Here is a 50,304-nt window from a genome sequence, read left to right as displayed (position 1 = left end):
TGTTGTGAACATGATATCCATAACGCATAGCTCTCAACGACCGTGCACATCGGAACGAAATTCAACAGCCTGTTAAGAGGAGGCGAGAGGATGCGGCGTGAAAGCTTAGAGGGTCGATTTTACCTAGGTGGGAAGATTCAGAAAGAGGAGGACACGACCGGCTTTCTGAGCCGCATGCTCGATTACCGGTCGATTGACTCGCGGAAGCGGCTTATCGAGCTACTTGGTAGCACCTCCGGTCGCTTCGCGTGGTCGCTCCCGTCGCGATTGGAAACAGCGAGAGCGCTTTTCCCGAGTGGCTTGCCCGACGTAAACAGTCTGATTGATAGCCATACACGCTACCCGCTCTTTGCACCCTTTCTTGAAAAGACCGCCAGGAAGCAGCTGTACATGCATCATCGGAGGAAGGGCTACGCCGACGCAGCCAGTGGGTTTGGAATGAGCGATAGGGCACGTTTCGGAATATGTTTGAAATGTGTGCAAGAGGACCTCAGCAGAATCAAGGCTCCCTTCACGTATTGGCGGCGTGGCCATCTAATTCCTGGGGTAGCCTACTGTGTTGTTCATCGAGAGCCACTTTATACATACTGCAACACATGCGAATACGGTCATCGCCGAAACGACCAATCGCTTAGTCCTGCAGTGCGGTGCTTGTGCGGAAAGGCGCTGCGACGCATAGCGGCTCCAAAGCGACAAAGAACTGAAGGCGTTCTCTTGAGCATTGACTCAATGGCGACTGAGTTGATGCAAGGTAAATGTCCGATAGTGCTAGAACCAGGAACAATTCCGGAGCTTGTGCGAGGACATTTGCTTCGTCATGAACCATCGGTGAAGTTCAGAATCAGGAAAGAGCTCACGAAGCGCTTAGAAGACGCATTAGACCGGCAAAGCATGAGATGGCTAAACATAGATGAGGGAACCATTCTGCGTTTGCTAGGTAGAGCCGAAGACGGTACACGGCTCATAAACCCTCGTCAAAATGTCGCTATTGTCTACGCTATCTTCGGCGGTTGGGATGGATTGCGACATGAAGCTGAACTTCGCAAAAGTGACGTTGCGTCCTATGAAGAGGCGTGTCGTTACGTTCCAAAGCGAATAAGAAGCGTGGAGCCTCACCATAAGAGCGAAGTTATCTCACGGATTGAGCGCATGGATGATGGGGCACGGGAAAAGCAGCGTCGTGAAACCCGCAAGTTCATTCGTAACGCGCTAGCGCAGAATCCGAATTTAAGTAGGAGGCAACTATACGATATGCCGGGTGGACGACGTCATTGGCGTTTTGCTCTCTTCGAAGATTCGGATTGGCTCGAGGAGGTCATACCGAGCGACCCCATCACCCGGCGCGCGCTGGCTGCTCAGCGGTCATCCTGTGCACCAAAGGAGGAGAATCCTTCTAATGAGGAGGAAATTCGAGTTAGCGAAAGCATCTACGACATATGCCTCCGTTTGATTGAGATATATCCGCTCAGACGAATTACACGTGCCCGCCTCTTGAACAACACCAAGAACGAGTCACTAAAGGGCTGGGCGGAACGGTCTATCGTTGTGCAAGAAGCCCTTGATGCATGTGTAGATTCAGATGATGAGTACCTCAATCGGCGGCTTGCTCACATCTGTGAGAGGGTAAGCGAGATTTGCATCACCCATCCGTACGGTTTCAGGTCGACATACTGCGGCTTGACTGAACAACAACTGAAGGGACGCATCAACCGAGCTATGACATGGCTAAAAAAGAACTGCGCATAATCGGCGACTGTAGCCACCTCCCGGGCTCGCGCGCAGAAGGCGAGCGGCTCCGCGGACTGGCGGTGGCCGAGGGCAGTCGACCGGCCTCTACATCTCGATGGTCGTTGCCAATCGAGAAAGTCGAGCTCCCCGAGGTCATGAGCCCGCTGGAATACGACCCGAATGACCCAGCGTCTCTTCGCATCCGCCTACTTGGCGGACGACCAATACTCAGTTGGCCGATTGTCCTTCCTGAGACGGACCCGCGAGGCGTGCTTAGCGCAGACTCGTTTGAGTGTTGGAAGAAGGCCAGCGACAGCCGCAAAGGCATTGCCGGCTACCACCACAGTTTCAAGGGCATGGGGAAGGTGGCCTGTCACTCGTGGCTGGAGGCGCGTCTTCTTCGCTGGTTTGAGATGTGTCCGTTCGTTGTCGAAGTCCGCACTCAGTACCCGCAATGGAACAGGGCGGAATTCCTCGAATATTGTCGGGCCGGCTGCCGCTACCCCGAGAACAAACTACGCACTATCGACTTCATGCTCAGGCTTTGCTTACCCGGCCTTCCGTATCACATCTATCACGGAGTGTCGGTAAAGCCTGACGCGAAGCTGCTCGACCCGAAAGTCGTTCGCCGGCATGAGAAGGAAGCCGCAGGGCTGTGGGAGTGGGGCGCAACGCATGAGGTGATGACCGAGCTAACTGTGCCAGAGCAGGAGACGACTAACTACGAGCGCCTTCTTTCTTATATGGGCAAGGCGAGCACCGAAGAGATTCGCCGGCTTGCGGCGGCAGCCGCCGACTTCGGAAAGGCACTCAATAAGTCTGAAGCCAAGGGCTCAATGGACCGGGTGGTCGGAATGGTCGGCGCGCGGCGGCAAGGCTGGACTTTGAATGAGTCGTACCGGGCACTGGGGGTGGCGTTCTTTCTGGGCCACCTCCGTTGGGACCACCGGTACCCGGTCCACCCGCTGGAGCAAATGTTTCTCGTGAAGTAAATCGGAATTCAACCACAACGGGAGTATGCAATGCGAATTAAGGACTACGATGGATACAGGGCTATCAAATTTACCAAACATCAACCGTTCATCCAAATTTCCCCAAGTGGTAAGCAGACGCTGTATCGATATCTTGGAGAAAGCGAGCACTTCATCTACGCGGTAAAGCTTGGCGAGCAGTCGGTAGGTGCCGCACTGGTCCTCAATGAGGACGACGCCTCAACCACAAACCGAGAGGTTTTCAAGCGGCGGAGGGCAGAGAGTCTGTTCAAGGCCGGCCTGCTCAAGCCTGTGATGGAGCGTGCAGTTCCGCTCGAGATGGAGGATGACAAAGCTATTGAGTCCCGCATCCGCTTCAAACAAGAGTTTGGCAAAGAAGATGTGCGAGATATGACGGCTCGTCGCCGAATGATGATGTACATCGAAGGCACGTTCGGTGATGACCCGTTCCGCGACGAGGCAACGTACTCGGAGATGGTCAAGTGCGTGAGTGACTTGTTTCAAGCCGACGCAAAAACAGTACGAAAGTACTACGAGCGCCATCTGTTCTATGGTGGTCACAGAAATGCAACAGCGGAGCAGCACTGGAAGAAGGGAGGCAAAAGCAAGAAGCGTCGTGGGCTGAAGAAAGACGGCGAATATGTGCTGCAGGGTCGGAAGCCTTCGGCCGAACGGCTAGACGCTGATTCCCATCTCGGTCGTAAGCAACTTCGGCCGCGGATGCTGACCCGGTGGGTGAGTTTCATACGTGAGCATGCCCACAACCTGTCATTGACAATCACGGAATTGCTCGAACGGTTCAAACTCAAGCTCGTTGGGTACAACCGTAACAAACAAGGAGAAGTTGAGTACCACCCCATTGACCCTCGTTACTACCCGCCCGACTCCTCGATGCTCGATGAAGGGCAAAAGGCATTGGTGGAGGCACGGATTGAACTGGACCGTCGCAAGAACGAGGGAAAGAGAGCGGGCAGCACGGCTCAACTAGCCGACGGGGACTTGAACGTATTCGATATTGATGGGACTGTTGCGACGCAGTTCCTCGAGTTCGGAAACGACCTTGTCCAAATCGACGGGGTCTTGAAGCCTACGTTCCTTGTGGCGATGGATAGAGGCAGCCGATGCTGCGTCGGCTATTACGTGACCCTTGGGAATGAGAACGCCGATGCGTACCTTGCTTGCATGTTTAGCGCCTACACCGACAAGGAACGGGAGTTATTACGCTGGGGGGTGCCGCGTCTGGACGGGCTGGTCCACGGCTATGCGCGAAAAATCTTCGTGGACCGCTACGCCGGTATCTCGGAGAAGATGCAGCACGCGATTGTGACTCGCATGAAGGAACAGCTCCTGATGGCAGCGCCGGGTGACCCTGAAGCAAAAGGCGATGTCGAGAACTTGATTGGCTACTTGCAGAAGGAACTGGGCAATCTTCCCGGTTCGAGCTACCAAGAACCCGTAAAAGGCACGGGTGATGAGAAGGACGAAGCACGAGCGCGGAATCGTCTGAAGCTGAAAGACGCGCCCCGAGGTGCCGTCATCACCTTCAGGCAGTTCATGCAGGCTTTCTTGACGGCCATCAGCAAATACAATCTGACGGCGGATGTGCGACATCTCCGGACCAACGAGATGGCCGCAGCGAAAGTGGCCCCGGTTCCGAAAGAGGTTTTCTTGTACAACCAAAGCCTTCAACGGGGAGATGCAGCGTGGGATTGGCCCGAAGAAAAAATCTTCCGGACGCTCTCTGTGCCGTTCGAGAGGTCGGCGAGTGGCGGCATCGTTAGATTGGGGAACAGGGAATACACCTCACCGCGTTTGCAACAACGAGCGCGCGAGTATAGTCAGCGAAATGGAGGGAAAGCGTTCCCGGTAAAGGGCTTCGAACTTTTCACGTCTCCATTGCACCTCTTATGGGATGACGATGGGTACCTGGAGTGTCTCGATGCCACTGAAGGCACGTTGAAGGTCTACGGTGATGGCTACAAGTTCCTCCACGACTATATCAGCACGCTATCAAATGCCGATTTGGCGAAAAAGCGTGATAGGGAACGCTTCCATTCGACGGTCGCCAATGTCGTCGCGAAGCCGGTATCGAAGGTCAAACAAGCCGCGATGGCGAAAGTCGAGGGGTTCAAGACGAAGGTGACAAAAACAGAGGCAAAGGAAGTTGCAGCGGATTTGGGGCGCCAAGCCGACACGGACGATTTGATTGACGGGCTGAGCGGAAAGCGTGGCTCCAAGGGTGAGGTCGCCCCGAAGCAACCGACGCCAGGGTTTATCGAGCCCAGTCGTCCGCGAGGTCGTATCTTGGCTGACTGGTAGAGGGTCGCTTCCGGGAAGGCTTCGACGATTGCTGCCGCACGAACTGCTGAGCTGGCGGGAATCGAGCGAATCGGGGGGTGATTTTTCCCGCCGACCCATACGTGGCGGGGGCGAGGACACTATCAATTGTTTTTTGCCCCACTTTGGGGAATATCCCGATATTCTAGGGTTGTGAGGGTTTCTAAAAGCGTCCCGCAAACCTGGCTGAGGCAGACCGGACATGGCTTTCAGCGATTTGCGAACCTCGGCAAGGGACGCTTTCATTCTTTGCGAGCACTATATTCTCGAAAGCGCCTCTTCGGAGGCGCTTTTGCTTTTAAGGACGACGAGCGCGTAATCGGTATAAAAACGCCGATTAACCGTCTCGACGTCCGTTCGAATAACCGTTAATATCATGCCGTTTATAGCCGAAAACATGCCATAACCGGCACCAATATGAACTTTGACCTCGCCAGCTCCAGCGAAATCTCCGACGAACTGGGGCAGCGCCTTCGAGCACATCGGCTGGCGCAGAATCTCCAGCAGGCCGAACTCGCGGCTCGCGCGGGGATCTCGGAGCGCGCGCTACGCAACATCGAGCGAAATGGTCCCGCGACGCTCGATAACTTCATTCGCATCGCAGCGGCGCTCGGACTTGCAGGCAACTTCGACACATTGTTCGAGCTGAAGCCACGATCCATCAAGGCGATGGAAAAGGCCAGTATCAAACGGCAACGCGCATCGCGGTCGCAGCCATGAAAAAACTGAGCGTCATCTACGCGGGCTACGGCGAGCGTTTCGAACTGGGGCAACTGGCCGACGATGGCCGCGACCTGCTGTTCGAATATTCGGCGGCGGCGCTCGAACGAGGGCTTCAGCTCTCTCCGTTCAAGCTTCCACTGGGCTCCGGCAGCTTCGGCGATTTTCCCGCGCATCAGCTTCGCTTACCCGGCCTCGTAAGCGATGCGCTGCCCGATGGCTGGGGCATGCTGCTGATGGATCGGCTGTTCCGCAAGCAAGGTCTGGAGCCTCGACGGTTATCTCCCCTCGACCGGCTTGCTTTCATCGGCGAAAAAGCGATGGGCGCGCTGACGTTCGAACCAGGCACGGGCGACGAACTGGCGCCGCACGATGTTCAACTGCTGACGCTCGCGCGCGAAGTCCGGCAAGTCATGGAAGACGGCAGCGACGCACTGCTTCGCGAACTCGCGCTGATGGGCGGCTCACCGCATGGCGCGCGCCCGAAAGTGCTGGTCAATTACGAGGCAACGAGCGATCGGATGTCGAACACGGAGAGCGGCGCCGGCGTGCCGTGGCTCGTCAAGTTTCCCGCGCAACACGAGCATAAGGAAGTCTGCGCCGTCGAGGCGATGTACGGCGCGATCGCCGCCGCGTGCGGACTGCGGATGCCGGCCACACGATACTTCGATCTTGCGCCGTCGCTGTCCGCGTTCGGCATCGAGCGATTCGATCGTTCCGGCGGCATGCGCATCCCGATGCACACCGCGGCGGGCGTCGCGCATGCGGATTTCCGTGTTCCCCAAATGGACTACGTGACGTTGTTGCGACTCACGCAGTTCATGACCCGCGATGCGCGCGAAGTGTTGCAGGCATTCGAACGCTGCGTGTTCAACGTCGTCTTCAACAACCGTGACGATCACTCGAAGAATTTCTCATTCGTGATGGCGTCGGACGGCCGATGGATGTTCTCGCCCGCGTATGACCTCACGTTCAATCAGGGACCGGGCGGCGAGCATCAGATTGACGTCTGCGGCGAAGCACGCGCGCCTGCGCGAGATCAGTTGATGAAGCTGGCCAGCATGACCGGCATCGCGGCGAGCACGGCTTCTCAGTCGATCGAGCGAATCGCGACGGTCGCTTCCGGCTTCCGAAGCTTCGCCGATGACTTTCCTGTCGAGCCAACGACGCTCGATGAAATGGAGACGATCGTATTCGCGAATCAATCGCGAATGGCCTGACGCCTGTGGACAACCTTGTTGGCACGTCCCCGCGTTTACTGTTGGCGCTTTCTGAACAACTCGACGACTTGCGCCGCGCAGCGAAAGTTGTCCCAGCTTCGATCCGAAACCGGACGCGCCATACCGGACTTGTTCGATCGGTAAACCTCTGACGTATAACGCCGAACACCTGTTATCCACCGATTTGCGCCGTGCTTGTTAACTACTACCACGTATACATACGAATCCTTTTGTTTACTTAAGCAACGTGGACGCCCTGCTCAAGCCTCAGGCAGCGCCATGCACCTGCCTCAACCGCTCGCGGCTGTTGCTCAGATGCATGCGCATCGCGGCTCGCGCGTCATCGGGATCCTGGCGCACGATCGCCTGATAGATCGCCTTGTGTTCGCTGAACACGTTGCGCAGCCGTTCTATCTGATCCAGTTCCGCGATCTCCGCCTTGCCCAGACGTGTTCGTGGACTGACACCGCGTCCCATCTGGCTCAGCACATCGTAGAAATAGCGATTGCCGCTCGCCCGCGCGATCTGCAAATGGAACTCGATGTCATGCTGCAGGACATCCGTGCTGCCGTTCGACAGTTGTTCCTCGAAGCGCTCGAGCGCAGCAGCGATCTGCTTGAGATGCGCGTCCGTGCGACGTCCCGCGGCGAGCGCGGCCGCCGCACCTTCCAGATCGATGCGAAACTCGATGATCGCCATGATGTCGAGCAGGCTCGACAGATCGGCATCCTGAAGGCGCACCGCTTCGCGATCCTCCGGCGCCCGGATGAACGTGCCGACGCCATGCCGCGTCTCGACGACGTTGGCCGCCTGCAAGCGCGAGACTGCCTCTCGCACGACTGAGCGGCTCACCGACAGTTGCTTCATCAGCGCGACTTCGGTCGGAATTTTGTCGCCGGGACGGAGGACGCCGCCTTCGATATCCCCGAACAAGGACGCAACGACTTTATCGGTGAGGCTGGCCATATCGGTTCTCTTCTGCTTGTGGTTCTGTCATCGGACGTCTTTGTCACGCCTTCAATCGCAGTCTTCATGACAAGCGATTGCAGATGTCCGACAACACATCATCCAGCTGCCCGGAATTTTCGTCAATTCGGCCATTCCAGCGGTACAATTGAACAAAGAAATAAGACATCGTATAAGTTAAAGATGATGAAACTGCCGCGAAGTATCTGAAATTCAAGGAAAGCAGGGTTTACTCTCCTGTCGTATAAGCCCGAATTCAAAGTACTCTGTGTTAAGACGTCTGATGACATAGCCGCTCTCGGACGTACCGCTTTCCATTCAGATCGCCGTCGTCACAGGGAGGCTTCATGCCGTCATCTTCACCGTATCAACCGTTGCCCAATACTTTCCGAACGTCGCTGCGCGAGCGCAAAAGGCTGATCGGCTGCTGGATGTCGCTGGCAAGTCCGATCGTCACCGAACTCGTCGGCGTCGTCGGCTTCGACTGGATGCTGCTCGACGCCGAGCACGCGCCCAACGACGCGCTCACGCTCATCCCACAACTGATGGCGTTGAAAGACAGCCCGAGCGCGCCTGTCGTGCGCCCGCAGGCGAACGATCCCATCGCGATCAAGAAGCTGCTCGACGGCGGTTTCGTCAATTTTCTGATTCCGTTCGTCGACAGCGCCGCCGACGCCAAGCGCGCAGTCGCCGCGACGCGTTATCCTCCTCAGGGCATTCGCGGCGTATCGGTCGGCCATCGCGGGAACCGCTACGGCACCGTGGCGGACTACTTCAAGGTGGCGAACGACAATATCAGCGTCGCGGTGCAGATCGAAAGCCGCGCGGCGGTCGAAGCGATTGACGAGATCATCGCGGTGGAAGGCGTCGATGCGCTGTTCGTCGGCCCGTCCGATCTCGCCGCCGGGTACGGTCATCTCGGCAACGCGAATCATCCGGACGTGCAGGCGGCCATCGCTCATGTGTTCGAGCGCGCGCACGCGGCGGGCAAGCCGAGCGGCATTCTCGCGCCCGTGCAGGACGACGCGGAGCGCTATCTCGCGCTCGGCTGCACGATGGTCGCCGTGTGCGCCGATCTCGGCATGCTCAGAAACGCCGCACAGGCCGTGAAGAAACATTTCATCCCGGCGTGAGCGCCACGCTTACCGGGCTGACATCGAAAACCGACATCAAGGAGCGATACATGCAAAAGGCAGGTTTCATCGGACTGGGCATCATGGGCAATCCCATGGCGGCCAATCTTCTCAAGAACGGCGTCCAGCTCGCGGCGTTCACGCGCAGCGGCGTCAACGCCGAGCTGACGGGCGCGGGCGCTACGGCCTGCGATTCGCCCGCCGCGGTCGCCGAAAAAGCCGACGTGATCTTCATCATGGTGCCGGACACACCGGACGTGGAGCGCGTGCTGTTCGGCGAGAACGGCGTCGCGAGCAAGCTGAAGAGCGGGCAGATCGTCGTCGACATGAGCTCGATTTCGCCGATCGCCACGCGTGAATTCGCGGCGAAGGTGCGCGAGAAGGGCGCCGATTATCTCGATGCCCCGGTTTCCGGCGGCGAAGTCGGCGCGAAGGCCGCATCGCTCACGATCATGGTCGGCGGCGCGCAGGCCACGTTCGACAAGGTCAAGCCGCTCTTCGACATGATGGGCAAGAACATCTCGCTGATCGGCGAAGTCGGCGCGGGACAGGTGTGCAAGGTCGCGAATCAGGTGATCGTCGCGGCGACGATCGAAGCGGTCGGCGAGGCGCTGCTGCTCGCATCGAAGGCCGGCGTCGATGCCGAAAAGGTCCGCACCGCGCTGATGGGCGGCTTCGCGTCGTCGCGCATTCTCGAAGTGCACGGCGAGCGCATGACCAAGCGCACGTTCAATCCGGGCTTTCGCATCGAGCTGCATCAGAAGGATTTGAATCTGGCGCTCGCAACGGCGCAAGCGCTCGGCGTCGCGCTGCCGAACACCGCGACCTGCATGCAGTTGTTCAATTCGTGCGCCGCGAATGGCGGCAAGGCGTGGGATCATTCGGGCATGGTGCGCGCGCTCGAAATCATGGCCAATCACGAGATCGGGCAGGACAAGAAGTAAGCACAGCCGGCGCAATGCCGGCTGCGCCGCATCAACTCGTCTCCGGCGCGCGCTTCGCTATCCGCGCGAAATGCTCGATCGCGAAGCGCCGCACGTTTTTCACCGCCGGATTCGTCTGCTCCTCGCTCCACGCGAGATCGATATCCGCATGCGCGTCATGCGTCCATAGCGGCCGGTACACGACTTCCCCGAAACACAATTCCCGCGCCGACGCCGGCACGATCGCCACGCCGATGCCCGCGCGCACCAGCGCCACGATCGTGTGCGTCTGGTCGATGAACTGCGCGTAATCCGCCTGCACGCCGCTCGCCGCGAACAGCCCGGCGATGCGGTCGTGAAAGTACTTGCCGCCGTCGTGGGAATACATGACGAAGGGTTCGCCATCGAGATCCTTTGCGGCGATGGCACGGCGCTTCGCGAGTGGATGCGCCGATGGAATCGCGAGTTGCAGCGGCTCGCGCGCGATGCGCTGAAACTCGATGCCGTGCATGAAAAACTGCGCGCGCATGATGCCGAGATCGATCTCGCGCGACTCCAGCGCCTTCATCTGTTGCAGCGAAACCATTTCCTTCAGCACGATCCTGATGCCCGGCAAGGCGTCGCGCGCGGCCGCGATGAAGCCCGGAACGAGGTGATAGCCCGACACGGCGGTAAAGCCCATGGCGACCTGCCCGGCGTCGCCACGTGCGACGCGCCGCGCTGAATCCGCGGCCTGCGCCGAAAGCCGCAGGATGCGCACGGCGTCCTCGTAATAGGCGCGGCCTGCGGCAGTCAGCTTCACGCTGCGGCTGTTGCGCTCGAACAGCACGGCGTCGAGCGCCTGTTCGAGCAACTGAATCTGCCGCGACAGCGGCGGCTGCGTCATGAAGAGCCGCGCGGCCGCGCGCCCGAAGTGCAATTCCTCCGCCACGGCCACGAAGCAGCGCAGATGATTCAGCTCGATGATCATGTCAATTTAGGTATTGATCGATGCGGAATATAGCTTAGACCTCAATCGATCGCGTGAATATACTGATTTCCGAGATAAGCCGACACCTTCAGGGAATCCGAATGTTCGATGTGCTACTGATCAATCCCGTACTCCCGTCGCTCGACCGCGAACTGAGCGTCCGCTACACCGTGCATCGCTGGTACGAGCACGCCGACAAGGCCGGATTCCTGCGCGAAGTCGCGGGCAATATCGGCGGCGTGGTGACGGGCGGCGCGACCGGAATCGGCAATGAATTGATGGACGCGCTGCCCGCGCTGAAGATCGTCGCGATCAACGGTATCGGAACCGATGCGGTTGATCTGGAGCACGCCCGTGCGCGCGGCATCCACGTATCGACGACGCCCGGTGTGCTCACCGACGACGTCGCCGATCTCGCCATCGGACTGCTGATTTCCGCGTGCCGCGGCCTGTGCGTCGGCGATGCCTACGTGCGCGACGGCCAGTGGGGCAAAAGCGGCCTGCCGCTCGCGCGCAAGTTCAGCGGCATGAAGGTGGGCATCGTCGGATTGGGGCGCGTGGGGCGCGCCATCGCGTCGCGCGCGGCGGCGTTCGGCTGTCCCGTCGCCTACACCGATCTGCGCGAAATGCCGGAGGTGCGCTATCGCTTCATCGCGGACCTGCGCGAGCTCGCGCGCGATTCCGATGCGCTGATTCTCGCGGCGTCGGCGGACAGCGCGGAAGGCATCGTCGATGCCGCCGTGCTCGATGCGATCGGTCCCGATGGTTACCTCATCAACGTCGCACGCGGCAAGCTCGTGAACGAAGCGGATCTCGTGCGCGCGCTCGAAGAGAAGCGCATCGCGGGCGCGGGCCTCGACGTGTTCGTCGACGAGCCGAACGTGCCCACCGAGTTGTTCGCGCTGAAGAACGTCGTGCTGCAGCCGCATCGCGCGAGCGCGACCGTTCAGACGCGCATCGCGATGGGCGACATCGTGCTCGCGAGCCTCGCATCAAGCTTCGCGGGCGAGCGGCCCGAAACCAGCGTGACGCCCTGATGCCCTGACGTCCTGACGCGCGGCATCGCCCGCCATCACAACCATCCCGACGAGATCCGGGAGGAGACACTTCTTGAAGAACCTCGATATCGCCACGTCCGCAGCGAGCGCCAGCCTCGTTAAAGTCGGACATTTTCGCTACGCGATCCTCGCGCTGATTTTCTTCGTGACGGTGCTGAACTACGCGGACCGCGCGACGCTGTCCATCGCGGGCACGTTCGTTTCGAAGGACCTCGGCTTGTCGGCGTCCGCGCTCGGCATCGTGTTTTCCGCGTTCGGCTGGGCTTACGCGATCGGCCAGATTCCCGGCGGCTGGCTGCTCGACCGCTACGGCGCGAAACGCGTGTATGGCGCGAGCATCGCGTTGTGGTCGATTTTCACGCTCAGCCAGGGCACGGTGTCGCTTTTCTCGACGGCCGCTTCCGCGACGGCCGCGCTCTTCGTGATGCGTTTCATGCTCGGACTGGTCGAATCGCCGGCGTTTCCGGCGAATGCGCGTGTCGTCGCGACCTGGTTTCCGACCAACGAGCGCGGCACCGCGAGCGCGCTCTTCAACTCGGCGCAGTATCTGGCGGTCGTGCTCTTCACGCCGCTGATGGCGTGGCTCACGCATGCGCTCGGCTGGCATCACGTGTTCTTTTTCATGGGCGGCTTGGGGTTGATCGTCGCGGTCGTGTGGTTCGCCGTGATGGACGATCCGAAGTCGCACAAGCGCATGAGCCGCGCGGAGTACGACTACATCGCGGGTAACGGCGCGCTCGTCAGTCTCGACACGAGCGTCGCGACGACTCGCCGCCGCTTCACGCGCCGCGAGCTTTCGACGCTCTTCACGAGCCGCATGCTGTGGGCGATCTACATCGGCCAGTACTGCATCACGGCGCTCACGTACTTTTTCATCACCTGGTTCCCGATCTATCTGATCAAGGAACGCGGCATGAACGTGATGACGGTGGGCCTCGTCGCCGCGCTGCCCGCGATCTGCGGATTCTCGGGCGGGATTCTCGGCGGCTTGCTGTCGGACTTTCTGATCCGGCGCGGCGTGTCGGTGTCGCTGGCGCGCAAGACGCCGTTCATGATCGGCATGCTGCTCGCGACCGCGATCATGGCCGCGCCGCTCGCGTCGACCAATACGGCGATCGTCGTGATCATGTCGCTCGCGTTCTTCGGCAAGGGGCTCGCGGCGATCGGCTGGGCCGTGCTTTCGGACGTCGCGCCGCGTGAGATGACAGGCTTGTCGGGCGGTGTGTTCAACGGCATCGGCAATACGGCGGGCATCGTGACGCCGTTGGTCATCGGGTTCGTGGTCGCAAGTACCGGTTCGTTCGATCGCGCGCTGTGGTTCGTCGGCGCGCACGGCATCGCGGCGATGCTCGCGTACGGGCTGCTCGCGGGACCGTTCCGGCGCGTTCAGTTGAAAACCTGATTTCCGAGGCGGGCGGGACGAACGAAGCCGGCGCGAGCCGGCTTTGACGTTTTGGGCGCGCGGCGAGCAGGTTAGTTCTAGTCATCTGACGTCTTAGCTTGAAACCAGTGCGGCCCGTGTATAAGCCGCTTTAATTCGGGCACAAGCGCCACCGGATAAGCCTTTAAGCGACGAAGGGTAAACACGTGATTGGCCTGCACCGCACATCGCAATACAATGTCATCAGACAACGTACCACATCGTACGCTCAGGAGACATCCCTTGAACACAGCTTCCGCCAGGCCAGCCGTCGATCTGCTCGAATCGGCCAGCTCCAAGGTCAAGCGCCACGTGCTGCCCTTGTTTCTCATCATGTTCATCGCGAACTACATCGACCGCGTGAACGTCGGTTTCGTGAGTTCGCATTTGCAGACCGATCTCGGCATCGGCGCCGCGGCGTACGGTCTGGGCAGCGGCCTGTTCTTCATCGGCTATGCGCTGTTCGAAGTGCCGTCCAACGTGTTGATGCAGAAGTACGGCGCGCGCGCTTGGCTCACGCGCATCATGGGGACGTGGGGCATCGTCGCGGCGATGATGGCCTTCGTGCAGAACGAAACCTCGTTCTACGTGCTGCGCTTTCTGCTCGGCATCGCGGAAGCGGGCTTCTTTCCGGGCGTCGTCTATTACTTCACGCAATGGCTGCCGCAGAAAGAGCGCGGCAAGGCGATCGCGATTTTTCTCGGCGGCTCGGCGTTCGCATCGATTCTTTCCGGTCCGATCACGGGCGCTTTGCTGTCGATCCGCGGTCTCGGCCTGCACGGCTGGCAGTGGATGTTCCTGATCGAAGGCGCATTCTCCGTGTTCCTGTGCGGCGTGAGCTGGATGCTGCTGAAATCGCGCATCAGCGACGCGCACTGGCTGTCCGCCGATGAGCAATTCGCGCTGCAAAGCGCGATCGCGTCGGAACAGGCGGAACGCGAAGCCGCGTCGGGCGGCCGTCATCTGCCGGCGATCAAGCTGCTGAAAGATCCGCAGATCGTGCTGTTCTGCTTCATGTACTTCTCGATTCAGCTGACGATCTACGCGGCCACTTTCTGGCTGCCGACGATCATCCGCAAGATGGGCGGCCTCACCGATTTCCAGGTCGGCCTCTACAACACGATTCCGTGGATGATCGCGATCGTCGCGATGTACTGCTTCGCGCTCTTGTCCGCGCGCTGGCGCTTCCAGCAGGCGTGGGTCGCCGTCGCGCTGGTGATCGCGGCATGCGGTCTCTTCGCTTCGACGACCGGCGACGCGGTGCTCTCGTTCGTCGCGATCTGTTTCTCCGCGATCGGCTTCAAAGCGGCGTCGTCGCTGTTCTGGCCGATTCCGCAAGGCTATCTCGATGCGCGCGTCGCGGCCGGCGTGATCGCGCTCATCAATTCGGTCGGCAATCTCGGCGGCTTCTTCGCGCCCGCCACTTTCGGCTATCTTCAACAACATACGGGCTCGGTATCGGGCGGCTTGTACGGGCTCGGCGTCGCATCGCTGATCGCGGCCGTCGCGGTCTTCTTCACGCGCACTCGCCGCTCGGATCGCACGCCGACTGGCGACGCCGCTCACGCTCATCAAAGCGCGCATTAATACGCACAACATCTCTGTCAAGGATCACGCTCATGTCCACGAACGCAGTCAAACCGAACGCCACTCCGAAAGTCACCGAATTGCGCGTCGTGCCGGTCGCCGGCCGCGACAGCATGCTCATGAACCTGTCGGGCGCGCACGGTCCGTTCTTCACGCGCAACATCGTGATCCTGAAGGACAGCGCCGGTAACACGGGCGTCGGCGAAGTGCCGGGCGGCGAGAATATCCGCAAGACCATCGACGATGCGCGCGCGTATGTCGTCGGACAATCGATCGGCAACATGCAGGCGATCCTGAACCGCGTGCGCACCGCATTCGCCGATCGCGACGCGGGCGGCCGCGGTCTGCAAACTTTCGACCTGCGCACGACGATCCACGCCGTCACCGCGCTCGAAGCCGCGCTGCTCGATCTGCTCGGTCAGCATCTCGGCGTGCCGGTCGCGGCGCTGCTCGGCGAAGGCCAGCAACGCGACGAAGTCGAAATGCTCGGCTATCTGTTCTATGTCGGCGATCGCAACAAGACGGATCTGCCGTATGCGTCCGGGGCGGAAGGCAAGGACGACTGGGAGCGCGTGCGTACCGAAGTCGCGCTGACGCCGGAAGCGGTCGTGCGTCTCGCGGAAGCGGCGCAGGCGCGTTACGGCTTCAACGACTTCAAGCTGAAAGGCGGCGTGCTCTCAGGCGATGCCGAAATGGAAGCGGCCACTGCGCTCGCCGAGCGTTTCCCGGAAGCGCGCGTGACGCTCGATCCGAACGGCGCGTGGTCGCTCGCGGAAGCGATTCGACTGTGCCGCGACAAGCACGACGTGCTTGCCTACGCGGAAGATCCGTGCGGCGCGGAAAACGGCTATTCGGGCCGCGAAGTGATGGCCGAGTTCCGCCGCGCGACGGGCCTGCCGACCGCGACGAACATGATCGCGACCGACTGGCGTCAGATGGGCCACGCGATCCAACTGCAATCGGTCGATATCCCGCTCGCCGATCCGCATTTCTGGACGATGCAGGGCTCGGTGCGCGTCGCGCAGATGTGCAATGACTGGGGCCTGACGTGGGGCTCGCATTCGAACAATCACTTCGATGTATCGCTCGCGATGTTCACGCACGTCGCCGCTGCCGCGCCGGGCAAGATCACCGCGATCGACACGCACTGGATCTGGCAGGACGGCCAGCGTTTGACGCGCGATCCGTTGCAGATCGTCGGCGGCAAGGTGAAGGTGCCGGAAGTGCCGGGGCTCGGCGTCGAGCTGGATATGGACGAAGTCGCGAAGGCGCACGAGTTGTATCAGAAGCACGGCCTCGGCGCGCGCGATGACGGCGTCGCGATGCAATACCTGATCCCGAACTGGAAGTTCGACAACAAGAAGCCGTGTCTGGTGCGTTGAGTTTTACGCTTTCAACCGCTCGATGAGCGCCATCCCCGCCGCGGGATTGCGCTCCTTGAATCCGCTGATGACATAGAGAAAGACATCGCGCGATGCGGCCTTTGCAGCCGCCTTGCCGAACGTCTGCAAGTCGTCGGGCGAGCCGCCCGCGGCCCATGTCTTTGCGCGCTCGGTCCAGCGATCGAGCGCCGCCTTCGCGTAGCCCTTTGCCTCTTTGTCCGTCGTCCCCATGATGCGCGCGTAGACGAACGGCGCGGTCACATCCGCGATCTGCGGATACTTCGAATCGCCCGCGATCACCACCGCAACGCGATATTTCCGCGCCAGCGCGACGAACGCCGGATCGCAGAAACTCTCGTGCCGCACTTCGATCGCATGACGAATCGCGCGCCCTTCGACTTTCGCGGGCAGCAGTTCGAGAAAGCGCTCGAAGTCCTCGGGATCGAACTTCTTGGTCGCCGCGAATTGCCAGTTGATCGGGCCGAGCTTGTCCTTCAGTTCGAGCACGCCGCTGCCGAAAAATCGCTCGATCGTATCGCCCGCGTCCGCAAGCACACGGCGGTTCGTCGCGTAGCGAGGCGCCTTGAGCGAGAACACGAAATCGTCGGGCGCCTCGTCGCGCCATTTCATGAACGTCTCCGGCTTTTGCGAGCCGTAGAACGTCCCGTTCACTTCGATGCTGGTGAGCGCGCGGCTCGCGTATTCGAGCTCACGCTTCTGCGCGAGGCCTTCCGGATAGAACGTGCCGCGCCACGGCTCGAACGTCCATCCGCCGATGCCGACGCGAATCCGCGCGGTCTTGTTTTTCGAGGTCGCCATCGTGTCGTTACTTCCGGCCGACCAGATAGCTGACGCCTTGCGGCCCGTACTGCTCCGAATGCTCGATGTTCGTCGCGAGATGAAAGAGCTCGCCCGAGCGATACGTGCTGGCGTCCGCGCCGATGCGGATCGTCACGTCGCCTTCAAGGATCAGCGCTTTGGCTTCGAACGGATGCGCGTGGACATCGAGCGAACCGTGCGGCTCGCGGGTGACCGTGACGACTTCGTGAAAACCTTCGCGGGAAAGAAGTGCGAGAAATTCGTCGCGGTGCATGTCGGCGGTTCCGTGAAAAAGGGAAGGCGCGCAGCTCGTTTCGAGCAGACGCGCCGTGTCGTGCACCTGATGCTAACGCAGCTACAAAAGTTCGGTTTCCCGCGCTCAGTTGCCGAAGAAGATATTGCATTGCGGCCCACGGACGCACGGCTTGGACGACGCGCCGTCCATGCTGCCCATCGTCGTCATGCCAGCTTGGCCATGCGTCATCGGTGCGCCGCCATAGGACATGTCGCCCGGCTGTCCCTGCATGGCGCTCTGCTGAGGCGCGCTCGGATCGGTCCAGGTGTCGGCGGTGGCCTGTCCGGGCACCTGCGCGGTGCGATAGTAAGTCTGCTGAGCCGAGGCGACGCCAGCGGCGACGAGTAACGAGGCGGCGAGCGCCGCCATTGCGATACGTGATTTCATGTTGACTCCTTGATCGGAAGGCGCGCTCGCGTGCACACCGCGTAACGCTGTTCGCTGATTCGGATCGTGATTCCGCACGGAACGTGCCACGTGCCCTTCGTTCGCCATGCGTGGCTTGCCGGTCGGACGGACATCGGCGCCGGTTCCCGGCTTGGGCGATGTGTGACGCTGCCGGTATCCCGAACTTGTTCGTATGCGATTCACGCACGGCATCTCGCCGATGCGATGCAGACGGAGCGCCGGTGCGCTTGCCGGCGGAAGAACCGTTTCGGACCCGCGAGTCCGCAGAAGACGCATGCCGCGCTGCACACTTCGTTATAGGCCGCAGACGCGCGAATGGACAGGACAATTGAACGTGCGCATCGCTTCGGGACGCACGCGTGGCGCGAGGCTGGCGAACACGTCAGTGCCGCATCGGTTCTAGAATGCGAGGCGTACATTTTCTGTTCAAGAACGCAAGGACATCGCGACCATGACCGTCACCATCTACCACAACCCGAAGTGCGGAACCTCGCGCAACACGCTCGCGCTGATTCGCAACGCGGGCATCGAGCCGACCGTGATCGAGTATCTGACGCATCCGCCGAGCCGCGAATCGCTCATCGCGCTGATCGCGCGCGCGGGCCTTTCGGTGCGCGACGCGCTGCGCGAAAAAGGTACGCCGTATGCCGAGCTCGGCCTCGACGATCCGGGTCTCAGCGATGATCAGCTCATCGACGCGATGCTCGCGCATCCGATCCTTATCAACCGCCCGTTCGTCGATGCGCCGAAGGGCGCGCGGCTGTGCCGCCCGTCGGAGCTCGTGCTCGACATCCTGCCCGAAGCGCAGAAAGGCCCGTTCACGAAGGAAGACGGCGAAGTCGTCATCGACGAAAAGGGCAAGCGTGTGCGCTGACGCACATGCGCTGAACCTGACCGTTACCTGACGTTACCTTTCTGGCAGACCCGTTGCACCTGTATCCGGCATCGCTTTCTAGACTGCATCTGACTCACGAAGCACTCGTGTGCAGGGAGGAAGCGGCATGAAAAAGAAACTGCTGGGTTTGGCTGTCGGGATTGCGGGAATCGCGGCGCTCGCGATATCGGCATCGGCGAATGCGCACGTCGATGTAGCCGTGGGCGTCGGCGTGCCGGTGTATGCGCAGCCCGCGCCGGTCGGCTATTACGGTTATGGCGGCTACGGCGGTTACGGCAGGTATAGCGGCTATGAAGATCGCCATGAGCGCTGGCGCGAGCGCGAATGGCGCCGCCACGAGTGGCGCGAGCGTCAGTGGCGCCATGAAATGCGGCGTGAGGACCGCTGGCGCGACCGTCGCGGCTGGTAACGATTCGTCTGGACTGCGCATTGCTGTCGAACGCGGCGAGCCGGGAGGCTGCGTCGCGTTTCTTTTTGCGATTTCGTGCGCCGCGATGCGACCGCGTGACGCACATGGCGCCGTTCAAGGTGCGGCCGTTCGTGCCGTAAACACGCTGGCGATGCCGGATAGTCGTGCTTCCTTCGCCACGCGAGCGGCACCCCTTCACTTTCAGCGATGTTCAGTCCAGTCAGCATTCTCGTCGTCACTGCGCTATCGAGCATTCTCTCGATACTGGTGCTGATTTCGCTGCTCTCGCACGCGATCGCGGGCGTGCCGCGCTGGCTGTGGGCGAACGTGCTCGCCATCGTTTCGCTCGTGCTCTTTTCCGTGCAGAGCATCACGCCCGCGTGGCTCGGCGTCGTCGTAGCGAATCAACTGCTTGCCGCGACGATCCTGCTGATCTACGAAGGCTGCAACGAATTCTTCGACGTGCCCATGCGTCCCGCGCAGTGTTGGACGGGCTGGATCATGTGGCTCGGCGTGATGGCGGGCATCGCGTATTTCACGTACGTCGCGCCCGACGCGCACGTGCGCGTGGTGATCGTCTCGGCGTTTCATGCCGCGTGCTGTCTCGCGATCGCCGGGCGCGTGCTGATCGAGCGCCCGAAGGAGCGGCCGCGCTACAACTATCTGTTCGTTGCGGGCGCCGCTGCGCTCGGCGCGCTCGGGCATACGATCCGCGGCGCGATCTACGTCGTCAAGCCGCCGGCGCAGGCCGCGCTCTTGCAGCCCGGGCCGATGCAGATCACGTTTCTCGCGCTCGGCATTCTCGTGCTGCCGTCGCTGTGCATCGGGCTCGTGATGATGGCGCACGACCGGCTCGCGCAGCGGCTCGAACGGCTCGCGCGTTTCGACGATCTCACCGGCGCGCTGTCACGGAAGGCGCTGCTCGCGGCCGCCGCCGGGCGTCTCGCACGCGCGACGCAGACAGGCACGCGCGAGTACGTCGCGGTCGTCGACGTCGATCATTTCAAGACCGTGAACGACCGCTACGGCCACGCGGCGGGCGATGAAGTGCTGCGCCATTTCGCGTCGATCGTGCAGGCGCGCATCCGCGATCACGACGCGTTCGGGCGCATCGGCGGCGAGGAGTTTTGTCTGTTCTGCACGGCGGCGCGCATCGACGATGTCACCGCGCTCGTCGAGCGTCTGCGCGAGACCGTCGAAGCGACGCCGTGCGGCGTGCCCGGTGGCGTGCTGCATTACACGTTCAGCGCGGGCATCGCGGCGTGGGACGGACGCGAGCCGCTCGCCTCGCTGATGGCGCGCGCGGACGGCCTGCTCTATGCCGCGAAGATCGCGGGCCGCAATCGCGTGAAGGCGCCCGCCGCCGATGCGCTCGCCTGAGGTTCGTCTTCCGGCTTGTTCATCGACGCAGGCAATTTTGGTGCGCTAACGTGCCGATGCCGCTCTCGACAAACACAAAGAGGAGACGAAGTGAGCCAACTGCCCAAATTCACGATGGTCGATGCCGCGCCGACGCCCGTCGGTCCTTTCTCGCACGCGGCCGAAGCCGACGGCTGGGTGTTCCTGACCGGCCAGATGCCCACCGATCCGGACGACGACAACGCGCCGCTGCCCGAAGGCGTCGCGGCGCAGACGCGTCGCGTGATGGACAACCTGAATCTCGTGCTGGGCGGCGTCGGCCTCACGCTCGACAACGTGGTGAGCGTGCGGATTTTCCTGACCGAATTCAAGCGCGACTACGAAGCGATGAACGCGGTGTATCGATCGTACTTTCTGCCGAAGCCGCTGCCGGCGCGCACGTGCATCGGCGTGACCGGGCTCGCGCGCGATGCGCTCGTGGAGATCGATTTCGTCGCAAAGCGGCCTTGAGCGCGTCTATTTGCGTTTCGACGCATCGATCCAGCGGAACGTGAGATTGATGCGCTCGCCGTTCATGCCCGGCTCCTTCGGCACGCGATGCACCCATTCCTGCTGCGTGCGCCCGCGCATCACGAGCAGGCTGCCGTGCGTGAGCGCGAGGGAGTGCGTCGCGTGCGTGCGCGCATGGCGGAACTCGAACGTGCGCGTCGTGCCGAGGCTCACCGATGCGATCACCGGTTCCGGCCCGAGCTCGCGTTCCTTGTCGGCGTGCCAGCCCATGCTGTCGAGGCCGCTGCGATAGCGGTTCAGCAACACGCTGTTGAAACGCGCGTCACACGCGGCCTGCGCGCGCTCGCGTAAAGCGGCGACGGCGGGCGTCCAGGGCTGCGGCACGTTGCGGATGCCGGAATACACGTACACCGCATCCGGCTCGCCTTGCCACGCGGTCAGGCGCGGCAGCGGCACGCGGCCGCCGGGCGTCGTCATCGTGTCCTGCTGCCAGCTCACTTCTTCGATGAGCGCGCCCATCAGATCGGAGGCTTCGTCGGCGCCGATCCAGTCGGGATGCCACACGATGTCAGGCTTGGGAATGTCGTCGAAGAGATCGAACATAGCGGTGATGCACGAACGGCAAATGAAGCATTCACGATAGCAGAGCCTTTGCGCGGCGTGATTGCTGCTTCATTTTCTTGCACGTCCGGACGCTGTGCTACATTTCCTGAATCATCTCAATAAAGTCGTGCAAGGGTCGGAACATGGCTTCGTCCTGCTCCTGCACGGGCGACGACTCCCCGGGGAATCACATGAACACCACCGCCGAAGCAAGCGGCGGCGCGGCGCAAGGCCGCCGTATCCTGCTCGTCGACGACAGCGTCGATGCGGCGCTTGCCATGTCGATGCTGCTGGAAGCGCTCGGCCACGAAGTGCGCACGGAGTACGACGGGCCGCGCGCGCTCGCATCGATCGATGATTTCAAACCCGATGTGATCGTGCTCGATATCGGCTTGCCGGGCATGAGCGGCTTCGATGTCGCGCGCGAGCTGAGAAAGCGCGACGCGACGAAACACGCGCTGCTGCTCGCATTGACCGGCTGGGGCAGCGACGCCGACCGGCAGAGCGCGCTCGACGCGGGCTTCGACCATCACCTGACGAAACCCGTCACCATCGCGGATCTGGAAGCGCTGATCGCGGGACCGCGAGCGTAAGCGCTGCTATTCGACGCGCAGCCGCGCCATATACGGCAAATGATCGGACAGCCATGCGGTGTCCTGCGTCGGCACGAGCCATTCGACGGGCCTCAGGCCGCGCACGAACATTTTGTCGAGCGCGAGCGCGGGCGAGAACGCCGGAAACGTGCGGCCGGATTCGCCGAGCATCGTCGCAACTTCGTGCATGCCGAGCTCGCCGAAGAGCGGCACGGAATCGTTGCGCCAGTCGTTGAAGTCGCCCGCGAGCACGAGCGGGCCGTCGGGCGCTTCCTTCGCGATCCAGTGCGCGATCCAGTTCATCTGACGCAGCCGCGCCTGACGAGTCAGCGCCAGATGCGCGCACAACAGCGTGATCGCCTGGCCGGAGAACGTGGCGCGCGCAACCAATAGGCCGCGCTTTTCGAAGCGATGCGCCGAGATGTCCCAGCGCCCGGAAAGGTCCAGCGGATGCGGCGACAGAATAGCGTTGCCGTGCCGCCACGACGGTTTGAACACGTTCGGCCCGAGCGCGATCTGCAATTCGAGCGCAGTGGCGATTTCGGTTGCCTGACAATGCCAGACGTCGTCGAGCGGCGCGTTGAGCGGATTGCCGAAGCCGCTTGCGAGGACGGGCTGAGGCATGCGCCGCGCCATCGCTTCCTGGAGGAAATAGACGTCCGCGTTGGTGGTCTGGACCCATCGCTGCATCGCGTTCCAGGCGCGCAAACCGAGCGGCGAGCGGCCCTTGTGCAGGTTCCAGCTGACGGCCGTGAAATCCGGCGTGGCCGAGCGGGAGGACGGGCCTGGCGGAAGATGTTCTGGGTTTCGCATGCGTTGTTCGTGTCGAGCGGCGGACTTTGAGTCTATGTCACCGCGATGTTCATTGCGCCGCCGTGGCCGAACCGAGGCTCGCGCGCACCCGGTACGCAAGCGACGGATTGCTTTCGATGATCTGCCATTGCGCCCATTCGCCCGGTTTGAGCACCATGCCCGGATGCGACGCGCTCACCTGACGCGGCACGGGCGGCAGCTTGCAGCCGGAAGGCGACACGCGCGTGCTGTCTTCCTGCAAGGTTTCCTGCGCATCGATGGCGAGCGTGATGTCGTCGGCGTTCGCGTGTGTCGGCGAGATCGTTAGCGTGCGTTGCAGATCGATGTCGCCCGCGGGCTGATCCGCGCAGCCGACGCGATTCTTCACCTTGTTGTGGTGCGTATCGGTGCGCGCCTGGCCAACGTTGGTCGTACCGGAAAACGAATCGATCTGTTGTCCGTCGCGCACGACCTGCAACTCCCAAGTCACCGGTTGCGGCGGCGCGATTTGCGCCTGCGCGCCGGCTGCGAAACAGGCTGCCGTCATGAGCGCGGCGTTCAGAAAAGCGGTTCGTATCGTTTTATGCATTGAGAGCGACTCCTGCGCGCGGACTGTTCGGATGGCGGCGCGCGATGGCGAGCGGCCGCGGGATCGGTGTTCCCGGCGAATTTCGTGTGACACGGCGGCGCGCGTCGGGTTCAGCACGCCAGAAGAAACAGCATGTTTCGAACCCGCCCGGCCGCGTCGATCCCGACGATGATACTAGGGCGCGTCGCTCGCGGCTTTATCGATGAAACGGCGCATTGTGGTTAGCAGCACACGCGTTCGACTGCTCGCTTGCATGGGCTTTTGGCGTCGATACACTGGACTTGTCGACACAAGAAAATGACGGGGTGTGACATGACGACAGCCGTGGTCAGACAGGAACTCTCGGTGGCGTCGTTCAGCAAGGTCTACAGTCTCGATGACGTGGAAACCGCGCTCAACGATCTGCCCGAAGGCGCGAGCGACGCCTTGCGCGCCACTTACGAAAAAATGCTCAAGGCGGGCAATCTGCGCTTTTGCGTGAAGCCGAACCGCATGCCGTCCATCGACGATCTCGCGGCCACGCTGCCGAATTTCGAAGAGCCGCTCGACGATATCCGCAAACAGATCGCGCTGTGCCTGGAAACCGACGATCGCCTCGAACTCATGCCGATGCTGCTGCTCGGCGAGCCCGGCATCGGCAAGACGCACTTCGCGAAGCAGCTCGCGCGGCTGCTCGGCACGTCCTGTCATTACGTCGCGATGAGTTCGCTGACGGCGGGCTGGATCCTGTCGGGGGCGTCGTCGCAATGGCGCAATGCGAAGCCCGGCAAGGTCTTCGACGCGCTCGTGAACGGCAGCTACGCGAACCCCGTCATTACCGTCGATGAAATCGACAAGGCGACCGGCGACGCGCAATACGATCCGCTCGGCGCGCTCTACGCGCTGCTGGAGCACGATACGGCGCAGACGTTCATCGACGAATTCGCCGAGGTGCCGATCAACGCGGGCAATGTCGTGTGGATCGCCACGGCCAACGACGCGCGCGCGATTCCCGAGCCGCTTGTGAACCGCATGAACGTCTACGAGATTCCGGCGCCGGACCGCGAGGGCGCGCGGCGCATCGCGCAGACGATCTACGCCGAAATCCGCAACGCGCACGCATGGGGCGCGGGCTTTCCGGAAACGCTCGGCGACGGTCCGCTCGACGCGTTCACGCGGGCGTCGCCGCGCGGCATGCGGCGCGCCATGCTGAACGCGTTCGGCAACGCGCGCATCGATGGACGGCATCATGTCGAGGCGCGCGATATCCAGCTCGACCGGAATTCGCGCAAGAAGGCGATCGGATTCTAAAAAGTCCTGTTTTGCGAAATTGCCAAAAAAGCCATCAAAACCTGTCATTTTTGACATCTGGCGGCCAGATTCTTGCCTTTTTCTGAATTGCACCGGAAAACGATGCAATCTGCGTGTGTTTGTTGTGTATCGCGCAACAGTCCCGAACGTAAAATAATTGGGAAGAATTCTGCGGCGGGAAAAGACATGGACCGGATCGAGTGTGTGGTAATCGGAGCGGGCGCCGTCGGACTGGCGATCGCCCGCGCGCTGGCGATGCGCGGACGCGAAGTCATCGTGCTGGAGTCGGGCGAGGGCATCGGCATCGGCACGAGCTCGCGCAACAGCGAGGTGATCCACGCGGGCATCTACTACCCGCGCGGATCGCTGAAGGCGGAACTGTGCGTGCGCGGGCGCGACATGCTCTACGAATTCTGTCAGGCGCATGGCGTGCCGCACCGGCAATGCGGCAAGCTGCTCGTCGCGACGGCGCGCAATCAGGTGCCGCAACTCGCTGCGCTGGAGCAGAAGGGCACCGAGAATCGTGTGAAGGGACTCGTGCGTCTTACCGGCGCGCAGGCGGCGGAAATGGAGCCGCAACTGCAATGCGTCGAAGCGGTGTATTCGCCGCTGACGGGCATCGTCGATAGTCATCAGTACATGCTCGCGCTGCAGGGCGAAGCCGAGAAGCACGGCGCGAACATCGTGTTCCATACGCCGGTCGCGTCCATCGACGCGCGCGAGGGCTGTTTCATCGTCGAGACGGGCGGCGAGTCGCCGACGCGCTTTCGGGCGTCGTATCTGATCAACAGCGCAGGGCTGCATGCGAACGAAATCGCGCGCAACATTCGCGGTCTCGACGACCGCCACGTGCCGCCGCTCTACTTCGCGAAAGGCAATTACTTCAGCGTGAGCGGTCGCGCGCCATTCGAGCGGCTTATTTATCCGATGCCCAACGAAGCGGGCCTCGGCGTGCATCTGACGATCGATCTCGGCGGGCAGGCGAAGTTCGGCCCCGACGTCGAATGGGTGCCCGCGCTCAACTACGACGTCGATCCGCGCCGCGCCGATTCGTTCTACGCCGCGATTCGCGCGTACTGGCCCGGCCTGCCCGACGACGCATTGCAGCCCGCTTATGCCGGCATCCGGCCGAAGCTCTCGGGTCCGGGGCAGGCGGCGGCGGATTTCATGATTCAGGGCAAGTCGGCGCACGGCGTGCCGGGGCTCGTGAATCTGTTCGGCATCGAGTCGCCGGGACTGACGGCATCGCTTGCGATCGCCGAGCGCGTCGCCGACATGACGCGCTGACTTACATGCGACTTTCACTCGTCCCTTATCTCTAACATTTGACGTCGTCGACTCGCTTCCAGGTTGATATGCTCGGACATCGCCGTCGCCAAGAACGGCGCATATCCCCTAATACAACATGGAGTGAGTCACCATGAAGACATCACGTCGCACGTTCCTCATTACCAGCGTGGGCGTCGCCTCGACGTTCGCGCTCGGGTCGCGCGCCGCGCTCGCCGCCGACGCGCCCAAAGTTCCCGAAAGCGATCCCACCGCACAGGCGCTCGGCTACAAGGAAGACGCGAGCAAGGTCGACAAGGCCAAGTACGCGAAGTACGCGGCCGGCCAGGATTGCGGCAACTGTCAGTTCTATCAGGGCAAGGCAAGCGACCCCTACGCGCCGTGCCCGATGTTCGCCGGCAAGCAGGTCGCATCGAAGGGCTGGTGCAGCGCCTACGTGAAGAAGGCATAACGCAGAACCGGCATGAGTCCGGAAGCGCGCCCGGCCGAAAGGCCCGGCGCGCTTTTCTTCGTTTGTAATTAGCTTGCTCAGGAGAAAATCCGTCTTTACACTCGCCAAGGCAAAAAAGAGCCGCACATGTGCATCTTTATAAAGCGCGGACGACGAGACGAGCGGGCCCGCACGCATGAGGGCGCTGGCCCAGCACGAACCCAATGACTAGGGGAACGCATGCCCGGAAGACCATTGAACCCGCGCGCCGTGACGGCGGCGGTCATCGGCAACGCGCTTGAGTGGTACGACTTCACGGTGTTCGGCTTCATGACGGTGGTCATCGCGCGCCTGTTCTTTCCGAGCGACAGCGACTACTCATCGATTCTTCTGACGACGGCGACTTTCGGCGTCGCATTCGTGATGCGGCCGGTCGGCGGCATCGTGCTCGGTCTCTATGCGGATCGCGCGGGGCGCAAGGCCGCGCTGACACTCGTCATCGGGCTGATGACGCTCGGCATTCTCCTGCTCGCGATAGCGCCGCCGTATTCCGCGATCGGCATCGGCGCGCCGCTCGTCATCGTGTTCGCGCGGCTTCTGCAGGGCTTCTCGGCGGGCGGCGAGTTCGGCAGCTCGACCGCGCTCCTGATCGAAGCGGCGCCGTTCTCGAAACGCGGCTTCTACGGCAGCTTCCAGATGGCGAGCCAGGCGGCGTCGCTGCTGCTCGGCGCGATCGTCGGTTCGGCGATCTCGCGCGGCCTTTCGCCCGAAGCGCTCGAATCGTGGGGCTGGCGCGTGCCGTTCATTCTCGGTCTCATCATCGGGCCTATCGGGCTGTATATCCGCCGCAACATGGCCGATACCGAAGCGTTCCTGCACGCGAAAAAGACCGCGCGCCGCGCGACGCTCGGCGAAGTGTTCGGCACGCATAGCCGCGAAGTGCTGTGCGGGCTCGGCTCGGTGATCGCGTTGACGGTGACCGTGTACGTGCTGATCGCCTATCTGCCGACGTTCGCCGTCAAGCAACTGAAGTTGCCATTCGGGCAGTCGTTCACGGCGCTGATCGTCGGCAATCTGCTGTTGACGGTGCTCTCGCCGGTCGCGGGCGCGTGGTCGGATCGCATCGGGCGCAAGGGCCTTTCGATGTGGTCGCTCGCGATCACGTTCGTCATCATCTATCCGCTGTTCGCGTGGCTCGCCGCGGAGCCGAGCGTGATGCGGCTCATCATCGTGCAGGCACTGCTGTCGATCGCGCTCTCGGGCTACTATGGGCCGTTCGGCGCGCTGATCGCCGAGCTTTTTCCGGCGCACGTGCGCTCGACGGGGCTTTCGCTTGCGTACAACATCGCGGTGATGATCTTCGGCGGCTTCGGGCAGTTCATCGTGACGTGGCTGATTCGCGTCACGGAATCGCAACTTGCGCCCACCTTCTACGTGATGGGCGGGCTCGCGCTCTCGCTGATCGCGGTGTCGTGCATTCCGGCGACGCGTCACGCGGACGTCGACGAAGCGCGCGATTTCATCCGTTAGGCGGCAATCAAATGAAAGTGATCGAAAGCGGCAAGTTCACGGCCGAACGCGCGTGGGGCGCGCTCGATATCTGCGTGATGAACGGCACATCGTGCCGTCTGCACTGGACGAACGAGCCGTACAAATGGCACGTGAACGATGGCGAGGAAGTATTCGCCGTCATGCAGGGCGAAGTGCGCATGCACGTGCGCGATGCGGAAGGCGAGCGCACGCTGACGCTGCGCGGGGGCGATATCTTCCACGCACAGGCCGGCGATGAGCATTTCGCGGAACCGGTCGGCGAGGCGCGGATTCTGGTGATCGAAAAGGAAGGAAGCGTTTGATGGCGTTTGTTCCTAATCCGTTCGGACAGGTGGCGCAGCGCGGGCGTTGGCGGTGATAATCTGCGCATCGTTGTACGTGAGCGAGGGTAGGAAATGGTTAGGATGGTTGAATTAATCGAACGTGACTATCACGAAGCGCGGGAGGCGGGGCGGTTGAGCGAGTGGGGCGCGATGCCGCTGCTGGATTCGGAGGAGCTCGTCGTGGTGTCGAGGGAAAGGCTGGCGCTGTATGTTGACCGGCTCGAACTGGTCGAAAACGAACTATGCCGGCGGCATGTCGATGAGGCGCTCGAACAGATGAAGGCACAGGGAATCAGGTTCCTTACGCCGGAAGATCTCGAAGATGAAGAAGCGTCGCACGGCGAGATGTCGGAGCGAGTGCCGCGCAAGCGGAAAATCGAAAGCGGAACGCGAGCGCAAAGAATCTCGCCCGTCGATATGCTCCGCAGCCTGTTTGCCAGGCGAACGAAACAGGTCGGATGATGGCGCGCGGCGTGAAGTTTTTAATGCCGAGTTGGCGCGACTATCATTTCTGGCGCGGTTCGGATGCGAAAATCTTCGAGAAACTGACGGGCCTGATTAACGAGTGCTGCCGCAGCCCGTTCAAGGGAACGGGCAAGCCCGAGCGGCTCAAGCACGAGAAGGCGTGGTCGCGCCGCATAGACGAGAAGAATCGCCTGGTGTACGACGTCACGGATGAGCTTCTTGTCGTCTTCCACTGCCGCGGCCACTACGGCGACAAATAGCGACGCGACTTACCCCTCCAGCCCCGCCTTCACCAGCAACTCCGTCAGCACGTCCGTCATCCCGCCTTCATGCGCTTCGGCGCGCTCTTTCAACTGCTTCACCAGCTTTTCATCGAGCTTGCAGGCAAACGGCACGAGTCCTTTCGCCTGATCGAGCTTGCGCTGCTCGCGCCGATCGACCTTCTGCGCGTCCGCCGCGCCCGCGCGTCCTCGTCCGCCTTGCTTCAAATCGTTGGCGAGTTTGAAGGCCTTGTTCTGTTCCAGCTGGAATTTGTTCACGCGATGCTCCCGGGCGACGATTGAGTAGAAAGGCCCGTATTGTACGGAACCGCCAGCGCGTCGATGCGTGCGCGCATGCGCCGCCAGTGCGAGCCTTCCCAGAACACGCGACGACACACGTCGCAGGTGACAAAGCGCGTATGCCGCTCGCGCACACCGTCGGGCACGCGGCCGTCGATATCGCCAGGTCCGGCACGACGCAAGGGCGCGTTGCACATCAGGCAAAGGCGAAATGCGCGCACATGCGGCGCGAGATCGAAGCGCGCCGACACTTCGCGAAACTGCTCGTCGGGCTGCAGCGTGCGCACGTAGCAGCCGCGCAGCACGGTGCGGCGCTTCAGCAACTCGCGATCGCGCGTGAGCACGATGCGCGCTTCGTCGTGCGCGAGCTGTTCGATTTCATCGTCGGGGAAATTGTTGTCGTAACGCGTATCGAAGCCCGCGAGCCGCAGCAGTTGCGCGAGCCCGCCGAGATGCGCATCGGCGATGAAACGCAGATCGGTCGCGGGCAGCGGCGGCCGCAGCAGCAGCGCGCCGTTCGCCATGCCTTCGGGCGCGTGGCGCGTCGGATAAATCTCGATGAGATCGTTGGCTTCGATCAGCGTGTCGAAGCCGGTCGGCAGGCCGTTGCGCACGATCAATCCGACTTCCGTGTGCGGCACGCCGAGCGCCTCGATCATGTGTTTCGTCGATGACGACTTGGCGTACGCGCACGCGAACGTGTGCCCGCGCTGCGATCGAGCGAGGAAATCGTTCAGTTCACGATGGAAGTGAAACTGCGCCTTGACCATCCAGCCAGTATCGCATTGCGCGTTCCTGCGCGCTTCACTTCGATGTGCTCTACTGGTTCTCCAGGGACCAAGGCCCGCGCGGCGGCAGACAAGGCAAAGGAGCACACAAGCATGGATATCGGATTTATCGGTTTGGGCGAAATGGGCGGCGCGATGGCGAGCAACGCGCTCAAGGCGGGGCACACGGTGCGCGTCTGGAACCGCTCACGCGACAAGACGCGCGCGCTCGCGGATCAGGGCGCGTCGGTGGTCGATACGCCCGAGCAGGCGTTCGCCGGCGACGCCGCGTTCTCCATGCTCGCCGACGACCACGCGCTGCGCTCGGTGCTCGTCGATGGCGGCCTCGTCAAGCACGCGCCGAAGGGCCTCGTGCACGTCAACATGGCGACGATTTCCGCGGCGCTCGCCGTCGAACTCGCCGAACTGCACGCGCAACACGGCGTCGCGTATGTCGCCGCGCCGGTGCTCGGGCGGCCGGACGTCGCGGCGGCCGGCAAGCTCAACATTCTCGCGGCCGGCGCGAGCGATGCGATCGACCGGGTGCAGCCCGTTCTCGATGCGCTCGGCCAGAAAACCTGGCGCGTCGGCAGCGAGCCGCAGCACGCGAACGTGCTCAAGCTCGCGGCGAATTTCATGTTGGCGTCGGCGATCGAAAGCTTCGGCGAAGCGGCGGCGCTCGTGAGCGGCCACGGCATCGAGGCGCAGACGTTTCTCGACGTCATCACGAATTCGCTGTTTCCGGGGCCGGTGTATCAGGGCTACGGCAAGATGATCGCCGAGCGCCGCTACGAACCCGCACTCTTCAGGGCGCGGCTCGGGCTGAAGGACGTGCGCCTCGCGATCGCCGCCGGCGATGCCGTGAACGTGCCGCTGCCCGTGGCGAGCGTCGTGCGCGACAACCTCGTCGACGCCATCGCTCACGGCGACGGCGACAAGGACTTCGCCGTGCTCGGACAAGTGGCGGCGCGTCGCGCGGGGCGCTGATTTCGAATCAAATCGATGTCGTGGCGAAGGCGGGCGGACGGCATAATGCGAATCCGTTCAACTTCCTCGCCACGCCGCAATGAGCCTGCATCTCTGGTGGCTGTTCGTCGCCACCGTATTCGTCGTATCAGCGATCCCCGGTCCCAACATGCTGCTCGTGATGACGCACGGGGCGCGGCACGGCCTCAGGCGCTCGACGGCCACGATGGCCGGTTGTCTCACGGCGCTCGTCATCATGCTGTCGGTATCGGCGGCGGGGCTCAGCGTGTTTCTCGAAGCGTGGCCGCGTCTCTTCGACACGTTGCGTCTGGCCGGCGCGGCGTATCTCGTCTGGCTCGGCGTGAAAAGCTGGCGCGCGAAAGCAAGCGCGATCGATGTCCGCGATGAAAGCGCGGGCACGCCATCGGTGAAACGCGCGACGCTCTTTCGCAATGGCTTTCTCGTCGCAAGCAGCAATCCGAAGGCGATTCTCTTCGCGGCGGCGCTGCTGCCGCAGTTCATCGACGCAAGCCGTCCGGTGTTGCCGCAGTTCGCGGTGCTCGTGTCGACGTTCGCGGTCATCGAAGTGAGCTGGTACGCGGTGTATGCGGGACTGGGCGCGCGCATCGGCGACAAGCTGAAGAGCGCGAGCGTCGCGCAGGCGTTCAACCGGCTGACGGGCGGCGTGTTCGTCGGCTTCGGCGCGATGATGGCGCTCGTGCGGCACTGAAGCGCACGCCGAAACGTCTGCATGAACGGGCGCGTGACTTGCTTCGTTTGCAGTGCTTCATTCGCTTTCGAACATACAGGCGCAACCGGCGGGCGGATAGTAGCGCTCGTCCCGGTTCGCCGCGAAATCAAGAAGAACAGCTAGGGGAGGGCGCTGCATGCACATGACTGGCCCAAGCGCCAAACTTGCCGCGCTTTTGCCGTTCTTTTGCTGCCTGATTGCGACGGCGCCCGCGCATGCCGACGACACGCCGAATCCCTGCGATGCATTGAAGCGCATAGTGGCTGCCGCGCCGAATTTTTCGTCGCTATCCGCAATCGACGGCCGCGCGATCGCGCTGTCCCACGGCGACGACGTGAAGTGCGCCGCATCGCAGACGAACTATCGATGCACGTGGACGCCGCGTCGCGGCTCGGGTGCGGAAGCGCTGCAAGGCGTCGCGGCGGACATCGCATCCTGCATGCCGGACGCGACGCACGATCAGAATTCTCCCGCGCGCCAGCATTTCTACTTGGGCGCACGCGGCGCGCGCACCGAGATCACCGCGGCGCAGGCGGGCTCGAACAAGCTGACCCTTGAGATTTACGGTTCCCGGTGAGGCCATCGTGAGCAAGCGCATCCTCATAGCCGACGACGACGACGATGCGCTCGCCGGTCTCGCGAACCTGCTGAACGGCATGGGCCATGAAGTGGCGCTCGCGGCGAACGGCGCGCAGGCGGTCGACGTCGCCGGCAAATTCGATCCCGAAGTGGTAATTCTCGATCTGGGCATGCCGTTCGTCGACGGTCTCGCGGCGGCGCGCGAGCTGCGCCGCCTGCCGAACGGTCACGCGATGATGCTCGTTGCGCTGACGGGCTGGGGCCAGCCGCAACATCGGGAAATGACGCAGGCCGCCGGCTTCGACGTTCATCTCGTCAAGCCGATTTCGGCGGATCAACTGCACTTCATCCTGTCGATGATGCAGCCATGAGTGAGCGCGCACATGCCCGTGCGTCGGCCTGCCGCAGCCGCCAATGTTGCGGCGCACCAAAATTATTGGTATATTTACTCCTGTCTCCTCCATGTCTCCACTGATATGGATTCAGCCCGCCAGCTTTGGCGGGCTTTTTTTCGCCCATGCGTTTCGTCACGGCGCACTGGCGGCAAAAAAAAAGCCGATCCGCAGTGACGCGGACCGGCCTTTTCTTCTGCTTAGCGGTCGTTGTGCTTTAGCGCGCGAGACCCGCGTCTTCGTCCGCGCCGATCGCCAGATTCATACACTGAATCGCCGCGCCCGACGCGCCCTTGCCCAAATTGTCGAGACGCGCGACCGTCACGAAACGCTCGTCGTTGCCGAATACGAAGATATCGACACGATTCGTGTCATTGCACGCCTGTACGTCGAAGAAGCCGGCGTCGAGATTGCTCTCGGCGTCAAACGGCATCACGCGCACGAACGGCTCGTTGTTGTAATACTCGGCGAGCATGTCACGCGCGTCCTGTGGTTTGGCCGGGCGCTTCAACTGTTCCGGCGAAAAATACGTCGTAACCGCGAGGCCCTTCAGGAACGGACCGACGATCGGCGTGAAGATCGGCGCGTGCGTGAGACCGGTGCGCACCGACATTTCCGGCAGATGCTTGTGCGTCAGGGCAAGCGCGTACGGGCGCGGGCTCATGAGCTTCTCGTCGCCGCCCGCTTCGTACTCCGCGATCATCTTCTTGCCGCCGCCGCTGTACCCGGTGATGGAGTACGCGTGCGCGCGGAAGTCGGCGGGAACGAGACCGCCCGCGACGAGCGGCTGCACCGACAGCACGAACGCCGACGCATGGCAGCCCGGCACCGCGATGCGCTTCGACGCGCGCAGGCGCTCGCGCTGCGCGCGCGACAGCTCGGGCAGGCCGTACGCCCAGTCGTCCTGCGTGCGAAACGCAGTGCTGGCGTCGATCATCACGGTGCGCGTGTTGTCGGAATCGACGAGCGACACCGACTCGCGCGACGCGACATCCGGCAGGCACAGAAACGTCACATCCGACGCGTTGATGAGCCTGCGGCGCTCCTCGACGTCCTTGCGCTTCGCGTCCTCGATTCGCAACACTTCGATGTCACGGCGCTGCGACAGATATTCAAAAATCTTCAGGCCGGTGGTGCCTTCCTGTCCGTCGACGAATACTTTCGTGGTCATCTCGATCTCGCTGGTTCGTGCGGGCACTCGCCGCAAAAGCGCTATTTTAAGGCGATTCCGCGGCGGGTTCATGTCCGCCGTTTTCGACGGCCCCGCGAGTGCCGATCCAGCGCGCCGTCACCTCGGCGATACGCGCGCCGAAGACTCTCGCCGTTTCCAGATCGCCGGGCGGCGGCGCCTCTTCCGGCGAGGCGTCGGCGGGCGACTGCGTGAGCAGACCCGTGAAGCCGCCGACGAAGTTCAGGTCGTTGCGGGTGGCCGCCTTCGTGTTCGACGGCATCATGCCCGTCCCGATCCAGACCATGCCGTGCTGCATCGCCAGCGTGACGAAATAGGAGATCGTCAGGAATTTATCGCCGTTCATGTGCGCCGAATTGGTGAATCCGGCCGCGATCTTGTCCTTCCATTTCTGCGCGAACCAGGGCTTCGAACTCGCGTCGGCGAATTTCTTGAAGTCGGCAGAAGGGCCGCCCATGTAGGTCGGCGCGCCGAAAACGATGGCATCGGCGGCGTCGAGATCGGCCCAGGCGGCTTCGTCGATATCGGCGACGGCGATCAGCCTCACGCTCGCGCCCGCATCGGCGGCGCCGCCGAGGACGGCGTCCGCGACCTTTTTCGTGTGGCCGTAGCCGCTGTGATAAACGATGATGATGTTCGACATGATGTCCCCGAGTCTCCCGCGCGCCGCGGCACACGCTCGAGGCGTGCCTTGTAGGACGGTCCGGTCAGTCTAGCAAAGACAATTTTTATCCGACCGGCGCGACCGCACGCTTCTGACCCTATCGGCCGTACGTGAAAGTCATTTGCGCGCTGGCGATCGCCAATGTGCGGATTTCGTGCTCGAACATCAGCGCGGGCGTGCCCTGGCGCAGACGCAGATCGGCGCTGTTTAGCGCGTAGACGGTCACGATGTAGCGATGCGGCTTGCCGGGTGGCGGGCACGGGCCGCCGTAGCCGTCCGTGTCCCAGTCGTTGCGCGCCTCGATCGCGCCGAGCTTGCGCAGCGCGCCCGAGGCGCTCGCGTTGTTCGGCAGGCGATCCGTGCCCGCGGGAATGCCGGCGACCGCCCAATGCCACCAGCCGCGTCCGGGCGCGTCGGGATCGAAAATCGTCACGGCGAAGCTACGAGTGTTCGCGGGCGCGCCGCGCCACGAGATCTGCGGCGAGCGGTTGCCGCCCTTGCACTCGGACTGATCGAAAAGCAGATCGCGCCCGATGGTCTTGCCCGGCGCGAGATCCGCGCTCGAAACGGAAAAGGCCGGGTCGGCCGCGGCTTCGCGCGAACCGAAGAAACCCGCCGCCACGAAGGCGAGGAACAGTGCTGATGCGACTTGGCCACCCGAACTCACGCGTCGACCGGTGAGGCGCATGTGCTGAACTCCTGTCAGTATCGTTGCGCGATATAACAGCGTTTCGCTAGCTGCAACGATGTTTTTTGTCTCAGTGATGCGCTTCGTGACGGGATGCAGTTTAACATTGCAACAAAGCATAAAAGCTTCGATTCCTTGAGACTTAACCGATAGCGCGCTGCGCGCTTATCAGTTTCGACGTAGTGTAAAGCGCCTTGACGGCGATGACTTCTGACTCTATTGAACGTAGAAATGAGTAATTCGACGCAGATTCGCACGGCAACTAATCGACCGATATTCAGGAGAAAGTAATGAGCCAGCGAATAAAAGTCATCATTGCAGACGACCACCCGGTGATTCTATTTGGCGCGACCCAGGCGCTCAGCAAGTTTCCGGAGGTGGACGTGGTCGGCCAGGCGCGTCAGTCGACCGAACTCATTCAGCTGCTTCAGAAAGCGGCCTGCGATGTCCTCGTCACCGATCTCGCCATGCCCGGCGGCTCCTACGGTGACGGCATGCCTTTGCTGGGCTATATCGGACGCCAGTTTCCGCGCGTGAAGCTCGTCGTGCTGACGATGCTCGAAAATCCGGCCTTGCTCAAACGTTTGCGCGAAGTCGGGGTGATGTCCATCATCAACAAGGCCGACGACATGAACCATATCGGCTGGGCGATCCAGCATGTCATGCGCGGGCAGGAGTATCTCGGCCCGTCCGTGAAAGCGGCGCTCGACAGCATGGGCCTCGGCGCGAGCGGGCAGCAACGCAGCGTGATCCTGTCCAAGCGTGAACTCGAAGTGGTGCGCCTTTTTGTCTCGGGCATGACCATTACGGAAATAGCGGGACAATTGCGGCGCAGTATCAAAACGATCAGCACGCAAAAAAACACGGCGATGAGAAAACTCGGAATCGAGCGCGATTCCGAATTATTTCAGTATGCGCAAAGCAACGGCTTGATGAATCTTTCCGCCTATTCCGGCGACGGCTCACTCGACGATTCGGCGATCCGCAATCCGGATTCGCTATAAGCCAGACTTTGACGCGCAAAAATAAAGAGAGCCGCTGATTGAATCAGCGGCTCTCTTTGTTTAATTGCTGCGAGAACGTCAGTGTTTATTGCGGCGCAGCGGTCGCGCCGCCGTGCGCCGCCGACCATTCGGCCGGCGCGTGCAGGAATTTTTCGACTTCATCGAGCGTCTTCGACTCGAAATAGCCCTGTTCCTTCGCGACGCGCAGCACGTCCCACCACGTGGCGAGCGCGTGGAGATCGACGTCGATGTCTTTCAGCACCGACACGCTTTCCTTGAAGATGTTGTAGTGAAACAGCACGAAGCAGTGGTTCACCGTCGCGCCCGCGGTGCGCAGCGCGTTGATGAAGTTGATCTTGCTGCGGCTGTCGGTGGTCAGGTCTTCGACCAGCAGCACACGCTGGCCTTCGGTCAACAGGCCTTCGATCTGCGCATTGCGGCCGAAACCCTTCGGCTTCTTGCGAACGTATTGCATCGGCACCATCAGACGGTCGGCGATCCACGCCGCGAAAGGAATGCCCGCCGTCTCGCCGCCCGCGACCGCGTCGATCTGCTCGTAGCCGACGTCGCGCAGAATCGTTGCTTCGGCCATCTCCATCAGGCCGCGGCGCACGCGCGGGTAGGAGATCAGCTTGCGGCAGTCGATATACACCGGGCTCGCCCAGCCGGACGTGAAGATGTACGGTTTTTCCGCGTTGAAGTGCACCGCCTGCACTTCGAGCAACATCTTGGCGGTGGTGTCGGAGATCGTCTGGCGATCGAAGCCTGTCATGGGCGAATCCTTGGACTTATGTGTGGCGCTTGCAAAAGCGGGGAGGCGGCCGCGAGGGCCTTTGGCGCAGGCTTACGATGCGAAACGCGCCGTTTTGGACGGCGTTTTCGCATTCACTGCGCGCGTAGCCCGCCATTTTACCCGAGCAGACGAATGCGGGCGAGCAGGCTTTTCTCGATCGGTTGAACGGTTCGCGCGCTCGCGCGTACACTCGCGGCACTCTCCGCCGAACCCTCCGATGACGCCCGCTTCCTCTTCGACTTCCTCCGAACCGCTCTCCCGTCACGCGCTGCACGCGCTCCTCGCGTCGGTTCTCGGCTACGCGATGGACGGCTTCGACCTGCTGATCCTCGGCTTCATGCTGCCGGCGATTGCCGCCGATCTGCATCTCACGTCCGCGCAATCGGGCGCGCTCGTCACGTGGACGCTGGCCGGCGCGGTCGCGGGCGGCGTCGTGTTCGGCATGCTGTCCGACTACTTCGGCCGCGTGCGCGTGCTGACCTGGACGATCCTCGTCTTCGCGGTTTTCACGGGCATGTGCGCCTTCGCGCGAGGCTACGGCGATCTGTTGATCTATCGCACCATCGCCGGGATCGGGCTGGGCGGCGAGTTCGGCATCGGCATGGCGCTCGTCGCGGAGGCATGGCCCGCGCGGATGCGGGCGCGCGTGTCGTCGTATGTGGGCATCGGCTGGCAACTGGGCGTGCTGGCGGCCGCATTGATCACGCCGATGCTGCTGCCCGTCATCGGCTGGCGCGGCATGTTCGCGGTCGGCTTGTTGCCCGCGGTCGTATCGTTTTTCGTGCGGCGGGGCGTGGAAGAGCCCGCGCTGTTCACGCAGCGCCGGGCAACGGTCAAAAGACGCGAAATCCCGCTGAAACGACTCTTCGACGACGCCCGCACCGCGCGCGCGAGCCTCGGCGTGATCATCCTGTGCTCGGTGCAGAACTTCGGCTATTACGGTTTGATGATCTGGCTGCCGACCTATCTCTCGAAGACCTTCGGCTATTCGCTCACGAAATCAGGACTCTGGACCGCCGTCACCGTGCTCGGCATGGCGCTCGGCATCTGGCTCTTCGGGCTCGCGGCCGATCGCTTCGGGCGCAAGCCCGCGTTCCTCGTCTACCAGTTCGGCGCGGTCGCGATGGTGTTCGTCTACTCGAATCTGACGAGCCCCTCGGCGCTTCTGATCGGCGGCGCGGTGATGGGCGTCTTCGTGAACGGCATGCTCGGCGGTTACGGCGCGCTGATTTCCGAGATCTATCCGACCGAAGCGCGCGCGACTGCGCAAAACGTGCTGTTCAATATCGGGCGGGCGGTAGGCGGGCTCGGTCCGGTCGCGGTCGGCGCGCTCGCAGCGCGTTACTCGTTCTCCGTTGCGCTGGCCTTCCTCGCATCGATCTATCTTCTCGATGTGATCGCGACGCTCTTCCTCATCCCCGAAAAACGCGGCGCCGAGCTCGACTGAGTGCGGTGTCATCGGACGAAATTGCGCTGAAACGTTGCATCGCGTCAATTCATGTGCCCGGTGTACACTGAACGTCCCAAAAAAACCAAGCTCCGTCCGCTCGTTTCATCCTTGGCGAGCGGCACGTTGCGTCTATCCGACGCGCCGGGCAACTGAACTGGTCCATAGATTCACATTTCCGCATTCATGCAGCACGGTCGACGGCAGTGTGAACCCTGTTAAAAAATTCCCAAACGTCTCAGGTCAATCATGGACGAACAACTGAAGCAAAGCGCCCTCGCGTATCACCAGAATCCCCGTCCCGGCAAGATTTCGGTGACGCCGACGAAACCCCTTTCCAATCAGCTCGACTTGTCGCTCGCGTATTCGCCGGGCGTCGCGGCCGCGTGCATGGCGATTTACGACGAGCCGCTCGATGCGCAGAAGTACACGTCGCGCGCGAATCTCGTCGGCGTCGTGACGAATGGCACCGCGGTGCTCGGGCTCGGCAACATCGGCCCGTTGGCCGCGAAGCCGGTGATGGAAGGCAAGGGGTGTCTGTTCAAGAAGTTCGCGGGCATCGACGTGTTCGATATCGAGTTGGCCGAAACCGATCCGGACAAGCTCGTCGATGCGATCGCGATGCTCGAACCGACGCTCGGCGGCATCAACCTGGAAGACATCAAGGCGCCGGAATGCTTCTATATCGAGAAGAAGCTGCGCGAGCGCATGAAGATTCCCGTTTTCCATGACGATCAGCATGGAACGGCGATCATCGCCTCGGCGGCGATTCTCAACGGCCTGAAAGTCGTCGGCAAGAAGCTGGACGAAGTGAAGCTCGTCTGCTCCGGCGCGGGCGCGGCGGCGATCGCGTGTCTGGATCTGCTCGTCGATCTCGGATTGAAGAAGTCGAACACGCTCGTTGTCGATTCGAAGGGCGTGATCTATGAAGGGCGCGGCAATCTGGACGCATCGAAGGAGCGCTATCAGGCGACGACCGACGCGCGCACGCTCGCCGACGCGATGCACGGCTGCGACGTGTTCCTCGGCTGCTCGAGCGCGGGCGTGCTCAAGGCCGACATGGTCACGACGATGGCCGACAAGCCGCTGATTCTCGCGCTCGCGAATCCGGAGCCGGAGATTCGGCCGGAAGAAGCGAAGCGGGTGCGTCCGGACGCGATCATCGCGACGGGCCGTTCGGACTATCCGAACCAGGTCAACAACGTGCTGTGCTTCCCGTTCATTTTCCGCGGCGCGCTGGATGTCGGCGCGACGACCATCACGGAAGAGATGAAGCTCGCGTGCGTGCGCGCGATCGCTGAACTTGCGGAAGAAACCGATCAGGGCGATGAAGTCGCGAAGGCGTACGAAGGCCATTCGCTCGAATTCGGTCCGGAATATCTGATTCCGAAGCCGTTCGATCCGCGCCTCATCATCAAGATCGCGCCGGCTGTCGCGCAAGCCGCGATGGATTCGGGCGTCGCTACCCGTCCGATCAAGGACATGGATGCGTATCGCGAGACGCTTGGCGCGACGGTGTATCGCACCGGCATGGTGATGCGTCCGGTGTTTGCGGCGGCGAAGGCGGCGCCTGCGCGCATCGCGTTCGCGGAAGGTGAGGACGAGCGCGTGCTGCGCGCCGCGCAGTTCGTGCTGCTGGAGAGGATCGCGAAGCCGATCATCATCGGGCGGCCGGCTGTCGTCGAGATGCGTTTGCAGAAGATGGGGTCGAAGCTGAAGCCGGGCGTCGATTTCGAGATCGTGAATCCGGAAGACGATCCGCGTTATCAGAAGAGCTGGCAGGCGTATCACGAGATCGCCGCGCGCGAGGGCGTGACGCCCGAAAGCGCGAAGGCCGCGCTGCGCAAGTTCAACACGCTGATCGGCGCGATTCTCGTCCATATGGGCGATGCCGACGGCATGATCTGCGGTTTGATCGATACGTACCAGGATCATCTGAAGTTCGTCGATCAGGTGCTCGGCAAGTCGCGGGATGCGAAGAACTTCGCCGCGATGAATCTGCTGATGCTGCAAGGGCGCAATCTGTTCATCAGCGATACGTACGTCAACGAGACGCCGACGCCCGAGCAGCTCGCCGATATGACGATTCTGGCGGCGCGCGAAATCGAGCGATTCGGGATTCAGCCGAAGGTGGCTTTGGTTTCCAACTCCAATTTCGGTAGCGTGCCGAGCGCGTCGAGCAAGCGGATGGCTGAAGCGCGGAAGCTGATCGCGGAGCGTGCGCCGCATCTGGAAATCGACGGGGAAATGCACGGCGATGCGGCTTTGTCGGAAACGGTCCGCAAGGCCGCGTTCCCGGGAACGACGCTGCATGGCGAGGCTAACTTGCTGATCATGCCGAACGTCGAGGCAGCGAACATCACGTACAACCTGCTCAAGATGGTGAGCGGCGAGGGCGTGACGGTTGGGCCTTTCCTGCTGGGTGCTGCGAAGCCGGTGCATATTCTGACGCCGGCAGCGACCGTGCGGCGGATCATCAATATGACGGCGGTGGCGAGCGCGAATGCGAGCGTGGCGAAGGCGAAGTAAGGTTTAGCGCCGAAGGAAGAACGGCGATCCGGGAGACTGGATCGCCGTTTTTTTATGGCTTGGACGCCGTTGATGATTCGGCTCCGATGGGTCGCTCCGAAGTGTCGTCCAAAAGCGCGTCGGCGCTTGCGTCCGGGTCGAAGGAGACGCTGAGACTGGTTTCAGATCCGGTTTGGCGCGTAAGCAGGACCAGAAGTTCGGGCCGCAATCCATCACCCGGATGAGCGGCTAGAGCGTGAAACGAGAGAAGCGGCAGCATGTTCGGCTCCATCCAATGACGTGAGCATCATGGGGTCAGGCTATCGCTCTCGTCGTGAAGGCGCGTCCCGCTTCTTGCGTTTCAATTGGCCGCGCAGAAAGCAAAAAGGCGATCCGCTTTCGCGAACCGCCTTCCGAACGTCAAGCGAGAAGCGTCAGGCCACTTGCCGCGCGTCGCCTTGCGGATCGCGCCACCGCGCCAACAACTTCTCCCACTTCACCTTCGCCGCCTTCACGTTGTTTTCCTTGATGTGCCCGTACCCGCGCATCGAATCCGGCAGACTTGCGAGCTCGATCGCCAGCGGCAACTTCTGCACGGTCAACCCGCCGATCAACTCACGCACGAGCGCCTCATACTCGTCGATCAAAGCGCGCTCCATCTTCCGCTCTTCGGTGCGCCCGAACGGATCCAGCGCAGTCCCGCGCAAGAACTTGAACCGCGCCAGAACCCGCATCGCTGACATCATCCAGGGTCCGTACTGTTTCTTCACGAGATGTCCGTGCGAGTCTTTCCGCGAAAGAGAAGGCGGCGCGAGATGCACCTTGATCTTCCAGTCGCCTTCGAAACTCGCGCGCACCTTTTCGATGAAAGCCGGATCGGCATACAAGCGCGCGACCTCGTATTCATCCTTATAGGCCATCAGCTTGTGCAGATTCTTCGCGACGGCTTCGGTCAGCGAATAATCGCCGTTGCCCAACTCGGCCTCGGCAGCACGCACCGACGCCACCAGCCGCCCATAGCGCGCCGCGTACGCCGCGTTCTGATACCGCGCGAGATAGTCGAGCCGCTTATCGATCAAAGCATCGAGCGCCTTCGGCGTATGCAGCGCGATGATCTTGCCCGGCGCAGCCTCTGCCGAACCATGCGCAAGCCGCGTCACACTCGAAGGATCGTGCGCCGCACGCCGTCCCCACTCGAACGCCGCGAGATTCTTCTCGACCTGCACGTTGTTCAGCTCGATCGCGCGAACCAGCGATTCATGCCGCAACGGCACCCATCCCTTCTGCCACGCGAAGCCCAGCACGAACGGATTCGTATAAATCGCATCGCCCATCAGCGCGACGGCGAAGCGGTTCGCATCGACCAAAGCGACGTGCTCGCCCGCCGCCGCGCGGATATCCGCCTCCGCGCTCGCGCCCGGAAAACTCCAGTTCGGGTTCTTGATGAACTCGGCGGTCGGCGTCTGCGCGCTGTTCACGACGACGCGCGTGTGATCCGGCTGCATTCGCGAGCCGCATTCGTTGCTCGCGGTGACGATCGCATCGCAGCCGATGACGAGATCCGCCTCGCCCATCGCAATGCGCGTCGCGTGGATATCGGCCGGACGGTTCGCGATCTGCACGTGGCTCATCACGGCGCCGCCCTTCTGCGCGAGGCCCGTGACATCCAGCACTGTGACGCCTTTCTGCTCCAGATGCGCCGCCATGCCGAGCAGCGCGCCGATCGTCACGACGCCCGTCCCGCCGACGCCCGTCACCAGCACGCCGTAAGGCCGCCCGATTTCCGGCAGTTCGGGCGTGGGCACCGCGGGCATCGCATCGTCGGAAACGCTCGTCGCCTTCGGCTTCTTCAGTTGCCCGCCTTCCACCGTGACGAAACTCGGGCAGAAACCGTTCAGGCACGAGTAGTCCTTGTTGCACGTCGACTGATTGATCTGCCGCTTCGTGCCGTACTCGGTTTCGAGCGGCTCGACCGACAGACAATTCGACTTGACCGAGCAATCGCCGCAACCCTCGCAAACCGCCTCGTTGATGACGACGCGTTTCGCCGGATCGGGAAACGCGCCGCGCTTCCTGCGTCGACGCTTTTCCGTGGCGCAGGTCTGGTCGTAGATCAGAATCGACGTACCGGGAATTTCACGCAACTGACGCTGAATGTCATCGAGTTCATCGCGATGATGTACTTCGATGCCTGGCGCGAGACCGACATTCGCGTCGTACTTTTCCGGCTCATCCGTCACGATGACGATCTTCGTCGCGCCTTCCGCCGCCAGTTGGTGCGTGATCTGCGGCACGGTCAGCACGCCGTCGACCGGCTGGCCGCCCGTCATCGCAACCGCATCGTTGTAAAGAATCTTGTAGGTGATGTTCACCTTCGCCGCGATCGCCGCGCGGATCGCGAGCAGGCCCGAGTGGAAGTACGTGCCGTCGCCGAGATTGGCGAATACGTGCTTGTCGTTCGAAAACGGCGACTGGCCGACCCACGCGACGCCTTCGCCGCCCATCTGGCTGAACGTGCTCGTGCTGCGGTCCATCCAGACCGTCATGTAGTGACAGCCGATGCCGGCCATCGCGCGCGAGCCTTCCGGCACGTTCGTCGACGTGTTGTGCGGACAGCCCGAGCAGAACCACGGCTTCCTCTCCGCCTCGACGCGCGGCCGCGCGAGCGACTTCTCCTTCGCGTCGATCACGGCCAGTCGCGCGGCGATGCGCGTTCGCACGTCGGCGGGCAGATCGAATTTTTCGAGACGAGTGGCGATCGCCTTCGCGATGATTGCAGGCGACAGCTCGTAGTGCGCCGGAAGCAGCCAGTTGCCCATCGGCACGGACCATTCGCCGCCGGCGCCGTCTTTCTCGTCGAACTTGCCGTAGACGCGCGGACGTTGCGCATCCGGCCAGTTGTACAGTTCTTCCTTGATCGCGTATTCGAGAATCTGACGCTTTTCCTCGACGACCAGAATCTCCTCAAGCCCGCGCGCGAATTCCTGCGCGCCTTGCGCTTCGAGCGGCCACACGCAGCCGACCTTGTAGAGACGAATGCCGAGTTGCGAGCACGTTGCGTCGTCGAGGCCGAGATCGGTGAGCGCCTGGCGCACGTCGAGATAGGCCTTGCCGCCGGTCATGATGCCGAAGCGCGCATGCGGCGAATCGATTTCGACGCGATCCAGCTTGTTTGCGCGCACGTAGGCGAGCGCGGCGTACCACTTGTAATCGAGCAGACGCGCTTCCTGCACGAGCGGCGGATCGGGCCAGCGGATATTCAGGCCGCCATCGGGCATCGCGAAATCGGTCGGAATCACGATTTGCGTGCGATGCGGATCGATATCCACGGACGCCGACGACTCGACGACATCGGTCACGCATTTCATCGCGACCCAGAGGCCGGAGTAGCGGCTCATCGCCCAGCCGTGCAGGCCGAAATCGAGATATTCCTGCACGTTCGACGGAAACAGCACCGGCAGGCCGCACGCCTTGAAAAGGTGCTCCGACTGATGCGCGAGCGTCGATGACTTCGCGGCGTGATCGTCGCCCGCGAGCACCAGCACGCCGCCGTGCGCAGCCGATCCTGCCGAATTGCCGTGCTTGAAGACATCGCCCGAGCGGTCGACGCCCGGGCCCTTGCCGTACCACATCGAGAATACGCCGTCGTATTTCGCGCTCGGGTACAGGTTGACTTGCTGCGAGCCCCACACGGCGGTGGCGGCGAGATCTTCGTTCACGCCCGGCTGAAACACGACCTGATGCGCGGCGAGATGCTTCTTCGCCTTCCATAGCGACTGGTCGAGACCACCGAGGGGAGAACCGCGATAGCCGGAGATGAATCCTGCGGTATTGAGACCCGCGGCCTTGTCGCGCTCTTGCTGGAGCATCGGCAGACGCACCAGCGCCTGGATGCCGCTCATATAGGCGCGGCCGCGTTCGAGCGTGTATTTGTCGTCTAGCGTGACGGACTTCAGCGCGGCTTCTAGTGAAGCTCTTTGTTCTGCGTCTAGCGGGGCGTTCATTATGTGTCTTCCTCCACCCGAGGTTTGGGATCACCAAAGCATGTTTCGGGCCGTCGCGTCTTGTGAACGGTCGGGCCGGGATTCCAGTGTGCCGTTCTAAGGGTTTTCGAGACAGTGGGACAAACCCGTTAAAAATTCCTCACTTACTTATGCTTTGCGTCGATTCCTTGACGATTTGACCGTCTTGGAGTGGGTTTTGTTACCGCGTGTAAATTCGACCGACTAGTGGAACCTTGCGCCTCATGACTGTCTAAAATGGGCTTCCGGAGACCCCGTGCCGTTTTTTTTGTGCACGTTTGGCTTCCGAAGGCAGGCTGTACGCACGTAGTTAGAAGGAGATAACGATGAAACAACGCCACGTCCAGAATTTCTTGATGGTTTCGGCGGCTTTTTTTGCCATCAGCGCGCCGGTGGGCGGTGCACGGGCAAATAATGCGACGCCGTTCGGAGCGTCGTCGGTTGCACAGGTCGCGCAAGTGCGCGTTCAGTCCGTTCAGGCTGGCGTCACGAAACGCCGCGAATCGGAAAGCAGCGACGACGAGACGGCGGGCTGATCCCGTCATCGCGGCCGTGCCTCGAGCACCGGCCGCCGGAACGAAAAAGGGACATGCATCGCATGTCCCTTTTTTTCGGCTGTCGTTTCCGTCAGTTGGCGGTGGTGTCCTTCAGCACGCCGCGCCGCATCTGATCCAGTTCGATCGATTCGAAGAGCGCCTTGAAGTTGCCTTCACCGAATCCCTGATTGCCCTTGCGCTGGATGATCTCGAAGAAGATCGGCCCGATCTGGTTTTCCGTGAAGATCTGCAGCAGGATTTCGTCCTTGGTGCCATCGATCAGAATCTTGCGCTTCTTCAGTTCGGCGACCGATTCGACGTGACCCGGCACGCGGCGATCCACGAGTTCGTAATACGTGTCGATGGTGTCGAGCAGCGCGATCTTCGCCCCGCGCAGGCCGTCGACCGTGGTGTAGATATCGCCCGCACCGAGCGCGATGTGCTGGATGCCCTCGCCGTGATACGCGTCCAGATATTCCTGAATCTGCCCCGCGGTCTCCGAGCCTTCCTCGTTGATCGGAATGCGGATCTTGCCGCAGGGCGACGTCATCGCCTTCGACTTAACCGCCGTCACCTTGCCTTCGATGTCGAAATAGCGGACTTCGCGGAAGTTGAAGAGCCGTTCGTAGAACTCCGCCCATTCGACCATGCGGCCGCGATGCACGTTGTGCGTCAGGTGATCGATATAGGTCAGACCGTGGCCGACCGGATTCTGCTCCGCGCCGGGAATCGGCTCGAAGTCGACGTCGTAAATGCTGATATCGCCGATGCTGCCCGGCTGCGCGCCGTTCTTGCCGCGCCAGCGATCGACGAAATAGATCAGCGAATCGCCGATACCCTTGATCGCCGGGATGTTCAACTCCATCGGGCCGGTCTTGTTGTCGAAGCCCCACGCGCCGAGTTCGAGCGCGCGTTGGTAAGCCTTGGCGGCGTCGGCGACGCGGAACGCGATCGCGCAGATCGACGGTCCGTGGAGGCGCGCGAAGCGCTGCGCGAACGAATCAGGTTCCGCGTTGACGATGAAGTTGATTTCACCCTGGCGATACAGCGTCACGTCCTTGTGACGATGCTTCGCGATTGCTGTGAAGCCCATTTGCTCGAACAGTTTGCCGAGCGCGACGGGATCGGGCGCGGTGTATTCGATGAATTCGAAGCCATCGGTTCCGACGGGATTCTCCCAAGTCGTTGCGGTCATGCGTGTCTCCTGATTTGAATGTGGCGCGATTGCGCGACGTGGAGACAGTTTAATAAGATTGCGCTGGCAAAAACTTGCGAAACAAATCGCTGGTTCATAACATTGCACACGAAGCTGCCAAATCGGCGCGCTGTGGAGCAATAAAATGGCTGAACCGGAATTGGATACGATCGACCGCAAAATTCTCGCGATTCTTCAGGAAAATGGACGGCTGTCGAACCAGGAGATCGCGGATCGCGTGAATCTGTCGCCGAGTCCGTGTCTGCGCCGCATCCGGCGGCTGGAAGAAATCGGCGTGATTCGCGGGTACGTCGCGTTGCTCGACGCCAAAAAGCTCGGGCTCGGATTGCTCGCGTATATCAACGTGCGACTGGAGAAACGCGGCGGAATGCAGGCGGTAGCCGGCACACCGAAAGCGCGGACGCACGGCGATCTTTTTCGCGAAGCGGTGCGTTCGTGGCCGGAAGTCGTCGCCTGCGACGCGATGACCGGCGAGATGGATTTCCTGCTGCGCGTCCAGGTGCGCGACATGGACGATTTTTCGCGCTTCGTGCAGGACGAACTGCTGCATCACCCGTCGGTCATCGATGTGCGTTCGAGTTTTTCTCTGGAGCGCATCAAGGAAACGACGGTTTTGCCGCTGCGTTAGAAACGATGAAGGGCGGTCAGTGCCGCCCTTGCTGGTCCCACTCGTAACGCATACCCCGAGAAGACTACGCAGCGTCCGCCGTCGGCATGAACGCTTGAAAAACTTGCGATGCGCGATGCGCCTGGCGCTTGATCGCGTAATCGAAGACGGCTGCTTGCTCCTGAAGTAGCTCGCTCATGAGGCTGCCTTGGTCCGCGGGCGTGAGCGACAGATAAGCGTCCGCTTCGCCGTACGCGTATTCGATCTTCATGCCGGACTTCTTCGCGATGTGCATCATCGTCGAATTGCGCGACAGGCAGTGCATGTACAGCACCGAAACCTGTGTGTTGCGGCTGCGCATGGCGGCGCGTTCGAACAGCTTTGAACCGATGCCGCGGCCGCGCGCGCTTTCGAGAACGGACACGCCGAACTCGGCGGTGCGCTTGTCGCCCTCGGCGGGCAGATACGCCAAATGGCCGACGCCGATCAGTTCCAGCGCGCTTCCAAACACACCGAAGACTTTGTCGTTCGAGAAGTTGAGATTGCGCACGTAATTCTCGATGACGTGGTCCGGCACGACTTGCCCGAAGCGCAAGAGCCGGTCGTCTTCGTCGAGAGCGAGAAAGTGCGTGAGGAGACGTTCGCGATCTGCCGACGACAGTTCACGGACGAGAACCGGCATACGCGCGTCTTTGAGCGGCTGATCGCTCGCGACGATCTGCTCGGCAGTGCGGTTGATGGTCAGTTCCACGGTTGTTCCTCCTTCATTCGTGATGCAGCATGCTGCAAAGCAAAACGAATTTTAGCCGATTGCGGAGAAACGGATACGGGAAAACCCTTAAAAGACCCTAGGCGCTACGTTCTAAACAGCTAATGAAAACGATTAAATTATATAAAAATCAATGACTTAAATATATTGCGCGAAAGCAACGATTCACCGTCCGACCGGTTTGTTGTGCTGCATCAAATTAGTCGCCACCGAGCCCGTGCTCGATCATGCCGACGACCTGTTCGGCGAACTCGCCGTAGCCGAGCTTGCCGCCAGGCTTCAGCCACGTGAACGTCCAGTTGATCATGCCGAAGACCATCATGGTGAGCGCGGTCTGGTTGTCCTTCGTCGCGCGCTTCGGATAGGCGCGCGCGAGCTGACGGGCGAACGCCGCCACGATGTCGCGCTGCCGGTCGAGCACGATTGCGCGCTGGGCTTCCTCTAGATACTTCACATCATTCAGAAGCGCGACGTGCCGGCTGTGCGACGTCTCGTACTCCGCAAGAAACGCGCGTACGAGCTCGGCGAAAGCCTCGCGCTCGCCCAGTCCGCGCCGCTGGCTCGCGCCTTCCACCTCCGCGATGATCAGCATCAGCCGCTTCGTGTAACGGTCGAGGAGATCGAAGAGGATCGCCTCCTTGCTCTCGTAATAGTGATAGAGCCGCGCTTTCGACGTGCCGCTCGCGGCAGCGAGATCGGCCATCGAGGTGCTGGGATAGCTCGTCTGCGCAAATTTCGCGGCGGCGAGTTCGAGGATCTGTTCGCGTTGCGTCTCGTGATCGGGCGCTTTGGTACGGGCCATGTGTTCGAAGAATGCGTTCTTATAGATTTAGCGGCGCAGCTCGGCCTGATTGATCTCGGACGGCGTGCCGCGGATTTTAAGCCGTCCGGCCGTGATGAGCTCGCGGCAGCGCCAGAAAGCGATGGAATCGGAGAGCATGAAGTCGAAGCGCTGACCCATCGCGGCGCCGGCGATCTGGCGTGCCGGTTGCCATTCGGGGCCGGCGAGATCGAGCAGCGCTTCGTCGACATCGAGCCACGTTCCGGAGACGAGCATGTTGTCGCGCAGGCGACGCGTGTCGGCGCTGGCGTGCTTCGCTTCCTGCCATTCGAGTGCCAGGCGGCTGATGCGCAGCACGGAAATCGGCGCCGCGGTCGGCAGTTTCGCGAGCAACTGCTTTGGCGAGAACATGCCGACGGCCGTCGCGCGATCGGCGCGGCCTATGTGATCCGCGTCTTTGTCGTCGTCGGCGAGCGCGAGGTCGTCGTGATTCAGCTTCGCTTCGTTCAGGCGCTGCGGCGCATTGCGCAGATGATAGGCCACGCGCCGCAGCGTGAGTTGATCGGCCGCGCTCTGACCGTGCCACACGACGATCTGACTATCGCCGCGCGAGAGGCTGCCGACGAGCGCCTGCTGTTCTTCGAGTTCGTCCTCGAAGTCGATCGCGCTGTTCAGGACCTGACGCCAGAACGCCGCGCGTGCGAGCGGCGATTCGTCGATATCCCTGATCGGGCCGACGGCTAGATCGTCGCGCAGCGCGATGACGCGCTCGTCGCGTTCCGCGCGCCGCAATGCTTCCGTGAGGGCTTGGGCCGCGCAATCGCCATTCGTGACGTGAATCATGTTCATCGGTGTCGGGACGCAGGAAAGACAAAAGGACCGCTCGGTCGGGCGGTCCTAGTTTACGCGAATCGAATGACGCCCGGCTGTGATCTAGCGCTCGTCGAAACTCACGACGACACGCTCGCTCAGCGGATGACACTGACACGTCAGCACGAAGCCGTCATCGAT

The 50,304-nt window shown here is 62.0% G+C and carries 51 protein-coding genes and 1 pseudogene; 33 read left to right on the top strand and 19 right to left on the bottom strand.

All coding sequences use genetic code 11. The features are described from left to right. Positions 1-90 precede the first annotated feature (90 nt). From AWB74_RS48725 to AWB74_RS35930, 6 genes and pseudogenes are all read left to right on the top strand, one after another. Positions 91-567: pseudogene (locus tag AWB74_RS48725) on the top strand (TniQ family protein); the annotation flags it as partial. A 147-nt stretch (positions 568-714) separates the two neighbouring features. Then, positions 715-1,746: a hypothetical protein gene (locus tag AWB74_RS45910; protein ID WP_143749382.1), complete on the top strand. Its 1,032-nt coding sequence runs from the start codon at positions 715-717 to the stop codon at positions 1,744-1,746. After that, a complete protein-coding gene (locus AWB74_RS35945) occupies positions 1,722-2,720 on the top strand; it encodes a PDDEXK family nuclease (RefSeq protein ID WP_061151379.1) in 999 nt (332 codons plus the stop codon). The genes AWB74_RS45910 and AWB74_RS35945 overlap by 25 nt, the downstream gene beginning before the upstream one ends. A gap of 30 nt (positions 2,721-2,750) precedes the next feature. After that, on the top strand, positions 2,751-5,039 hold the full coding sequence (locus tag AWB74_RS35940; protein WP_061151378.1) for a hypothetical protein: 2,289 nt from the start codon (positions 2,751-2,753) through the stop codon (positions 5,037-5,039). A 435-nt stretch (positions 5,040-5,474) separates the two neighbouring features. Then, positions 5,475-5,777 (top strand): helix-turn-helix domain-containing protein, encoded by a 303-nt coding sequence (locus AWB74_RS35935; protein ID WP_061151377.1) that lies wholly within the window; start codon positions 5,475-5,477, stop codon positions 5,775-5,777. Then, positions 5,774-6,997, top strand: coding sequence for a type II toxin-antitoxin system HipA family toxin (locus AWB74_RS35930; RefSeq protein ID WP_061151376.1), 1,224 nt, complete (start codon positions 5,774-5,776; stop codon positions 6,995-6,997). The genes AWB74_RS35935 and AWB74_RS35930 overlap by 4 nt, the downstream gene beginning before the upstream one ends. A gap of 267 nt (positions 6,998-7,264) precedes the next feature. Here the strand turns inward: AWB74_RS35930 and AWB74_RS35925 are convergent, their stop codons facing one another. Beyond that, on the bottom strand, positions 7,265-7,963 hold the full coding sequence (locus tag AWB74_RS35925) for a FadR/GntR family transcriptional regulator (protein ID WP_061151375.1): 699 nt from the start codon (positions 7,961-7,963) through the stop codon (positions 7,265-7,267). A 347-nt stretch (positions 7,964-8,310) separates the two neighbouring features. Between AWB74_RS35925 and garL the strand changes: the two genes are divergently transcribed. Together garL and AWB74_RS35915 are read left to right on the top strand one after the other, a co-directional pair. Next, positions 8,311-9,096: a 2-dehydro-3-deoxyglucarate aldolase gene (gene garL, locus AWB74_RS35920; RefSeq protein WP_061151374.1), complete on the top strand. Its 786-nt coding sequence runs from the start codon at positions 8,311-8,313 to the stop codon at positions 9,094-9,096. A 35-nt stretch (positions 9,097-9,131) separates the two neighbouring features. Then, entirely contained in the window at positions 9,132-10,040 is a 909-nt protein-coding gene (locus AWB74_RS35915; RefSeq protein WP_268811232.1) for a 2-hydroxy-3-oxopropionate reductase, read from the top strand. A 31-nt stretch (positions 10,041-10,071) separates the two neighbouring features. Here AWB74_RS35915 and AWB74_RS35910 read toward each other — a convergent pair whose 3' ends face one another. Further along, a complete protein-coding gene (locus AWB74_RS35910) occupies positions 10,072-10,989 on the bottom strand; it encodes a LysR family transcriptional regulator (RefSeq protein WP_061151373.1) in 918 nt (305 codons plus the stop codon). 101 nt (positions 10,990-11,090) lie between these two features. Between AWB74_RS35910 and AWB74_RS35905 the strand changes: the two genes are divergently transcribed. The 4 genes from AWB74_RS35905 to gudD all read left to right on the top strand — a co-directional run bounded on the left by AWB74_RS35905 (position 11,091) and on the right by gudD (position 16,436). Continuing rightward, the gene (locus AWB74_RS35905; RefSeq protein ID WP_061151372.1) at positions 11,091-12,026 is read left to right on the top strand and encodes a 2-hydroxyacid dehydrogenase; all 936 of its coding nucleotides are present in this window, start codon (positions 11,091-11,093) and stop codon (positions 12,024-12,026) included. A gap of 73 nt (positions 12,027-12,099) precedes the next feature. After that, positions 12,100-13,449: an MFS transporter gene (locus AWB74_RS35900; protein ID WP_061151371.1), complete on the top strand. Its 1,350-nt coding sequence runs from the start codon at positions 12,100-12,102 to the stop codon at positions 13,447-13,449. 261 nt (positions 13,450-13,710) lie between these two features. Next, on the top strand, positions 13,711-15,054 hold the full coding sequence (locus tag AWB74_RS35895) for an MFS transporter (protein ID WP_061151370.1): 1,344 nt from the start codon (positions 13,711-13,713) through the stop codon (positions 15,052-15,054). Positions 15,055-15,086: 32 nt separating this feature from the next. Beyond that, positions 15,087-16,436, top strand: coding sequence for a glucarate dehydratase (gene gudD, locus AWB74_RS35890; RefSeq protein WP_061151369.1), 1,350 nt, complete (start codon positions 15,087-15,089; stop codon positions 16,434-16,436). Positions 16,437-16,439: 3 nt separating this feature from the next. Here gudD and AWB74_RS35885 read toward each other — a convergent pair whose 3' ends face one another. The 3 genes from AWB74_RS35885 to AWB74_RS45905 form a co-directional block, all read right to left on the bottom strand. Beyond that, complete coding sequence (locus tag AWB74_RS35885; protein ID WP_061151368.1) at positions 16,440-17,255, bottom strand: DUF72 domain-containing protein; 816 nt, start codon at positions 17,253-17,255, stop codon at positions 16,440-16,442. Positions 17,256-17,262: 7 nt separating this feature from the next. After that, positions 17,263-17,529 (bottom strand): cupin domain-containing protein, encoded by a 267-nt coding sequence (locus tag AWB74_RS35880; protein ID WP_061151381.1) that lies wholly within the window; start codon positions 17,527-17,529, stop codon positions 17,263-17,265. 105 nt (positions 17,530-17,634) lie between these two features. Continuing rightward, positions 17,635-17,937, bottom strand: coding sequence for a hypothetical protein (locus AWB74_RS45905; RefSeq protein ID WP_143749380.1), 303 nt, complete (start codon positions 17,935-17,937; stop codon positions 17,635-17,637). A 472-nt stretch (positions 17,938-18,409) separates the two neighbouring features. Between AWB74_RS45905 and arsC the strand changes: the two genes are divergently transcribed. The 4 genes from arsC (at position 18,410) to AWB74_RS35855 (ending at position 21,131) form a co-directional block, all read left to right on the top strand. Then, a complete protein-coding gene (arsC, locus tag AWB74_RS35870; protein WP_061151366.1) occupies positions 18,410-18,832 on the top strand; it encodes an arsenate reductase (glutaredoxin) in 423 nt (140 codons plus the stop codon). Positions 18,833-18,959: 127 nt separating this feature from the next. Then, positions 18,960-19,262, top strand: a complete 303-nt coding sequence (locus AWB74_RS35865) for a hypothetical protein (protein WP_061151365.1) — start codon at positions 18,960-18,962, stop codon at positions 19,260-19,262. 207 nt (positions 19,263-19,469) lie between these two features. Beyond that, entirely contained in the window at positions 19,470-20,642 is a 1,173-nt protein-coding gene (locus AWB74_RS35860; protein ID WP_061151364.1) for a GGDEF domain-containing protein, read from the top strand. A 90-nt stretch (positions 20,643-20,732) separates the two neighbouring features. Beyond that, positions 20,733-21,131, top strand: a complete 399-nt coding sequence (locus AWB74_RS35855; RefSeq protein WP_061151363.1) for a RidA family protein — start codon at positions 20,733-20,735, stop codon at positions 21,129-21,131. Positions 21,132-21,137: 6 nt separating this feature from the next. Here the strand turns inward: AWB74_RS35855 and AWB74_RS35850 are convergent, their stop codons facing one another. Then, complete coding sequence (locus AWB74_RS35850; RefSeq protein WP_061151362.1) at positions 21,138-21,734, bottom strand: alpha-ketoglutarate-dependent dioxygenase AlkB family protein; 597 nt, start codon at positions 21,732-21,734, stop codon at positions 21,138-21,140. A 191-nt stretch (positions 21,735-21,925) separates the two neighbouring features. Here AWB74_RS35850 and AWB74_RS35845 point away from each other — a divergent pair, with 191 nt between their 5' ends. Further along, on the top strand, positions 21,926-22,327 hold the full coding sequence (locus AWB74_RS35845) for a response regulator (protein ID WP_061151361.1): 402 nt from the start codon (positions 21,926-21,928) through the stop codon (positions 22,325-22,327). A 6-nt stretch (positions 22,328-22,333) separates the two neighbouring features. Here AWB74_RS35845 and AWB74_RS35840 read toward each other — a convergent pair whose 3' ends face one another. Together AWB74_RS35840 and AWB74_RS35835 are read right to left on the bottom strand one after the other, a co-directional pair. Next, positions 22,334-23,140 carry an endonuclease/exonuclease/phosphatase family protein gene (locus AWB74_RS35840; RefSeq protein WP_061151360.1) on the bottom strand — a complete coding sequence of 269 codons (807 nt, stop codon included), beginning with the start codon at positions 23,138-23,140 and terminating at the stop codon, positions 22,334-22,336. 49 nt (positions 23,141-23,189) lie between these two features. Continuing rightward, the gene (locus AWB74_RS35835) at positions 23,190-23,708 is read right to left on the bottom strand and encodes a hypothetical protein (protein WP_061151359.1); all 519 of its coding nucleotides are present in this window, start codon (positions 23,706-23,708) and stop codon (positions 23,190-23,192) included. Positions 23,709-24,020: 312 nt separating this feature from the next. On the opposite strand from AWB74_RS35835, the gene AWB74_RS35830 reads away from it, so the two are divergent. From AWB74_RS35830 to AWB74_RS35800, 7 genes are all read left to right on the top strand, one after another. Beyond that, positions 24,021-24,998 (top strand): AAA family ATPase, encoded by a 978-nt coding sequence (locus tag AWB74_RS35830; RefSeq protein ID WP_061151358.1) that lies wholly within the window; start codon positions 24,021-24,023, stop codon positions 24,996-24,998. Between the two features lie 186 nt (positions 24,999-25,184). Further along, the gene (locus AWB74_RS35825) at positions 25,185-26,285 is read left to right on the top strand and encodes an NAD(P)/FAD-dependent oxidoreductase (RefSeq protein ID WP_061151357.1); all 1,101 of its coding nucleotides are present in this window, start codon (positions 25,185-25,187) and stop codon (positions 26,283-26,285) included. Between the two features lie 133 nt (positions 26,286-26,418). Continuing rightward, complete coding sequence (locus AWB74_RS35820; RefSeq protein ID WP_061151356.1) at positions 26,419-26,736, top strand: high-potential iron-sulfur protein; 318 nt, start codon at positions 26,419-26,421, stop codon at positions 26,734-26,736. 219 nt (positions 26,737-26,955) lie between these two features. Next, positions 26,956-28,245 carry an MFS transporter gene (locus tag AWB74_RS35815; RefSeq protein ID WP_061151355.1) on the top strand — a complete coding sequence of 430 codons (1,290 nt, stop codon included), beginning with the start codon at positions 26,956-26,958 and terminating at the stop codon, positions 28,243-28,245. Between the two features lie 11 nt (positions 28,246-28,256). Continuing rightward, positions 28,257-28,568: a cupin domain-containing protein gene (locus tag AWB74_RS35810; protein ID WP_061151354.1), complete on the top strand. Its 312-nt coding sequence runs from the start codon at positions 28,257-28,259 to the stop codon at positions 28,566-28,568. 153 nt (positions 28,569-28,721) lie between these two features. After that, on the top strand, positions 28,722-29,051 hold the full coding sequence (locus AWB74_RS35805; protein WP_143749379.1) for a hypothetical protein: 330 nt from the start codon (positions 28,722-28,724) through the stop codon (positions 29,049-29,051). Next, a complete protein-coding gene (locus tag AWB74_RS35800) occupies positions 29,048-29,314 on the top strand; it encodes a Txe/YoeB family addiction module toxin (RefSeq protein ID WP_061151352.1) in 267 nt (88 codons plus the stop codon). The genes AWB74_RS35805 and AWB74_RS35800 overlap by 4 nt, the downstream gene beginning before the upstream one ends. A gap of 9 nt (positions 29,315-29,323) precedes the next feature. Here AWB74_RS35800 and AWB74_RS35795 read toward each other — a convergent pair whose 3' ends face one another. Beyond that, on the bottom strand, positions 29,324-29,593 hold the full coding sequence (locus AWB74_RS35795; RefSeq protein ID WP_061151351.1) for a hypothetical protein: 270 nt from the start codon (positions 29,591-29,593) through the stop codon (positions 29,324-29,326). Continuing rightward, positions 29,590-30,384, bottom strand: coding sequence for a Mut7-C RNAse domain-containing protein (locus AWB74_RS35790; protein ID WP_061151350.1), 795 nt, complete (start codon positions 30,382-30,384; stop codon positions 29,590-29,592). Before AWB74_RS35790 ends, AWB74_RS35795 begins: the two co-directional genes overlap by 4 nt. Positions 30,385-30,495: 111 nt before the next feature. Between AWB74_RS35790 and AWB74_RS35785 the strand changes: the two genes are divergently transcribed. From AWB74_RS35785 to AWB74_RS35770, 4 genes are all read left to right on the top strand, one after another. After that, positions 30,496-31,368, top strand: a complete 873-nt coding sequence (locus tag AWB74_RS35785; protein WP_061151349.1) for an NAD(P)-dependent oxidoreductase — start codon at positions 30,496-30,498, stop codon at positions 31,366-31,368. Between the two features lie 79 nt (positions 31,369-31,447). Then, positions 31,448-32,077, top strand: coding sequence for a LysE family translocator (locus AWB74_RS35780; protein ID WP_061151348.1), 630 nt, complete (start codon positions 31,448-31,450; stop codon positions 32,075-32,077). Positions 32,078-32,234: 157 nt separating this feature from the next. Then, positions 32,235-32,675: a hypothetical protein gene (locus AWB74_RS35775; protein WP_061151347.1), complete on the top strand. Its 441-nt coding sequence runs from the start codon at positions 32,235-32,237 to the stop codon at positions 32,673-32,675. A gap of 7 nt (positions 32,676-32,682) precedes the next feature. Continuing rightward, positions 32,683-33,048 carry a response regulator gene (locus AWB74_RS35770; protein ID WP_061151346.1) on the top strand — a complete coding sequence of 122 codons (366 nt, stop codon included), beginning with the start codon at positions 32,683-32,685 and terminating at the stop codon, positions 33,046-33,048. A 238-nt stretch (positions 33,049-33,286) separates the two neighbouring features. On the opposite strand, the gene argC is transcribed toward AWB74_RS35770, so the two are convergent. The 3 genes from argC to AWB74_RS35755 form a co-directional block, all read right to left on the bottom strand. Further along, a complete protein-coding gene (argC, locus tag AWB74_RS35765; protein WP_061151345.1) occupies positions 33,287-34,240 on the bottom strand; it encodes an N-acetyl-gamma-glutamyl-phosphate reductase in 954 nt (317 codons plus the stop codon). Positions 34,241-34,286: 46 nt separating this feature from the next. Beyond that, complete coding sequence (locus AWB74_RS35760) at positions 34,287-34,901, bottom strand: flavodoxin family protein (protein ID WP_061151344.1); 615 nt, start codon at positions 34,899-34,901, stop codon at positions 34,287-34,289. Between the two features lie 118 nt (positions 34,902-35,019). Beyond that, positions 35,020-35,610, bottom strand: coding sequence for a YbhB/YbcL family Raf kinase inhibitor-like protein (locus tag AWB74_RS35755; protein WP_061151343.1), 591 nt, complete (start codon positions 35,608-35,610; stop codon positions 35,020-35,022). 290 nt (positions 35,611-35,900) lie between these two features. On the opposite strand from AWB74_RS35755, the gene AWB74_RS35750 reads away from it, so the two are divergent. Further along, complete coding sequence (locus AWB74_RS35750; RefSeq protein ID WP_061151342.1) at positions 35,901-36,614, top strand: response regulator; 714 nt, start codon at positions 35,901-35,903, stop codon at positions 36,612-36,614. An 85-nt stretch (positions 36,615-36,699) separates the two neighbouring features. Here AWB74_RS35750 and AWB74_RS35745 read toward each other — a convergent pair whose 3' ends face one another. Continuing rightward, entirely contained in the window at positions 36,700-37,386 is a 687-nt protein-coding gene (locus AWB74_RS35745) for an orotate phosphoribosyltransferase (RefSeq protein ID WP_061120316.1), read from the bottom strand. Between the two features lie 238 nt (positions 37,387-37,624). On the opposite strand from AWB74_RS35745, the gene AWB74_RS35740 reads away from it, so the two are divergent. Together AWB74_RS35740 and AWB74_RS35735 are read left to right on the top strand one after the other, a co-directional pair. Beyond that, positions 37,625-38,854, top strand: coding sequence for an MFS transporter (locus tag AWB74_RS35740; RefSeq protein WP_061151341.1), 1,230 nt, complete (start codon positions 37,625-37,627; stop codon positions 38,852-38,854). Positions 38,855-39,103: 249 nt separating this feature from the next. Beyond that, positions 39,104-41,383 carry an NADP-dependent malic enzyme gene (locus AWB74_RS35735; RefSeq protein WP_061151340.1) on the top strand — a complete coding sequence of 760 codons (2,280 nt, stop codon included), beginning with the start codon at positions 39,104-39,106 and terminating at the stop codon, positions 41,381-41,383. 413 nt (positions 41,384-41,796) lie between these two features. Here AWB74_RS35735 and AWB74_RS35730 read toward each other — a convergent pair whose 3' ends face one another. Then, positions 41,797-45,366: an indolepyruvate ferredoxin oxidoreductase family protein gene (locus tag AWB74_RS35730; RefSeq protein ID WP_061151339.1), complete on the bottom strand. Its 3,570-nt coding sequence runs from the start codon at positions 45,364-45,366 to the stop codon at positions 41,797-41,799. Between the two features lie 344 nt (positions 45,367-45,710). Between AWB74_RS35730 and AWB74_RS35725 the strand changes: the two genes are divergently transcribed. Then, on the top strand, positions 45,711-45,920 hold the full coding sequence (locus tag AWB74_RS35725; protein WP_061128367.1) for a hypothetical protein: 210 nt from the start codon (positions 45,711-45,713) through the stop codon (positions 45,918-45,920). Positions 45,921-46,011: 91 nt separating this feature from the next. Here the strand turns inward: AWB74_RS35725 and hppD are convergent, their stop codons facing one another. Beyond that, entirely contained in the window at positions 46,012-47,115 is a 1,104-nt protein-coding gene (gene hppD, locus AWB74_RS35720; protein ID WP_061151338.1) for a 4-hydroxyphenylpyruvate dioxygenase, read from the bottom strand. A gap of 145 nt (positions 47,116-47,260) precedes the next feature. On the opposite strand from hppD, the gene AWB74_RS35715 reads away from it, so the two are divergent. Next, positions 47,261-47,764, top strand: coding sequence for an Lrp/AsnC family transcriptional regulator (locus AWB74_RS35715; protein ID WP_061151337.1), 504 nt, complete (start codon positions 47,261-47,263; stop codon positions 47,762-47,764). A 64-nt stretch (positions 47,765-47,828) separates the two neighbouring features. On the opposite strand, the gene AWB74_RS35710 is transcribed toward AWB74_RS35715, so the two are convergent. From AWB74_RS35710 to AWB74_RS35700, 3 genes are all read right to left on the bottom strand, one after another. Beyond that, positions 47,829-48,425 carry a GNAT family N-acetyltransferase gene (locus AWB74_RS35710; protein WP_235024805.1) on the bottom strand — a complete coding sequence of 199 codons (597 nt, stop codon included), beginning with the start codon at positions 48,423-48,425 and terminating at the stop codon, positions 47,829-47,831. A 286-nt stretch (positions 48,426-48,711) separates the two neighbouring features. After that, positions 48,712-49,314 carry a TetR/AcrR family transcriptional regulator gene (locus AWB74_RS35705; protein ID WP_061151335.1) on the bottom strand — a complete coding sequence of 201 codons (603 nt, stop codon included), beginning with the start codon at positions 49,312-49,314 and terminating at the stop codon, positions 48,712-48,714. Between the two features lie 27 nt (positions 49,315-49,341). Then, positions 49,342-50,142, bottom strand: coding sequence for a DUF1835 domain-containing protein (locus tag AWB74_RS35700; RefSeq protein WP_061151334.1), 801 nt, complete (start codon positions 50,140-50,142; stop codon positions 49,342-49,344). Positions 50,143-50,304: the final 162 nt, after the last annotated feature.

The sequence above is a fragment of the Caballeronia arvi genome, from assembly GCF_001544695.2.
GTDB classification, from domain to species: Bacteria; Pseudomonadota; Gammaproteobacteria; order Burkholderiales; family Burkholderiaceae; genus Caballeronia; species Caballeronia arvi.
This window is presented reverse-complemented; position numbering and strand designations above follow the sequence as displayed.

Bases quoted from the DNA above. Each gene is read 5' to 3' on its own strand.
- AWB74_RS35945 (WP_061151379.1), top strand. From the start codon at position 1,722: ATGGCTAAAAAAGAACTGCGCATAATCGGCGACTGTAGCCACCTCCCG.
- AWB74_RS35940 (WP_061151378.1), top strand. From the start codon at position 2,751: ATGCGAATTAAGGACTACGATGGATACAGGGCTATCAAATTTACCAAA.
- AWB74_RS35935 (WP_061151377.1), top strand. From the start codon at position 5,475: ATGAACTTTGACCTCGCCAGCTCCAGCGAAATCTCCGACGAACTGGGG.
- AWB74_RS35930 (WP_061151376.1), top strand. From the start codon at position 5,774: ATGAAAAAACTGAGCGTCATCTACGCGGGCTACGGCGAGCGTTTCGAA.
- AWB74_RS35925 (WP_061151375.1), bottom strand. From the start codon at position 7,963: ATGGCCAGCCTCACCGATAAAGTCGTTGCGTCCTTGTTCGGGGATATC.
- garL (WP_061151374.1), top strand. From the start codon at position 8,311: ATGCCGTCATCTTCACCGTATCAACCGTTGCCCAATACTTTCCGAACG.
- AWB74_RS35910 (WP_061151373.1), bottom strand. From the start codon at position 10,989: ATGATCATCGAGCTGAATCATCTGCGCTGCTTCGTGGCCGTGGCGGAG.
- AWB74_RS35905 (WP_061151372.1), top strand. From the start codon at position 11,091: ATGTTCGATGTGCTACTGATCAATCCCGTACTCCCGTCGCTCGACCGC.
- gudD (WP_061151369.1), top strand. From the start codon at position 15,087: ATGTCCACGAACGCAGTCAAACCGAACGCCACTCCGAAAGTCACCGAA.
- AWB74_RS35885 (WP_061151368.1), bottom strand. From the start codon at position 17,255: ATGGCGACCTCGAAAAACAAGACCGCGCGGATTCGCGTCGGCATCGGC.
- AWB74_RS35880 (WP_061151381.1), bottom strand. From the start codon at position 17,529: ATGCACCGCGACGAATTTCTCGCACTTCTTTCCCGCGAAGGTTTTCAC.
- AWB74_RS45905 (WP_143749380.1), bottom strand. From the start codon at position 17,937: ATGAAATCACGTATCGCAATGGCGGCGCTCGCCGCCTCGTTACTCGTC.
- arsC (WP_061151366.1), top strand. From the start codon at position 18,410: ATGACCGTCACCATCTACCACAACCCGAAGTGCGGAACCTCGCGCAAC.
- AWB74_RS35865 (WP_061151365.1), top strand. From the start codon at position 18,960: ATGAAAAAGAAACTGCTGGGTTTGGCTGTCGGGATTGCGGGAATCGCG.
- AWB74_RS35860 (WP_061151364.1), top strand. From the start codon at position 19,470: ATGTTCAGTCCAGTCAGCATTCTCGTCGTCACTGCGCTATCGAGCATT.
- AWB74_RS35850 (WP_061151362.1), bottom strand. From the start codon at position 21,734: ATGTTCGATCTCTTCGACGACATTCCCAAGCCTGACATCGTGTGGCAT.
- AWB74_RS35845 (WP_061151361.1), top strand. From the start codon at position 21,926: ATGAACACCACCGCCGAAGCAAGCGGCGGCGCGGCGCAAGGCCGCCGT.
- AWB74_RS35840 (WP_061151360.1), bottom strand. From the start codon at position 23,140: ATGCGAAACCCAGAACATCTTCCGCCAGGCCCGTCCTCCCGCTCGGCC.
- AWB74_RS35835 (WP_061151359.1), bottom strand. From the start codon at position 23,708: ATGCATAAAACGATACGAACCGCTTTTCTGAACGCCGCGCTCATGACG.
- AWB74_RS35830 (WP_061151358.1), top strand. From the start codon at position 24,021: ATGACGACAGCCGTGGTCAGACAGGAACTCTCGGTGGCGTCGTTCAGC.
- AWB74_RS35825 (WP_061151357.1), top strand. From the start codon at position 25,185: ATGGACCGGATCGAGTGTGTGGTAATCGGAGCGGGCGCCGTCGGACTG.
- AWB74_RS35820 (WP_061151356.1), top strand. From the start codon at position 26,419: ATGAAGACATCACGTCGCACGTTCCTCATTACCAGCGTGGGCGTCGCC.
- AWB74_RS35815 (WP_061151355.1), top strand. From the start codon at position 26,956: ATGCCCGGAAGACCATTGAACCCGCGCGCCGTGACGGCGGCGGTCATC.
- AWB74_RS35810 (WP_061151354.1), top strand. From the start codon at position 28,257: ATGAAAGTGATCGAAAGCGGCAAGTTCACGGCCGAACGCGCGTGGGGC.
- AWB74_RS35800 (WP_061151352.1), top strand. From the start codon at position 29,048: ATGATGGCGCGCGGCGTGAAGTTTTTAATGCCGAGTTGGCGCGACTAT.
- AWB74_RS35790 (WP_061151350.1), bottom strand. From the start codon at position 30,384: ATGGTCAAGGCGCAGTTTCACTTCCATCGTGAACTGAACGATTTCCTC.
- AWB74_RS35785 (WP_061151349.1), top strand. From the start codon at position 30,496: ATGGATATCGGATTTATCGGTTTGGGCGAAATGGGCGGCGCGATGGCG.
- AWB74_RS35780 (WP_061151348.1), top strand. From the start codon at position 31,448: ATGAGCCTGCATCTCTGGTGGCTGTTCGTCGCCACCGTATTCGTCGTA.
- AWB74_RS35775 (WP_061151347.1), top strand. From the start codon at position 32,235: ATGCACATGACTGGCCCAAGCGCCAAACTTGCCGCGCTTTTGCCGTTC.
- argC (WP_061151345.1), bottom strand. From the start codon at position 34,240: ATGACCACGAAAGTATTCGTCGACGGACAGGAAGGCACCACCGGCCTG.
- AWB74_RS35760 (WP_061151344.1), bottom strand. From the start codon at position 34,901: ATGTCGAACATCATCATCGTTTATCACAGCGGCTACGGCCACACGAAA.
- AWB74_RS35755 (WP_061151343.1), bottom strand. From the start codon at position 35,610: ATGCGCCTCACCGGTCGACGCGTGAGTTCGGGTGGCCAAGTCGCATCA.
- AWB74_RS35750 (WP_061151342.1), top strand. From the start codon at position 35,901: ATGAGCCAGCGAATAAAAGTCATCATTGCAGACGACCACCCGGTGATT.
- AWB74_RS35745 (WP_061120316.1), bottom strand. From the start codon at position 37,386: ATGACAGGCTTCGATCGCCAGACGATCTCCGACACCACCGCCAAGATG.
- AWB74_RS35740 (WP_061151341.1), top strand. From the start codon at position 37,625: ATGACGCCCGCTTCCTCTTCGACTTCCTCCGAACCGCTCTCCCGTCAC.
- AWB74_RS35735 (WP_061151340.1), top strand. From the start codon at position 39,104: ATGGACGAACAACTGAAGCAAAGCGCCCTCGCGTATCACCAGAATCCC.
- AWB74_RS35730 (WP_061151339.1), bottom strand. From the start codon at position 45,366: ATGAACGCCCCGCTAGACGCAGAACAAAGAGCTTCACTAGAAGCCGCG.
- AWB74_RS35725 (WP_061128367.1), top strand. From the start codon at position 45,711: ATGAAACAACGCCACGTCCAGAATTTCTTGATGGTTTCGGCGGCTTTT.
- hppD (WP_061151338.1), bottom strand. From the start codon at position 47,115: ATGACCGCAACGACTTGGGAGAATCCCGTCGGAACCGATGGCTTCGAA.
- AWB74_RS35715 (WP_061151337.1), top strand. From the start codon at position 47,261: ATGGCTGAACCGGAATTGGATACGATCGACCGCAAAATTCTCGCGATT.
- AWB74_RS35710 (WP_235024805.1), bottom strand. From the start codon at position 48,425: ATGCCGGTTCTCGTCCGTGAACTGTCGTCGGCAGATCGCGAACGTCTC.
- AWB74_RS35705 (WP_061151335.1), bottom strand. From the start codon at position 49,314: ATGGCCCGTACCAAAGCGCCCGATCACGAGACGCAACGCGAACAGATC.
- AWB74_RS35700 (WP_061151334.1), bottom strand. From the start codon at position 50,142: ATGAACATGATTCACGTCACGAATGGCGATTGCGCGGCCCAAGCCCTC.